The sequence below is a fragment of the Glutamicibacter sp. JL.03c genome, assembly GCF_025854375.1.
GTDB lineage: Bacteria > Actinomycetota > Actinomycetes > Actinomycetales > Micrococcaceae > Glutamicibacter.
Genome location: NZ_CP107575.1, coordinates 2,185,105 through 2,242,775, shown reverse-complemented (window position 1 = coordinate 2,242,775; position 57,671 = coordinate 2,185,105). Strand labels below are relative to the sequence as shown.

46 protein-coding genes and 3 tRNA genes (2 of these 49 only partly in view) are annotated in these 57,671 nt (G+C 58.6%); 35 read left to right on the top strand and 14 right to left on the bottom strand.

All coding sequences use genetic code 11. From position 1 onward, the window contains the following. Together OF385_RS10285 and OF385_RS10280 are read right to left on the bottom strand one after the other, a co-directional pair. A protein-coding gene (locus OF385_RS10285) for a methionine ABC transporter ATP-binding protein (RefSeq protein ID WP_264275300.1) crosses the window boundary here: on the bottom strand, window positions 1-447 show its 5' portion. The gene continues 546 nt to the left of window position 1, outside the view; only the first 447 of its 993 coding nucleotides appear in the window; it begins with the start codon at window positions 445-447; its stop codon lies off the left edge, out of view. A 245-nt stretch (window positions 448-692) separates the two neighbouring features. Continuing rightward, window positions 693-1,376, bottom strand: coding sequence for a 3'-5' exonuclease (locus tag OF385_RS10280; RefSeq protein WP_264275299.1), 684 nt, complete (start codon window positions 1,374-1,376; stop codon window positions 693-695). A gap of 88 nt (window positions 1,377-1,464) precedes the next feature. On the opposite strand from OF385_RS10280, the gene OF385_RS10275 reads away from it, so the two are divergent. Genes OF385_RS10275 through OF385_RS10265 form a run of 3 tightly spaced genes read left to right on the top strand, consistent with a single transcriptional unit; the run spans window position 1,465 to window position 8,374 of the window. Continuing rightward, the gene (locus OF385_RS10275) at window positions 1,465-1,854 is read left to right on the top strand and encodes an MGMT family protein (RefSeq protein ID WP_264275298.1); all 390 of its coding nucleotides are present in this window, start codon (window positions 1,465-1,467) and stop codon (window positions 1,852-1,854) included. Between the two features lie 2 nt (window positions 1,855-1,856). Beyond that, window positions 1,857-5,063 (top strand): ATP-dependent helicase, encoded by a 3,207-nt coding sequence (locus OF385_RS10270; RefSeq protein WP_264275297.1) that lies wholly within the window; start codon window positions 1,857-1,859, stop codon window positions 5,061-5,063. Beyond that, a complete protein-coding gene (locus OF385_RS10265; protein WP_264275296.1) occupies window positions 5,060-8,374 on the top strand; it encodes an ATP-dependent helicase in 3,315 nt (1,104 codons plus the stop codon). Before OF385_RS10270 ends, OF385_RS10265 begins: the two co-directional genes overlap by 4 nt. Before the next feature lie 30 nt (window positions 8,375-8,404). Here OF385_RS10265 and OF385_RS10260 read toward each other — a convergent pair whose 3' ends face one another. Beyond that, the gene (locus OF385_RS10260) at window positions 8,405-9,781 is read right to left on the bottom strand and encodes a phosphotransferase (protein ID WP_264275295.1); all 1,377 of its coding nucleotides are present in this window, start codon (window positions 9,779-9,781) and stop codon (window positions 8,405-8,407) included. 166 nt (window positions 9,782-9,947) lie between these two features. Here OF385_RS10260 and nudC point away from each other — a divergent pair, with 166 nt between their 5' ends. The 3 genes from nudC to OF385_RS10245 all read left to right on the top strand — a co-directional run bounded on the left by nudC (window position 9,948) and on the right by OF385_RS10245 (window position 13,729). Beyond that, complete coding sequence (gene nudC / locus OF385_RS10255; protein ID WP_264275294.1) at window positions 9,948-10,877, top strand: NAD(+) diphosphatase; 930 nt, start codon at window positions 9,948-9,950, stop codon at window positions 10,875-10,877. Next, entirely contained in the window at window positions 10,874-12,997 is a 2,124-nt protein-coding gene (locus tag OF385_RS10250; RefSeq protein WP_264275293.1) for an ATP-dependent DNA helicase UvrD2, read from the top strand. Before nudC ends, OF385_RS10250 begins: the two co-directional genes overlap by 4 nt. A gap of 123 nt (window positions 12,998-13,120) precedes the next feature. Continuing rightward, complete coding sequence (locus OF385_RS10245) at window positions 13,121-13,729, top strand: M48 family metallopeptidase (protein ID WP_264275292.1); 609 nt, start codon at window positions 13,121-13,123, stop codon at window positions 13,727-13,729. Between the two features lie 66 nt (window positions 13,730-13,795). Here the strand turns inward: OF385_RS10245 and OF385_RS10240 are convergent, their stop codons facing one another. Beyond that, window positions 13,796-15,238, bottom strand: a complete 1,443-nt coding sequence (locus tag OF385_RS10240; protein ID WP_264275291.1) for a zinc-dependent metalloprotease — start codon at window positions 15,236-15,238, stop codon at window positions 13,796-13,798. A gap of 181 nt (window positions 15,239-15,419) precedes the next feature. Here OF385_RS10240 and OF385_RS10235 point away from each other — a divergent pair, with 181 nt between their 5' ends. The 5 genes from OF385_RS10235 (at window position 15,420) to OF385_RS10215 (ending at window position 20,457) form a co-directional block, all read left to right on the top strand. Continuing rightward, entirely contained in the window at window positions 15,420-16,538 is a 1,119-nt protein-coding gene (locus OF385_RS10235) for a PDZ domain-containing protein (RefSeq protein WP_264275290.1), read from the top strand. Window positions 16,539-16,663: 125 nt separating this feature from the next. Beyond that, window positions 16,664-19,699, top strand: a complete 3,036-nt coding sequence (locus OF385_RS10230) for a UPF0182 family protein (RefSeq protein ID WP_413467968.1) — start codon at window positions 16,664-16,666, stop codon at window positions 19,697-19,699. A 57-nt stretch (window positions 19,700-19,756) separates the two neighbouring features. Next, window positions 19,757-19,830, top strand: a tRNA-Met gene (locus OF385_RS10225). Between the two features lie 287 nt (window positions 19,831-20,117). Further along, window positions 20,118-20,191 (top strand) — tRNA-Met (locus tag OF385_RS10220). 192 nt (window positions 20,192-20,383) lie between these two features. Further along, a tRNA-Met gene (locus tag OF385_RS10215) sits at window positions 20,384-20,457 on the top strand. Between the two features lie 120 nt (window positions 20,458-20,577). Here OF385_RS10215 and OF385_RS10210 read toward each other — a convergent pair. Both OF385_RS10210 and OF385_RS10205 read right to left on the bottom strand, forming a co-directional pair. Continuing rightward, the gene (locus OF385_RS10210; RefSeq protein WP_022876604.1) at window positions 20,578-21,309 is read right to left on the bottom strand and encodes a PspA/IM30 family protein; all 732 of its coding nucleotides are present in this window, start codon (window positions 21,307-21,309) and stop codon (window positions 20,578-20,580) included. Window positions 21,310-21,378: 69 nt separating this feature from the next. After that, window positions 21,379-23,397, bottom strand: coding sequence for a TPM domain-containing protein (locus OF385_RS10205; RefSeq protein ID WP_264275288.1), 2,019 nt, complete (start codon window positions 23,395-23,397; stop codon window positions 21,379-21,381). 395 nt (window positions 23,398-23,792) lie between these two features. Between OF385_RS10205 and OF385_RS10200 the strand changes: the two genes are divergently transcribed. The 4 genes from OF385_RS10200 (at window position 23,793) to OF385_RS10185 (ending at window position 27,952) form a co-directional block, all read left to right on the top strand. After that, window positions 23,793-25,229, top strand: a complete 1,437-nt coding sequence (locus OF385_RS10200) for a S1C family serine protease (protein ID WP_264275287.1) — start codon at window positions 23,793-23,795, stop codon at window positions 25,227-25,229. A 186-nt stretch (window positions 25,230-25,415) separates the two neighbouring features. Next, window positions 25,416-26,237 carry an electron transfer flavoprotein subunit beta/FixA family protein gene (locus OF385_RS10195; RefSeq protein WP_264275286.1) on the top strand — a complete coding sequence of 274 codons (822 nt, stop codon included), beginning with the start codon at window positions 25,416-25,418 and terminating at the stop codon, window positions 26,235-26,237. 12 nt (window positions 26,238-26,249) lie between these two features. Next, window positions 26,250-27,194, top strand: a complete 945-nt coding sequence (locus OF385_RS10190) for an electron transfer flavoprotein subunit alpha/FixB family protein (RefSeq protein ID WP_264275285.1) — start codon at window positions 26,250-26,252, stop codon at window positions 27,192-27,194. Continuing rightward, window positions 27,191-27,952: a PIG-L deacetylase family protein gene (locus OF385_RS10185; protein ID WP_264275284.1), complete on the top strand. Its 762-nt coding sequence runs from the start codon at window positions 27,191-27,193 to the stop codon at window positions 27,950-27,952. Before OF385_RS10190 ends, OF385_RS10185 begins: the two co-directional genes overlap by 4 nt. A gap of 98 nt (window positions 27,953-28,050) precedes the next feature. Here the strand turns inward: OF385_RS10185 and OF385_RS10180 are convergent, their stop codons facing one another. The 3 genes from OF385_RS10180 to OF385_RS10170 all read right to left on the bottom strand — a co-directional run bounded on the left by OF385_RS10180 (window position 28,051) and on the right by OF385_RS10170 (window position 30,147). Beyond that, entirely contained in the window at window positions 28,051-28,671 is a 621-nt protein-coding gene (locus tag OF385_RS10180) for an anti-sigma factor (protein ID WP_264275283.1), read from the bottom strand. A gap of 70 nt (window positions 28,672-28,741) precedes the next feature. Beyond that, window positions 28,742-29,203 (bottom strand): tRNA (cytidine(34)-2'-O)-methyltransferase, encoded by a 462-nt coding sequence (locus OF385_RS10175; RefSeq protein WP_264275282.1) that lies wholly within the window; start codon window positions 29,201-29,203, stop codon window positions 28,742-28,744. Window positions 29,204-29,247: 44 nt separating this feature from the next. Further along, window positions 29,248-30,147, bottom strand: coding sequence for a J domain-containing protein (locus OF385_RS10170; RefSeq protein WP_264275281.1), 900 nt, complete (start codon window positions 30,145-30,147; stop codon window positions 29,248-29,250). A gap of 113 nt (window positions 30,148-30,260) precedes the next feature. On the opposite strand from OF385_RS10170, the gene OF385_RS10165 reads away from it, so the two are divergent. Beyond that, the gene (locus OF385_RS10165) at window positions 30,261-31,160 is read left to right on the top strand and encodes a diacylglycerol/lipid kinase family protein (RefSeq protein ID WP_264275280.1); all 900 of its coding nucleotides are present in this window, start codon (window positions 30,261-30,263) and stop codon (window positions 31,158-31,160) included. On the opposite strand, the gene OF385_RS10160 is transcribed toward OF385_RS10165, so the two are convergent. Both OF385_RS10160 and folP read right to left on the bottom strand, forming a co-directional pair. Further along, window positions 31,141-31,887 carry a pyrimidine reductase family protein gene (locus OF385_RS10160; RefSeq protein WP_264275279.1) on the bottom strand — a complete coding sequence of 249 codons (747 nt, stop codon included), beginning with the start codon at window positions 31,885-31,887 and terminating at the stop codon, window positions 31,141-31,143. The two genes, OF385_RS10165 and OF385_RS10160, sit on opposite strands and share 20 nt — an antisense overlap. 13 nt (window positions 31,888-31,900) lie before the next feature. Next, window positions 31,901-32,827 (bottom strand): dihydropteroate synthase, encoded by a 927-nt coding sequence (gene folP / locus OF385_RS10155; RefSeq protein ID WP_264275278.1) that lies wholly within the window; start codon window positions 32,825-32,827, stop codon window positions 31,901-31,903. A 113-nt stretch (window positions 32,828-32,940) separates the two neighbouring features. Here folP and OF385_RS10150 point away from each other — a divergent pair, with 113 nt between their 5' ends. The 3 genes from OF385_RS10150 to mnmA are packed head-to-tail and all read left to right on the top strand — an operon-like array spanning window position 32,941 to window position 36,148. After that, window positions 32,941-33,759, top strand: a complete 819-nt coding sequence (locus tag OF385_RS10150; protein WP_264275277.1) for a hypothetical protein — start codon at window positions 32,941-32,943, stop codon at window positions 33,757-33,759. A gap of 20 nt (window positions 33,760-33,779) precedes the next feature. Further along, on the top strand, window positions 33,780-35,015 hold the full coding sequence (locus OF385_RS10145) for a cysteine desulfurase family protein (RefSeq protein ID WP_264275276.1): 1,236 nt from the start codon (window positions 33,780-33,782) through the stop codon (window positions 35,013-35,015). After that, entirely contained in the window at window positions 35,012-36,148 is a 1,137-nt protein-coding gene (mnmA, locus tag OF385_RS10140) for a tRNA 2-thiouridine(34) synthase MnmA (protein WP_264275275.1), read from the top strand. Before OF385_RS10145 ends, mnmA begins: the two co-directional genes overlap by 4 nt. Window positions 36,149-36,228: 80 nt before the next feature. Here the strand turns inward: mnmA and OF385_RS10135 are convergent, their stop codons facing one another. Continuing rightward, complete coding sequence (locus OF385_RS10135; RefSeq protein WP_028268801.1) at window positions 36,229-36,588, bottom strand: hypothetical protein; 360 nt, start codon at window positions 36,586-36,588, stop codon at window positions 36,229-36,231. A gap of 228 nt (window positions 36,589-36,816) precedes the next feature. On the opposite strand from OF385_RS10135, the gene OF385_RS10130 reads away from it, so the two are divergent. The 13 genes from OF385_RS10130 (at window position 36,817) to secA (ending at window position 53,908) form a co-directional block, all read left to right on the top strand. After that, window positions 36,817-38,445 (top strand): ABC transporter substrate-binding protein, encoded by a 1,629-nt coding sequence (locus OF385_RS10130; protein WP_264275274.1) that lies wholly within the window; start codon window positions 36,817-36,819, stop codon window positions 38,443-38,445. Between the two features lie 142 nt (window positions 38,446-38,587). Continuing rightward, window positions 38,588-39,676, top strand: a complete 1,089-nt coding sequence (locus tag OF385_RS10125; protein WP_264275273.1) for an ABC transporter permease — start codon at window positions 38,588-38,590, stop codon at window positions 39,674-39,676. 2 nt (window positions 39,677-39,678) lie between these two features. Beyond that, window positions 39,679-40,665 (top strand): ABC transporter permease, encoded by a 987-nt coding sequence (locus OF385_RS10120; protein ID WP_264275272.1) that lies wholly within the window; start codon window positions 39,679-39,681, stop codon window positions 40,663-40,665. Beyond that, complete coding sequence (locus OF385_RS10115; protein ID WP_264275271.1) at window positions 40,662-42,356, top strand: dipeptide ABC transporter ATP-binding protein; 1,695 nt, start codon at window positions 40,662-40,664, stop codon at window positions 42,354-42,356. The genes OF385_RS10120 and OF385_RS10115 overlap by 4 nt, the downstream gene beginning before the upstream one ends. 103 nt (window positions 42,357-42,459) lie before the next feature. After that, window positions 42,460-42,831, top strand: coding sequence for a chorismate mutase (locus OF385_RS10110; protein WP_264275270.1), 372 nt, complete (start codon window positions 42,460-42,462; stop codon window positions 42,829-42,831). Further along, a complete protein-coding gene (locus tag OF385_RS10105) occupies window positions 42,824-43,885 on the top strand; it encodes a hypothetical protein (protein WP_264275269.1) in 1,062 nt (353 codons plus the stop codon). The genes OF385_RS10110 and OF385_RS10105 overlap by 8 nt, the downstream gene beginning before the upstream one ends. 134 nt (window positions 43,886-44,019) lie before the next feature. Then, window positions 44,020-44,700 (top strand): MtrAB system response regulator MtrA, encoded by a 681-nt coding sequence (gene mtrA / locus OF385_RS10100; protein WP_264275268.1) that lies wholly within the window; start codon window positions 44,020-44,022, stop codon window positions 44,698-44,700. Continuing rightward, window positions 44,697-46,505: an MtrAB system histidine kinase MtrB gene (gene mtrB / locus OF385_RS10095; RefSeq protein WP_264275267.1), complete on the top strand. Its 1,809-nt coding sequence runs from the start codon at window positions 44,697-44,699 to the stop codon at window positions 46,503-46,505. Before mtrA ends, mtrB begins: the two co-directional genes overlap by 4 nt. After that, window positions 46,505-48,208, top strand: coding sequence for an LpqB family beta-propeller domain-containing protein (locus tag OF385_RS10090; protein WP_264275266.1), 1,704 nt, complete (start codon window positions 46,505-46,507; stop codon window positions 48,206-48,208). Before mtrB ends, OF385_RS10090 begins: the two co-directional genes overlap by 1 nt. A gap of 69 nt (window positions 48,209-48,277) precedes the next feature. Further along, window positions 48,278-49,066: a ComF family protein gene (locus OF385_RS10085; RefSeq protein WP_264275265.1), complete on the top strand. Its 789-nt coding sequence runs from the start codon at window positions 48,278-48,280 to the stop codon at window positions 49,064-49,066. 168 nt (window positions 49,067-49,234) lie between these two features. Then, window positions 49,235-49,933, top strand: a complete 699-nt coding sequence (gene hpf, locus OF385_RS10080; protein WP_264277897.1) for a ribosome hibernation-promoting factor, HPF/YfiA family — start codon at window positions 49,235-49,237, stop codon at window positions 49,931-49,933. Window positions 49,934-50,058: 125 nt separating this feature from the next. Beyond that, window positions 50,059-51,126: a winged helix-turn-helix domain-containing protein gene (locus OF385_RS10075; RefSeq protein WP_264275264.1), complete on the top strand. Its 1,068-nt coding sequence runs from the start codon at window positions 50,059-50,061 to the stop codon at window positions 51,124-51,126. A 133-nt stretch (window positions 51,127-51,259) separates the two neighbouring features. Further along, window positions 51,260-53,908: a preprotein translocase subunit SecA gene (secA, locus tag OF385_RS10070; RefSeq protein ID WP_264275263.1), complete on the top strand. Its 2,649-nt coding sequence runs from the start codon at window positions 51,260-51,262 to the stop codon at window positions 53,906-53,908. On the opposite strand, the gene OF385_RS10065 is transcribed toward secA, so the two are convergent. Together OF385_RS10065 and OF385_RS10060 are read right to left on the bottom strand one after the other, a co-directional pair. Beyond that, a complete protein-coding gene (locus OF385_RS10065) occupies window positions 53,905-54,411 on the bottom strand; it encodes an Rv3235 family protein (RefSeq protein WP_264275262.1) in 507 nt (168 codons plus the stop codon). The genes secA and OF385_RS10065 overlap by 4 nt on opposite strands. A 40-nt stretch (window positions 54,412-54,451) precedes the next feature. Further along, window positions 54,452-55,174, bottom strand: coding sequence for a LysM peptidoglycan-binding domain-containing protein (locus tag OF385_RS10060; RefSeq protein ID WP_264275261.1), 723 nt, complete (start codon window positions 55,172-55,174; stop codon window positions 54,452-54,454). Window positions 55,175-55,238: 64 nt separating this feature from the next. Between OF385_RS10060 and OF385_RS10055 the strand changes: the two genes are divergently transcribed. The 3 genes from OF385_RS10055 to OF385_RS10045 all read left to right on the top strand — a co-directional run. Then, a complete protein-coding gene (locus OF385_RS10055; RefSeq protein ID WP_264275260.1) occupies window positions 55,239-55,856 on the top strand; it encodes a hypothetical protein in 618 nt (205 codons plus the stop codon). 170 nt (window positions 55,857-56,026) lie between these two features. Next, the gene (locus tag OF385_RS10050; protein WP_264275259.1) at window positions 56,027-56,608 is read left to right on the top strand and encodes a hypothetical protein; all 582 of its coding nucleotides are present in this window, start codon (window positions 56,027-56,029) and stop codon (window positions 56,606-56,608) included. Beyond that, window positions 56,608-57,671, top strand: partial view of an AAA family ATPase gene (locus OF385_RS10045; protein ID WP_264275258.1) — the 5' portion only. The gene runs 184 nt beyond the window's last position; 1,064 of the gene's 1,248 nt are visible here — the first part of the coding sequence; it begins with the start codon at window positions 56,608-56,610; its stop codon lies beyond the right edge, outside the window. Before OF385_RS10050 ends, OF385_RS10045 begins: the two co-directional genes overlap by 1 nt.

Genomic DNA, 57,671 nt, shown 5'->3' with positions numbered 1-57,671 from the left:
AACGCGCTGGCGCTGGCCGCCGGAAAGCTGGGATGGGTAAGCCTTGGCGAACTGGGACAGGCCAACGAGTTCTAAGAGTTCAGCGACCTTGCTGGCAACCTGATCCTTCGGGGTTCCCACCAGTTCCAAGGGGTAGGCAACGTTCTGCTCGGTGGTGCGCGAATCAAAGAGATTGGCGTGCTGGAACACCATTCCGATACGGCGGCGCGCATTGCGCAACTCTTCAGAGCTGACGTTGGTCAGTTCCTTGCCGTTAACGGAAACGGAGCCGGAGGTTGGCTGGTCAAGCAGGGTCAAGCAGCGGACAAGTGTGGACTTGCCAGCCCCGGAATGTCCGACGATGCCATGAATTTTCCCGGTGGGGACTTCAAGGCTGACACCATCAAGAGCAACGACATCCTTGCTGCCCTGCTGGTAGACCTTGCGCAGGTCACTAACTGTGATCACTAGGCGTGTTCCTTCAGTTCTCAAATGGGAATAGAGAGTACCCTCCATTGAACCATCATCGAACAAAATCGCCCGAATGAGCGCAAAAATCGGGTTAAGATTCTTAGCTGGGAGTCATTTAGCCATGCTGCTCGAAGATTATTCTTCGATTTGTGACAGAACATGAACTATCGACTTCCGCGGAATGGCGCACCAGAGAATTATTGGCTAGTGAAATAGAGCACAGAAGCTTGTTTGCCTGTGATCTATCCCTCCGTGATCGGCCATGCGCCGTCGACGACGGCGTCAGGTTTGGTCTTCCGAAGGTAGGCTTGGAAGCTTTCTGCCTGTTCGCGAGCCCAGCCAATTTGCCAGCCGTGCAGCACTTGGGGATCGACCTGCAGCTGCGGGTACCGCTCGCCGATTTGCCGTGCAACTGCCACGCAGGCAATGGCATCAGCCAAAGAAGTGTGGGCATTTTCCAGTACGACTCCATAGAACTCGCACGCCGCAGCCAGAGTGCGTTTCCCCTTGCGGAACTTGTCGACCTGCTTGTCGATAATGAATGGGTCGATGACATTTCCGGGGAAGAACGGCGGCAGATCGTAGCGGACAGCCTCGTGGTAGAGCACCGAGAAGTCGTAGGAAGCGTTGAACGCAACAATGGGGGACTGTTCCGAGGCGAATATCAACAGCTGCAGGATTTCCTGGACCGACTGCTTTGCCGGTGCGCCTTCGGTCCGTGCCTTTTCCGTGGAGATTCCATGGACCGCGGTGGCTGCCTCAGGAATCTCGACCTCGGGATTGACCAGCCACTCGCGGCGGTTGACGACGTTGCCTTGCTCATCCAGCAAGACGACCGATGCGGTCACAATGCGTGCCGTAGTGGTGTCAACGCCGGTAGTTTCCAAGTCAAAGCCAATTGCAAGGCCCTTATGCCATTCATTCATGGGTACAACGCTACAGGCAGATCAAGTCACCGCCATCGCCAGACGCGCCCTTTGTGGATCAACGTCAGCTCCTTGGCAGAATAGAACCATGACAGATGCCGAAGTGCCGAGCCAACTCGATTACGTTCACGCGGTGCACCAGCTGGCGCAGCTGATTCCCCCGGGAGCAGTGCTCAGCTACGGTGACGTTGCTGAGCTACTGGGCAGTGGAGGTGCGCGCCAAGTAGGAAAGGCCATGGCAACGGCCCCCGAGGGCACCCCATGGTGGCGAGTCACCAGAGCGGACGGAGGCATGGCGGAGCTGCTGCTGCCTAGAGCCCGTGCCCATTGGGATGAGGAAAACCTTGCCCGCCCTGACCGTCGTGTCGAAATCAAAAAACTTCGCTGGAACCCCACGCAGCCCCAGTGGCAAAAAATCGATATCCTCAGGCTGTCACTGGGCAACCCCAAAATGTCCGCATTGGATGATGAACTATAACCATGGATGAAACGCGAGACGGGACCGAATCGGGTTCGCAGGAAATCGTGGCCCAGCTTCAGTCTGCAAGCGGGCCGGTGCTCGTCACCGGTGCGCCGGGGACCGGCAAGACCACTACCCTGATCAGCACCGCTGTCTGGCACCTTGACGCGGGACTTGATCCTCAGTCATTGCTCATCATCGCGCCTACTCGACTGACGGCCGCCTCCATCCGTGATGACCTGAGCCGCCGGGCAGAACGTACCTTTACCGAACCAGTCGTACGCACGTGGTCCGCCTATGCCTTTGACCTTATTCGCCGGGCCCGCATTGAAGGGCTCCTGCCTTTCCTGGAGAGATCACCTCGACTGCTGTCCGGGCCGGAACAAGATACCCTTATCGGCAACCTGCTTGAAGGGCATGCCTCGGGCCTGACTCGCGGACCGCAGTGGCCCAGCGAGCTGGAACTTGCCATCGAGACACGGGGCTTCCGCAAAGAGATCCGCGAATTCTTTGATCGTGTTTCAGAACTAGGGATGGAACCAGCCGATATCCAAGATTTTGGAGAACAAGCCGCCAGGCCTGAATGGGTTGCCGCAGCTGCGTTCTACCAGGAATATCGCGACTTGCTGGATCTGGGCAGCGCCGAAGCATTCGACCCCGCCGGACTCATTACCCGTGCGGCCGAACTGCTGGAAGAACACCCGGGCTTCCTGCATGCGGAACAAGACCGGCTTGCCCTGGTGCTCGTTGACGACCTGCAAGAAGCAACGTTATCGCAGCACCGGCTGCTGGCGTTACTGACCAAGGACCGTCCACTGGTAGCTTTCGCCGCGCCGGATAGCGTCGTCCAGGGATTCCGCGGGGCACGGACCGACGAGCTGCATCGTTTCGCCCAGAATTATTCGAGCACCGCAGAAGCAGCCTTCTTGGAACTGACCCAGGGGTACCGGATGACACCGCGAATCACCGCCGCCTGGGAACGCATCGTCAGCCGGGTTCCCCTCGCCGCCGGAATGCGCGGGCGGAACATCGAACCGCGAACCGTCAGCCAGAATGACATTTGCCAGGCACTGACCTTTGAAAACTCTACCCTCGAAGAGCGGTACATCGCGCAGCGCATTGTCCAGCTGAGCCTTTTCGAAAACCGCAGCCTCTCGGACATCGCCATCGTGGTCCGCAACGGTTCGCAAGTGCGTTCCTATAGCCGTTTCCTCGAAGGGCAGGGGATCGCCGTGCAGGTTCCTCCTGCCGAGATCCCGCTGAAAGATGAGGGGGCTGTACGTCCGCTCTTGGACTTGCTGGAACTGGCCTTCAACGATTCAGCGGCCGACGATCCATTGTTGATGCAGAACCTCCTTCTATCGCGCTACGGGATGAGCACGGCGCTGGAAATCCGGCGACTGCGCCAGCTGCTGCGCCACCACGAAGCGGCGCAGGGTGGACGGCGCTCCAGCCAGGAGTTGCTGGAAACTTGCCTGCGCGAACCCGAACTCGCCCAGGACCTCGGCAAGCCCGCCTTCGGCTTGCAGCGCCTGCTGAAAATGTACGGGGCACTGAAGTCCGAACTGGCTAGCGGAACAGCAACACCAGAAACCGCGCTCTGGTCCATGTGGGAAGCTTCCGGGCGGGCCCCAGCGTGGCGCGAAGAAGCACTGGGGACCGGGACCGCTGCACGCCGCGCCGATCATGACCTCGACGCAGTGCTGTCATTGTTCCAGGCTGCCGAACGATTCGTAGATCAGCTGCCCGGAGCCAGCGTGCCTCAATTCATTGAACACATCCTCAACCAGGACTTACCGATGGACTCCTTGGCCACTCGCGCAGCGGGAGGACATATGGTGACCGTGTTAACCACAGCTGCCGCGGCCGGTAAGCAATGGCCAATAGTGTTCATCCCGGGATTGCAGGAAGGCTCATGGCCTAACCTGCGGTTGCGTGGCGAGCTGCTAGGCTCTAACGCCTTGGCGGACGCTGTTGAACATGGAATCGAGTTCCTGGCTACGCGGATACCCACCCACCTGGTTCGCCAGATCAGGAATGACGAACTGCGCAGCTTCAGCAACGCCGTCTCGCGAGCCGGCGAACAGCTGATCTGCACGGCAGTGGATAACGAAGATAGCCAGCCCTCCTCATTCCTGGACCTCGTAGACCCGCCAGGAACCGAAGGCCGGACCACCACACCGGTACCACGTCTGCGTTCGTTGCCCACACTCGTGGCCCAACTGCGCAAAACCGCTGAACAGTGCAAAGCAGCACAGCTCGGCGCCATGCCAGCGCCCGAAGGGCTCAACCCGGCCGAGCAATACAACGACGCCGTCAACGTGCTGGCCCAACTAGCGAAGTCCGCTCAAACGGTTCGAGGCGCCCACCCAGAGCAATGGTGGGGACTGCGCCCGCTGTCCTCCACCGGCCCCGTAGTACCGGAAGACCAGCCACGGCGAGTCTCCCCGTCAAAGGTCGAAACACTGGTGAAGTCCCCGCTGAATTGGTTCGTCCAAAGCGCAGGTGGGACGGCGGCCCACGACTTCGCCGCCTCCCTCGGGACCCTGATCCACTCCATCGCTGAAGAACACCCGGAAGCCAGTGGCTCCGAATACCAGCAGATCCTGGAACAGCGGTGGCCGGAGCTGGAAAAGCTGGAGAATTGGGAAGGGCAACGTGACTTTGACAGGGCGACGCTCATGCTCAAGAAATTCGCCCAATACTGCATCGCGATGAGGCAAGAAGGCCGCGAACTCGTCGCGCGCGAATTGCCCTTCCAAATTGACGTGCCCACGAGCAACGGGACGCAAGTCCAACTACGAGGCATTATCGACCGTGTCGAGGCCGATGCCAACGGCAAGGTCACCGTGGTTGATCTCAAAACCGGTTCGATGGCGCCCAGCAAGATCGATACCCTTGAGCATCCACAGCTTGGCGTATACCAAACGGCCATTCAGCTGGGAGCGCTCAAAGAACATGCCGAGACAGCTGGGCTGTCCGACCAGCCAGCCGGAGCGTCCCTGGTCTACGTCGGCACCAATACCAAGAGCCCCACGATCAGGGAACAGCCCTCGCTGGGGGAGGACGATTGGGCAAGAACCCTCATCCTGGAGGCCGCAAACCTGATGGGCCACAACGAATTCATAACCCGGCATGTCGCGGGTGCCTCTGGAATACTGGGCAACTGCACACTGCCGGAAATCTGCCCACTGTGCACTGAAGGACGACAGGTCACCGAACGATGAGCACCATCAAGTACAGCCCCCAAGAACTGTCGCAGGCGCTAGGGGAGAAGTTTCCTCCTACCGAGCAGCAGGCAGAGATTATCGCCGCCCCGCTGGAACCGATGCTGGTCATCGCTGGCGCAGGCTCCGGAAAAACCAAAACCATGGCCGACAAAGTTGTCTGGCTGGTCGCCAACCAATTAGTGCGTCCAGAACAAATCCTCGGTGTCACCTTCACCCGCAAAGCCGCGGGTGAGCTGTCCTTGAGAATCCGGGCCAAGATCGCCCAGCTCGTAGCCGCAGGACTATTGAGCCAGGAAGAAACTCGTGACTTCCTCGACCCAGCCGTTTCCACCTATCACTCCTACGCCAACACCCTGGTCCAGGATCATGGGCTGCGTCTGGGCTTGGAGGAAGACAGCGCCCTGCTTGGAGCAGCCCAATCGTGGCAGCTGGGACATTCGGTTTTGGAGAAATACACGGGGGACTACCAGCACTTGAACAGTGCCAGCAGCACCCTCATTGATGCCATTGTCTCCTTCAGCTCCGAAGCCTCCGAGCATCTGGCCACGGCTCCGGAAGCCCACGAATGGATCGATGACCTCGTATCAACGCTGCGAGCCCTGCCCATGGACGCGGAAAAAGACAAAGCTCCGACGCAAGCGGCATTGAAGCTTATTGACAAACTCGCGTCGAGGGCAACTATTGCCGAATTGGCCGAGGAATACACGCGCGAGAAGAAGCGGCTTGGCGTGATGGACTACGGAGACCTCGTCGCCCACGCGGCCAGGATCGCACAGGAAGTCCCTGCCGCCGCGCTCGCCGAACGAACGAGCCATCAAGTAGTGCTGCTGGATGAATTCCAGGACACATCCCACGCGCAGATGGTGCTCTTCTCCCAGCTCTACGGGAAGGGCCATCCGGTGACCGCCGTGGGCGACCCCAACCAATCGATCTACGGCTTCCGAGGCGCGAGTGCCGGGCAGCTGTTCCGGTTCCCCGAAACCTTCCCCATCCATCGCGGGGAGCGGCGCGAAATCGCCCACATTAAGCACCTGACTATCGCCTGGCGCAATACGGTGAACGTGCTGTCGGCGGCCAACCAGATTACTGCAGGGGGAGCCGCCCACTCCGGACCCGTCACCGTCAAGCCCTTGGAACCATCTGCCTTAGCCCTGCCAGGGCGCGTAGTGCTCAACCGGTGTGCCACAGTACGCCAGGAAGCCGAAGCCATCGCGGACTTGATTGAGGCTGAGCATCGGAGTGATCCCCAGGCAGGGAAAACGAGCGCCGTGCTATCGCGAAACCGCAGCCAGTTGAGCATCATGGGCGAGGTGCTCGCCCAGCGCGGTATTCGCTACCAGTTGGTGGGATTGTCGGGGCTATTGAGCACTCCCGAAGTTACCGACCTTGTTGCATGCCTCCATGTCCTGGTGGATCCATTGCGCTCGGACAAGCTGATGCGCCTGCTTGCCGGCGCCAGGTGGCGCATAGGCGCAGCCGACCTGGCCGCATTCGCCGACTGGTCACGGCAACTCGAACGGCGTCGCTCCCACGGATTGCGATCCAGTGGCGCCAGCACGGAAGAATCCGCCGAGGCTGAGGCTGTGGAAACAGCGAGAGCAGAGCTCAACGACGCCGCCAGCCTCATTGAAGCACTGGACTTTCTGCCTCCAGCAGGGTGGAGCAGCTCAGATGGCAGAAGCCTGAGCACCGAGGGCAGAAGCCGATTGGCTGCCCTGAAGGAAGAGCTGGCTTCATTGCGCCTGATGGCCAACGATGACTTGGAAACACTGATCCGAGAAGTCGAGCGGGCCATGAATCTGGATATTGAAGTAGCAGTTCGTCCGTGGGTCGAGCGCGATGTTTCACGAGCAAACCTTGATGCTTTTGCCGATGTTGTTCGCGAATATTGCCGTAACGCTCCGCGGGTGGAGCTCGCCGGATTCCTGATGTGGCTGGAACAAGCGGCCGAAAAAGAAAAGGGCTTGCCACTGCCTAGTGAAGATGCGGATCCTCAGGCCGTGCAGTTGCTGACCGTCCACGCCTCGAAAGGCTTGGAATGGGACATCGTTGCTGTGATGTCCTTGAACGATGGAGTTTTCCCGGGCTCCCAAGCGGACCGATGGACCAGTGGTGATAAGGCGTTGCCCTGGCCGTTGCGCGGCGATGCCAAGGACTTGCCGCAGTGGGACACCGATCAGCCGGCGCTCAAGGAGATCTTGGAAGCCGAATCCCTGTTCAAGGATCAGGTTGAAGACCACCATATTGCTGAGGAACGCCGGTTGGCCTACGTTGCGGTCACCCGTGCCAAGTCCCTGCTGATCTGCAGCAGCAGCATTTGGACGGCGACGCGAAGCAAGCCTACCGAGGCATCAGAGTTCTTCATGGCGTTGAAACCCCTGGCCGAGGGACCTGACCCAAAAGCGGAAATCGGAATCTGGATTGATGAAGAGGACGCGCCGGAGCAGAACCCCAATCGGCTGACCCCGCTGGAGGCACTATGGCCTTATGATCCTTTGGACGGGCCACAGGTTACCGGCGGCATGCACGATGGCGAATCGGCCTATTCGCGACGTGCGGTTGTCCAGGAAATCGCTGATGATGTCTTGGCAGCCCAGGAAGATTATCAGCCGGTGAGTGCCGAAGGGCAGCACTGGCTTGATGAAGCCCATAAGCTCCTGGCCCAGCGTGAATTCCTCAGTAACCGCGAGCGATCCATCGAAGTTCCGGAACATGTGCGCGCCTCGTTGTTCGTCGAACTGGCCGAAGACCCGATTTCGGTGTTGGAGAATCTTCGCCGTCCCGTGCCGCGACGCCCAGGGCTGGCAGCCCGCAGAGGCACTGCATTCCACGCATGGATTGAGGAATTCTACGAAAAGACCTCGATGCTCGATCTTGGGGATCTTGTCGAACCAGCGGACAGCTATCTGGACGAGGCCCTGGACCTGGAATCAATGAAGGAAGCTTTCCTCGCCAGCGAATGGGCGCAACTGCAGCCAGCCTACGTCGAGGTTCCATTGGAGACTCGCGTCGGACCTGTGGCGGTGCGAGGCAGAATTGATGCAGTCTTCCAAATGGATGATGGCACCTGGCTGTTATTGGATTGGAAGACCGGACGCGTCCCGCATGGAAAAGACTTGAAGAGCAAACTGGTTCAGCTCGCGGTTTACCGTCTGGGATGGTCGCGCCTGCATGGTATCGCGCTCGATGACATCAAGGCAGCGTTCTACTACGTCGCGGCCGGCATCACCGTGCGAGCAGAGCACTTGTCCGATGAAGCGGAACTGGAAGCAATGATCTCTAGCGCGTTCGAGCAACTCGAAAGCTAAGTCACGGCGGCGCCGTGTAGCCCGAAAGGGTTACTTTTCGGCGCCGTCCTCGTCATCTTTGCCCTTTTCCGACTCGGCAGCAGGCTTGGCGATTTCGGGCTCGTCCTGGGATTTCCTTGCCTCTGGTGAAGCGGAGGAATCTGCCGCAGGATTCGATTCCGAGCCAGCCTTGGAGACTGGTTCGGGCTTTGCGTCATTAGTTTCTTCCGCCTGCTTCGCGGTGGGCTGCGGAGCGACGGCGTCCTCGGAGGTCCTGGACTCGGCACTGGACGCGGGCGCTGAAGAGGAGCCCTCCGGGGCGTCCTTCGGTTCAGTGAGTGCGGTGACCTTTGCCGTATTGATCCGTGGGGTAGCCAATGCTGCCGATGGCTGCGGCGCGGGCGTTGAACCTTCTGGGATGGTCCTGCTGCCCTCACCGGCGGCATCCTGCGTTGGTGTAGATGCCTGAGGAGAAAGCGGACGCGGTGCCTCGACGACGGACAACGGCTGTCCACCGAATTCTGCAATGTTGTGATCAAGTTCCTGCAGCATTTCATCGGCTTCGGCGATGCGCTGCGGATCCTTGGAATCAAGAGACTTCACGAGCCACTGAGCCAATGCGAACTCCGCTGCCAGTGCGGCACGACGCATGATGTGCGGATCGGCGGCCTTACCGCGTGCTTCGACATAGGAAGAGAAAACACGGTCAGTGAACTGCTGATCTTCGATGGCGGAAAGCCATGCGAAATCATCTGCGGGGTCGCCGACATGCAAGTCCGTCCAACCCTTAACCGCCGTAATGCTGGAATGCGAAATTTGCAGTTGCTCTTCATCAAAGTCGCCATGAACCACTGCCGAGTTGAAACGCCACAACGCAACATCCTCCATGGCGTGTTCCCAGCGGCGCAGCAAACGGCTAGGCACCTTGCCGGTGGCCGCCGCGGTATCGAGCTCATTGAGCTTGCGTTGACGCACTTCGTCGGCGGAATAGGTCGGCAGGCCGGCAACTTCCACGGCTTCATCAGGAATCTGGTGGATAGCAGCCATGCACTGTCCCAGTGCTTTGGCTAGGTTGCTTCCTTCGTCGACAAGTTCATCCAACGTTGGCACATGTCCTGGCATGTCCTTGTAGACAAAAGTGCGCAGGGATCCTTGACGGACAGTGCCAGCAACTGCTGGGAGCGCGAATGGCAACGAAGTTCGAACCTTGGCCGAGAAAGCACGCAGTGCTGATAGTTCGGCTTCCAGTCGCATGCTGGCTTCATCGTGGCGTGGCGACCGTACACGCCACCGGTGCTTGAGCGCATCGACGATGAGAGCCGAATCAAAATCTTCTGCGTCATCTGACAACGCCGCGAAACCAACCGGGGCTAATCCGGGGACGGCGGCGGTGGCAATTGCGGCGAGTTCCATGGCAGAGCGTTTCACATGTTCCACCGTATGCGAATTCGTGACCTGAGAGGCTGAATGACGCACAGAATATGGTGGGATTCACCGGCAATGTTCAGAGTTGACAATAAAATTCCCGGTACGTGGCTATCCACACCCGGTTCGAAACAGGAGAGTGGAGGCCCGGGTGCACTAGGTTAGTAGTATGGCTTTGGCAGAGAATTATCAAACTCCACTCAAGGGACTTCCGTTTGCGCAGTCGCTCATCGAACGCCCGTTGACCGAACGGCCGAACCCTGAGCTGCTCAGCGAGAAACTCGCCCTGCGAACGACCAAAGTCATGCTGATTTCCGAGCAGGGAGCCGCATCGACAGGTACCGAGCTTTTCTTCATCAGCGGACCTGACTACGTGCTCACTGAATCTGAACGCCAGGTGTATCTGGGAACAGCTGAATCGACGGATTTCGTATTGGCGATTGTCGAGGCTGAGAGTTTCGCTCATCTGGCGATTGAGCGCTGGATTTCCTTACGCGAGGCCTTCACTGTCTTGCCGCAGCTTCAAGCCGAGTTGCTGGTCGAGGCCCAAGCCATCTCGAACTGGATCAGCGCTGAGCGCTTTTGCCCGCAATGCGGTTCGGAAGTGCGTTCGTCGACCTTTGGCTGGGGCCAACGCTGCGTAATGAACGACCACGAACTCTTTCCACGCACCGACCCGGCCATTATCGCCTCCGTCATTGACCATCAGGATCGAATCCTTCTCGGTGCCAATGCCACATTCAGAACGCATATGTATTCAGTCTTGGCCGGTTTCGTTGAGGCAGGTGAATCGCTGGAATCAGCGGTTCGCAGGGAAGTGTTCGAAGAATCAGGCGTCCACGTTGGCGAGGTGGCATACCGTGGCTCGCAGCCATGGCCGTTGCCCCGTTCATTAATGCTCGGTTTCGCCGCCGAAGCCATGAGCGAAGAACTGGTTCCTGACGGCGCTGAAATCAAGGACCTACGCTGGTTCAGCCGAGAGGAACTGCGTGTTGCCTTGGAATCGGGAACAATTGACATACCGCGTGGCGTTTCAATTGCGCACGCATTAATCCGTAGTTGGTACGGAGAATCCCTTCCGGAGGCCCTGAACAAGTGACAGAACACGACGCTCCACCAGTACAGGATCTGCTGGGGGGACTGGACGCTGAACAACGGCAGGCAGCTGAAACGCTCAGCGGTCCATTGTGTATTCTGGCAGGCGCAGGAACCGGCAAGACCAGGGCAATTACCCACCGCATTGCCCATGGCGTGCACACGGGAATCTACAATCCCACTAGCGTTCTTGCGTTGACTTTTACCACTCGTGCTGCCGCAGAGATGCGGACCCGATTGCGCCAGTTGGGCGCGCCAGGCGTACAGGCTCGAACTTTCCATGCGGCCGCCTTGCGCCAGCTGCAGTACTTCTGGCCCCAGGCCATCGGCGGCACCCTGCCCAACCTCGTCGAGCACAAGGCGCCGCTCATTGCCGAAGCCGCTCGGCGGCTGCGCATCTCAAGCGACCGTGCCATGGTGCGCGATCTGGCCGCGGAAATAGAGTGGGCGAAGGTCTCGATGCATACTCCGGAAAGCTATGCGAAGATCGCCGCAACCCGGGAGATGCCCAACGGCCTGGAGCCGGTAAGCATGGCAAGGATCTTTCAGACTTACGAAGAGCTCAAGGACGATCGCGGAGTCATCGATTTCGAAGACGTATTGCTGCTGACGATTGCCATTCTCGAAGACAACGAGAAAGTAGCTGCCCACGTTCGCCAGCAATATCGCCACTTTGTTGTGGACGAGTACCAGGACGTCTCGCCGCTTCAACAGCGTCTTCTGGACCTTTGGCTGGGACAGCGCAACGAACTGTGCGTTGTCGGCGATGCGTCTCAGACCATCTATTCCTTCACGGGCGCTCGTCCGGATTTCCTGCTGAACTTCGGCACGCGGTTCCCTGAAGCCAGGGTCGTCAAATTGGTCCGCGACTATCGCTCCACGCCAGAAGTCGTGAACCTGGCCAACAAGGTCCTCTCGACCCGCCGGATTGAATCCTCCGTGCCGGATCGCGACGTTACGTGGCCTGAACCATTGGAACTCATTGCCCAACGCGATCATGGCCCGAGTCCGGAGTTTTTTGAAACCAAGGACGATGAGAACGAAGCGGAAGAAGTCGCCCAGCGCATCAAGAAATTGATGGGTGAAGGCCAGGACTTGTCCGAGATTGCGATTCTCTACCGCACCAACGGCCAATCCCAGGCCTTTGAACAAGCACTCTCCGCTCACTCGATTCCCTATGTCATGCGCGGAGCCGAGCGCTTCTTCTCGCGCCGGGAAGTCAAAGAGGGAATGCTGGCCCTGCGCGCTGCCCTCAGCGTTGCCGCCGAGACATCGGTATCGCAGCTAGTGCGCGATGTGCTTTCCTCCCATGGCTATTCGGCCAACGCACCCAGTGGAGGTACCGGGGCTGTTCGACAGCGGTGGGAATCCCTCTCCGCCCTGGTACGCCTCGCGGATGAAGTTGTTGCCTTGAAAACAGAGCAAGGCACCGAAGCCACCTTGCACGATGTGGTGAGGGAACTCGAAGACCGGGCGGCCATCCAGCATGCCCCGACGCTGGACGGCATCACCTTGGCATCGTTCCACGCAGCAAAGGGCTTGGAATGGGACGCGGTGTTCCTCGTTGGCCTCAGCGAAGGCCTGGTGCCTATTTCCTATGCCAAGGATCAAGCAGGTTTTGATGAAGAACGCCGATTGCTCTACGTAGGCATAACGCGTGCGCGTAAGCATCTATTCTTATCATGGTCACTCGCGCGTACTCCCGGCGGACGAGCCCACCGGTACCCATCGCGATTCCTGGACGGAATCAAGTCCGTCCGCCAAGCAAGCAGTCGACAGCAAACGACGTATAAGAAACGCGAACAAAAACTCATTCCAGCCATCTGCACCAACTGCGGGTCGTTCCTGACCAGCGCCAAGGAGAGAAAGCTCAAGCGCTGTGCTTCCTGCCCGGCTGCCTATGACGAAGCGTTGTTTGATAGCTTGCGCAATTGGCGGTCGGAAATTGCCCACTCGAATTCGGTCCCGGCATTCGTGATTTTCACCGACGCCACGCTGATGTCCATTGCCGAACACCAACCGGAATCTTTGCAGGGCCTATCGAAGATTGCAGGTGTCGGGCGCAGCAAGCTGGAACGATACGGCGAAGCGATCCTTGCAGTCCTCGGATCCTACCGGGGCTAATCGCTATTCACAGTTCGCAATGGATGCATCGATCGCATCCATGGGTTCCTTAGCGTAGAAATCGGGGCTTGCTAGCCATATCGCAGCCCAAGACCGCCCAGCTGATGCAAGGAGCTGAAATCAATGCCTGTTTCACCAAATACTTTTGAATTTGTTGCTCCTGACGACATTCCAGTTCGGGTCGTGCGTTCCACCAAACGGCGAAAGACTATTTCTTCCCAATGGCGCGATGACACCCTGATAATCCAGGTTCCGGCTGCACTTGATGAGAAAACTGAACGCTCATTCGTTGAGGAGATGCTCAAGAAGTATCGCCAGAATCGCCAACGGCGCGCCGAAGGACATACGGACAATGAGCTGGAACGCAGGGCGCATGAATTAGACCGGCATTACTTCGGCGGCCTGGCAGCACCATCATCTGTGCGATGGGTAACCAATCAGAATAAGAGATGGGGTTCAGCGTCGTACCAGCAGCGGAGCATCAGGCTCTCATCAAAACTCCAACCCATGCCGTCGTGGGTCCGCGACTACGTTCTGGTGCATGAACTGGCCCACTTGGCGTCACCTGGTTCCGGGCATGGTCCTGAATTCCAGAAGCTGCTCAATAAGTTCGAGAGGCGAGCCGAAGCGGACTTGTACCTGGATGCTTTTCACGCCGGCTATAGCTCTCGTGCAAGAGAACTTGGCCAATCAGCTGATGAGCTCGAAGGTTTTGGCGACGATGCCGAGTAGGAGCAGACAGTGCAACCGCGGGGAGCGACGCTTAAGCGTTGCTCCCCGCGGTCTGGAAACGGACGATTATTTTTCCGGATCTTCTGGCGATTGAGGATCCGTTGGTTCCCCTGGATTCTCTTGGCCGGTCGTTGGCTCGACATTGTCGAATTCGCCGGAAAGCAGCTTGTCCAAGGCCGCATCGAAGTCATCGAACTCGGTTGCGGCCAGCTCACGACGCTGGGTGAAGGTCGTTGGATCCTTCAGATCATCTTGGGTTGGCATGAGGTCCGGGTGGTCCCAGACGGCGTCGCGCCCATCGATCCCACGCTCATCGTGAAGGTGCTGCCACAGGGCCGCGGCTTCGCGCAGCTTTCGCGGACGGAGCTCCAGTCCAACCAGCGATGCGAATGCGGATTCTGCCGGACCGCCGGAGGCGCGACGCCGGCGCATCGTTTCCCGAAGATGCTCGGCAAACGGAAGGTTCGCTGCCGCCAGAGAAACTACATGATCAACCCATCCCTCAATGAGGGCAAGAGTCAGCTCGAGATTCTCCAGCGCCTTTTCCTGCTGCTCAGTGCGTTGCGGGGTGAATAGCCCTTCGCCCAATACTGATTGCAGAGCTTCTGGATTGGATGGGTCGATGTCACGAACCGCTTCTTCGATCCTTGACATATCGATGTGGATGCCGCGAGCGTAGGATTCGACCGCGCCAATGAGCTTGGAACTCAACCATGGAACACGATTGAACAAGCGTGCATGGGCGTTCTCGCGAAGGATCGCATAGAGTAGTACTTCCTGCTCTGGGATCTCCAGACCTTCACCGAATTTGGCGACGTTGGTGGCGATGATTCCCGGAGTGCTTCCCGCCAGCGGAAGACCGATATCGGTGCCTCCAAGAACATCCGTTGCCAACCCGCCAAGCGCGGTGCCCAGCTGCATCCCGAACATGCTCGCTCCAAGGTTCCGGAACATGCCATCAGAGTTGCCCAGCATTCCCTTCATCTCTTCTGGGATCTGTTCCTTCATGGCGGAGGTGATCGCTGTTGCCACTGACTCGGCCACCGGCTCGGTGACCTGCTTCCACGTGGCCAACGTCTTGTCGTACCAGCGCTTGCGCGTCCAGACTTCGGTGACCTGTCCGTTGGATTCGAACGATGTTGAATTGTTCAGCCACAGGTCAGCCAAGTTCGAAGCGTCGCTGATGGCCGCCTGTCGGGATTCTGAAACTGCTGGATCGTCGCTTGCATAAGACTGAAGCGCGGTATCCGAGGCGAGCTTCCAATTCACCGGACCGGATGATGCGTTGTTGCTCATCATGGCTGACATCATTGCCTGGGCTTGCTGCATCATCTTTTGCATCGCTTCAGGGTCGCCCTGGGCGCCTAGCGCGTCGCGAAGTTGCGGAGGAAGATTGTTGGGATCAAATCCGCCACCGAAGAGCTGACCGAACATGGCAGAAAATGGATCCTGCTGATTGTTATCGTCGTCGTCGCCGTTCGGGCGGTTATTCGGGGGGTTCTGTGCCATGTCATTAAAACTACCGTGCCTTGCTATGAGTTCCCACGGATCTTGGCGACAGTTCGCTTTCGGCACACTGAATACGCCTCATTGCTGATGCCTTTAGCGCCGAAGCTTCAGTAGGCTAAGAGTGGTGAACTCCGCAAGGATGGATCCGCATCTTTTTTGATAGTTGGCGGGAGCAAGATCAGTGCACGAACGGGAACCAAAAGACTCGCATAAAGTGCTTGGCGAATTGGGCCGAGCGCCCCAAGGTTCCAAAGCCCTTAAACGCACCAGTGCCGGAGTCGTGGCTCTCCTGCTCATCGGCGTCATGATGTTCCTTCCGACCAACTTCATGATTCGTTCCCCGGGTCCGGTTTTTAACACCCTGGGCAAAGACGAGGATAACGGGAAAGATGTCATCTCGATCGAGGGGGAGAAGACCTTCCCATCGCAAAGCGAACTGGACCTGTTGACCATTTATGTACAGGGTGGCGGACAGAATCGCGTCACCATCCCGGTGGTACTAGAAGCGTTGCTGAACCCGAACAAGGACGTTGTCCCCGAAGAAACAATCCTTGCCCACGGCTCGTCTACCCAACAGCAAAATGAGCAGAACGACCAGATGATGACCTCTTCGCAAGATCTGGCCATCGCGGCGGCACTGACCGAATTGGGCTACGACTTCAAGACCTGGCTGACCGTGGCAGACTTCTCGGCCGAAGCCAACAGTAAATCATTGAAAAAGGGTGACCGCCTTTTGAAATACAACGGTCAAGACATCAGTTCGCTGGAATCGCTGAAGAAGTCGCTGAACGCCAACGGAGACAAGCCCGCCGAACTCACCGTGGGCCGCAAAGATAAGAACGGCGACTTCAAGGACGTTGCCGTTCCAGTGAAAACCGAGGAGGTCGACGGCGAGCGACAGCTCGGCGTCTACCTGAGCACGGAACATAAATTCCCGATTGATGTTCAGTTCGGGCTGCAGAATGTTGGCGGGCCTAGTGCAGGAATGATGTTTGCCTTGGGCATTATCGATCGCCTGACCGATGGGTCGTTGGCAGGCAAACATCATGTCGCCGGAACGGGCGAGATCTCTGCGGATGGCACGGTCGGTCCGATTGGCGGCATCGCACAAAAGATGATTGCCGCAAAAAATGCTGGAGCCACCATTTTCCTGGCACCAGCAGATAACTGCAATGAGGTCGCGGGCAGGGTTCCTGACGGTTTGAACGTGTTGAAGATATCGACGCTCTCCCAGGCGCGAACGGCACTGACGAAAATTGCTGACGGTGAGAATCCCGCAAACTTTGCGACATGTGAATAGATTTAGCCCGGCGTCAAGGGAAGAATGTGACGCAGGGATCAAAAGCTAATATTCGTTCGTCTAAGAATTAGGTACACGAGTTCCTCCGCTTCAAGGCGGGGCGAACCCAAGGTAAGGAATAGATAGTGTCATACGGATCGGATAGTCCGTTCGGAGGTCCGCCGAGGCCTCGTGAACCGCAAAGGCCCTCCAGCCCATCTGGCAAGAAAGTGTCACCACTGACTTTGACCATCTTCGCGGTGGTTATTTTGGTTGCGGTTTTCGTCTTCTTGTCGAATTTCTACGCAGATATCCTCTGGTTCAACCAGCTGGGGTTCTCGCAAGTTTACTGGACTGAACGCATCGCCAAGTTGATCATCTTCGTGGTCGCCTTGGTGCTGATGGCCGTACCGATGTGGTTCTCGATGCGCAGTGCCTACAAGCACCGTCCGGTGTATGCGCCAAATGCGAATCAGTCCGATTCCATGTCCCGCTACCAATCGCAGCTGGAACCTATCCGCCGTTTCCTTATGGTGGGCATTCCACTGGTTGTTGGCATCTTCGCTGCGGTGGCCGTTGCAGGCCAGTGGCAGACAGTGCTGCTCTTCTTCAACCAGACTCCATTTGGCAGCAATGATCCCCAGTTCAATCTGGATCTGAGCTTCTTCATCTTCTCGCTGCCGTTTATCGCACTCATTATCGGATTCCTGGTCTCGGTGGTGCTCCTAAGCGGCGTCGCCGGTCTGCTGACTCACTATCTTTATGGTGGTATCCGTGTGGAGGAACGCGGAGGCATCACCGTAGGCAAGGCGGCCCGGGTCCATACCGCAATCGTTGTTGCCGTGTTCTTGGTGCTTCAGGGAGTCAATTTCTGGATCGGTCAGTATGAAACGCTCACCGACCAGTCAGGCCGCGTCGCCGGCGCACTCTACAAGGACGTACATGCAGTCATCCCTGCGCAGATGATCCTGGCAATTATCGCCATTTTGATCGCTATCACCTTCGCTATTGCCGCATTCACCGGACGCTGGAGAATTCCATTGATCGGTACAGCAATGCTGGTCGTCACCATGATCGTGGTCAGCGGCGTCTACCCGTTCTTGGTACAGCAGTATCAGGTAGTTCCTTCGCAGCGTGAACTCGAACGCGACTACATCGATCGCAACATCGAAATGACTCGTCTGGCTTACGGTGTTGATGACATTGAAGTCACCGACTACGACGCCAAGATTTCCACTGAGAAAAATGCCTTGGCGGAGGAAACCGCAACAACCGCTAATATCCGCTTGCTGGATCCTAACTTGGTCTCAACCGCCTTCGCCCAGCTCCAGCAGTTCCGCGGGTACTACACGTTCCCGAAGAACTTGAATGTTGACCGCTACGAGATTGACGGCAAGGTTGAAGACACTGTCATCGCCGCACGCGAAGTCAACGTCGACCCGACCGACACCTGGGTCAATCAGCACATCAACTACACCCACGGATACGGACTCGTAGCCGCTTATGGCAATCGTGTTGCTGCCGGCGGCCGACCAGACTTCATGCTCGGTGGTATCCCAACCTCAGGTGATTTGATCACCGACAAGGATTACGAGCCACGCATTTACTTCGGCGAGAATTCCCCGGAATACTCGGTAGTCGGTGGTCCGGACGAAGGCTGGACCGACCAAGAGTTGGACCGTCCAGGTACCGGTGGTGAAAACCAGGACACCCGATACACCTTCACCGGTGACGGCGGACCGAACGTAGGCAACATGTTCAACCGCCTTGTTTACGCATTGAAGTTCGCATCGACGGATCTGCTGCTTTCCCAGCAGGTCAACTCCGAGTCGCAGATCCTCTACGATCGCGACCCGCGTGACAGAGTCAGCAAAGTAGCGCCGTATCTGACCTTGGACTCAAGCGCTTACCCAGCCATTGTCGACGGCCGGGTCCAGTGGATCGTTGATGGCTATACCACGTCCAACGACTTCCCATACTCACAGCAAAAGCAACTGGATTCTGCCGTTACCGACTCCTTGACGAACGCTCAAGACCTGTCGATGACCGGCCGGGTGAACTATTTGAGGAACTCGGTCAAGGCGACGGTTGATGCCTACGACGGTTCGGTGAAGCTGTACGCCTGGGATACCGAGGACCCGATCCTGAAGTCGTGGCAGAAGGTGTTCCCATCGTCTTACAAGCCGCTCAAGGACATGTCCGCTGATCTGATCGAGCACGTGCGCTACCCAGAGGATCTGTTCAAGGTACAGCGTGAAGTGCTGACCACGTACCACGTGGACAACCCGGACGCGTTCTACGAGTCGAATGATGCGTGGGCCGTTCCAGATGATCCAACTTCTTCCACAGCCGGTGTGAAGCAGCCTCCGTACTTCATGTCCTTGAAGATGCCGACTCAGGACGAAGCGAGCTTCTCGTTGACTTCGACGTTCATTCCTGCGGCCGCTTCCAATGGGCAGCAACGCAACGTGCTGTTCGGATTCCTGTCTGCTTCGGCCGATGCTGGCTCACAGGCAGGCGTGAAATCTGAGGACTACGGAAAGCTGCGACTTTTGGAGCTTCCGCGAGATACCGCTGTGCCAGGTCCTGGCCAAGCGCAGCAGAACTTCGATACGAATACTCGTGTGACGCAGGAACTGAACCTGCTGCGCCAGGGCGCTTCGGAAGTCAAGAACGGCAACCTGCTTTCCTTGCCAGTCGGCGGCGGTATTCTCTATGTCCAGCCGGTCTACGTCCAGTCTTCGGGCCAGACCAGCTACCCGACCCTGCGTAAGGTATTGGTCTCCTTCGGCGATCAAGTTGGCTTCGCCGATACCTTGGCCGAAGCACTTGATGAAGTCTTCGGCGGTAACTCTGGTGCTGTGACCGGAGAAACCGAAGGCGTTTCGCCAGGGGACACTCCAGAGGGGGAGAATACGCCGACCCAGTCAGACGAGCAGAAGCTCTCGTCGGCACTGTCGGATGCCAACGCCGCCATCAAGAATGGTCAGGAGGCACTCGCGAAGAGTGACTTCGCAGCCTACGGCGAGGCGCAAAAGCAGCTGCAGAACGCCTTGGACCGTGCCATGGAAGCTGATGCAGCTATCAATGGTACCGAGGTTGATGGGGAAGTGAAGCTGGACGAGAACGGTGCAACCGCGACTCCTCAACCTTCGGCACCAGCTGAAGGATCCGAGGGATAGCTGCTAAGCGCCCCGATTTGCTTTCACTCCGCGATGATGCAAGAATTGTCTAGTCATCGCGGGGTGGAGCAGTTCGGTAGCTCGCCGGGCTCATAACCCGGAGGTCAGAGGTTCAAATCCTCTCCCCGCCACGAAAGACGAAAATGGAGATCCGAAAGGGTCTCCATTTTTGCTTATCCGGATCAAACAGCGGTCCCTAGGCAGAACCTGATTCATTCTCCTGACCTACGCTTGTGGGCGGCTCTAGCAGAGGCGGAAGCGTCTTTGTAAATGATCCTGCCAAACGTGGTGTGTTGAACCAAGTGGAGCTATCACGAATCGCGACAGCCGCTGAGATCGACGGCGAGAGGCGTGCGATCAAGGTCACTTGGCTCGATTGGCTATTGAGTTCATCAGTTGGTAATGTTGTATTTACCGACGCGGGGTGGAGCAGTTCGGTAGCTCGCCGGGCTCATAACCCGGAGGTCAGAGGTTCAAATCCTCTCCCCGCCACGAAAGTGGAAATGGAGATCCAAAAGGGTCTCCATTTTTGTTTACCCAGTGATTGGCGATGAATAGTCCGAGTCCGGCCTTCCAGGATAGTCCAAACCTTGGCCCGCTCTACCGGGTCTTTGCCGGGTGATCAAGGACACTGCCTCTCGATTAGCCAAGTCATTCAAGGATTGGTAATGTTGTATTTACCGACGCGGGGTGGAGCAGTTCGGTAGCTCGCCGGGCTCATAACCCGGAGGTCAGAGGTTCAAATCCTCTCCCCGCCACGAAAGTGGAAATGGAGATCCGAAAGGGTCTCCATTTTTGTATACGCGCTTAACGACGAAGGTGTACCGATGTTTGACATCGGTACACCTTCGTCGGGTCTTGGCTCTCATCGATGAGGCTTAGCCTTCGATAGCGCCAGTCTGCTTGGACTTCAAAGCTGCCAAGCGGGCTTCGACCTCGGTCTGCTCGCCGAGATCTTCCAGCGACTCGAACTGGGCGTCGAGGCTGGAGGAAGCCAACTCTGCGGCGCCGCGTACGCGGGCTTCTTCACGCCGGACTTTTTCCTCAAAGCGTCCGATTTCACTGGACGGATCCATGATGTTCACGGCCTTCACAGCCTCGTTCACCTGGTTCTGAGCGTGCGCTGCCTTTGATCGTGCCACCAGTTCATCGCGCTTACTAGCAAGCTCAGTGCGCTTTTCCTTCATCTGGTTCAGGCCGGTCTTCAACTTATCAACGATTTCACGCTGGGAGTTGATTGTTGGCTGTGCGGTCTTCATCTCGGATTCAGCCTGCATCTGGCGCTGGATCGCAACCTTGGCCAAGTTGTCGAACTTGCCGGCCTCGTCGGCTTTGCCCGAAGCGCGGAACTCGTCAGCCTTGTTCGAGGCCGCTAGAGCCTTGTTACCCCACTCGGCCATGGCCTCTTCGTCTTCGCGGTAATCCTCTTCCAACATGCGAAGATTGCCGATGGTCTGGGCGATGGCCTGTTCCGCTTCGGCGATGTTGTCGTTGTAGTCACGAACCATCTGATCCATCATCTTCTGTGGATCTTCCGCCGAGTCGAGCAGGGCGTTGATGTTGGCCTTGGCTAGTTGTGAGATGCGCCCGAAGATTGATTGTTTGGTCATGATGTGACCTTTCTATTAGTTAAGTGATCGATGGTGCTGCAGAACTGCTGGTCAATATAGATCGGCGGGTTAGAAGTTGCCTCCGTCCCCTCCGCCGAAGCCACCTCCTCCAAATCCACCGCCGCCTCCGCCGTCAAACCCGCCGAAGCCGCCGCCACCAAAGAAGCCATCGTTTCCTCCGGAATGACCGCCACTGTGGCCGCCTCCGAGGATGGTATTAATGAGGATGCCGCCGAGCACTGCTCCGCCAACGCCGTCGAATACTCCGCCGCCGCGTCCGCGACGGTAGCCGCCCCCGAAGTTGTCGCCATAGTCGCCGAAGCCGCTGACATCGTTCTCGGCCATCTGGGCAGCCTGATCGGCAAGCTGGATTGAGCGTTGCGTCGCGGCGACGGCGCGAGCAGGATCGGAGTGCGCGAAAGAGTGCGCCTCATCGAGAGCGCGTTGCGCCTCGGCCAAACGCGTACGAGCCGAAGAGCGAACACCTCCACGGCGGGCACGGATGTAGTCGTCCGTACCATTGATGCGTGACGCAGCGGTATGCAGCAAGGACTGCAATTGGTCGCGCGCTGCTTGTTCTTGCTGCGCGCGGTCGCGCATATTGGCCAGTGATTGGCCTAGGGGAGTAGTTGCTTCGTCCAGGAGGGTGATCAGTCCCAGAGGGTTGTATTTTCCACCGGCTATTGCCTGTCGCGTTGTGTTCAGCGCGCTTTCGACACCCGCGATCGGTCCTGCTAGATCTGAGCTTGTCCCCGTTGCGTATGTGGCCTTGGCCTGGGCAAGATCTCGTTCCGCCAAGGCAACGGCTGCGCGAAGATCCTGTTCAGCTTGCTGCAATGAGCTGCCGGCTTTGGCGATGGCCTCAAGGAGGACATCAGCCTGATCCTGTGCTTCCTCCGCATTCTGAATGAGCACGGCTGCGTCCGAGCGGTTAGTCGCCAGGTTTTCAGAAGCTTGTTGCAGGGCTGAGGCAGCAAACGATAGCCGTTCGCCAGCCTGTTGGGCATTGTCCTTGATCTGGCTGACCGCACTCTCGTCGTACTTACCCGAGAGCTGTTCCAGTTCGGACACCCGAGAGGAGAGTCGCTGGTTCAGCGGCTCCTGGCTAGCTTTCACCTCGGAAATCCGAGCTTCAGCATTCTGTTCCAACTGGCGCAGCTGCTTGAAATCATCAGCATGCTCTTGCAGCGACTGGTTGACTTCTCGGCATCGGTTGATGATTTCGTTGAGCCAAGAGCGCTGGTCTGCTTCGGTGTCAGGAATATCGTCATCCAGCTGCTGCTGTAGACGGAATGACTCCGTCAGATGCTCCTTGGCTTTGCCCAGGTCTTCGACGAAAACGGCGACAGCTTCTTTCCCGTACTGGGCCTCAGCGAAACCGAGTTCCTGTTGCGATGAGCGGATGGAATCATCGGCGGCAACAAGCAGCTGATCGGCCTGCAAACGCAACTGGTCTAGAGGAATCAGCGGTTGCTGTGGTGCTGGGCTACCGGCCATGCCAGGGTAGTTGTTCTGCTGCGAAGACAGAGCCTGCGACTTCTTGCGGCTTCTTCTCGCAAGGAGGAAGTAACCGCCCACGGCCAATGCTGCGATGACTAGCAGGATGGTGATGAAACCACCGCCTCCGGAAGAGCTTTCTGCGGTGCCGCCACTTTCGGCGTTTTTGATGCCATCAATGGCGCCGTCAACAGCTCCGGCCCAGTCGTCTTCTCCCAAAGCCGGACTGATCTGCGAGCGATAGATTTCGGAGTCCTGCTCTGCCAGAGGCCCGCTATCTGAAGCTGCGAAGTAGGCTTGGCGAGATTCTGTGGCTACCGCGAGAATCACGTCCGAGCGCCCCAGGCCCTTTTTGTCTGCGACCTCTTTGACCCACTCGTCGGCCTTACTGGGGTTGGAGAACTCGTCGACGAAGATGGCGAAAAGGCTCAGGCCGGTATCGCTTCTCAGCTCTTTGATTTCTTCTTCAATGAGTGCTTGGTCCGAACCGAGCACTCCAGAATTATCGATTACAAAGTCGCCTGGTGGAATGGTCACCGGCGACTCAGCGAGTGCCGGCGTAGCCATTCCGAGCGATACAACCGACGCCACTATTGCACTGGCAATCAGCTTCCGACTCTTTATTCCCATGTCTCGTTCCCGCCTGCAAAGCTACGTCGAACTAAAATCAGGATGTACCCGATCTGATGTATCCAGAGACTGGATTCACACTTAGAATTGATTCTATTTGGCCTAATGAAGCACGTCTATGTCATTCAGCTGCCAGAATAGTTAACTCACAGGCGATGCAAAGTCACCACAATTCGATGCCACAGACCAGACCTGAATAATTAAACCCAAGAGATTCGATAGTTCGAAAGAGGCATGAAATGAGCCAGACCCCGAATGAGCCACGTAATGAAAACTTGGGTGATTCTGCACGGCCATCAAACGACCAGACAAGCAAGCCTTCAACTTCCTCTGAACCAACCGCTCGGTATCCGCGGTTGAACCAGGAAGCGCAAGCCGGTCAGCAGGACGACAACGATAATTCGTCGTCGGCTCCACGCACCGAGCCGATCAGCGCAGCTGCTGCCAGCGGATCAGCCTCCCCTTACCAGTCGCAGCACAGCGCAGGTCAGCAAAATCAGCCGAACTCGCCTTATGGTTCGCCTTATGCTGGCGGAGCGTACACCCAGACGACCTACCCTGTGCCTCCAGAAAAGCAGCCTAAGGACAAGAAGCGTTTTGCTGGCAGCACCCTCATTGCCGGCATGGTTGCAGCCGCCCTTGTCGGTGGCCTGACCGCCGCGGGCACCACCTATTTGATGGATGATGGAAGCAGCACCTCAACCACCGGCGGCTCGGCACCGCGTGAAGGCGTTGTAATCAATAATCCAGACAAGGTAACTGAAGTTACCGCAGCCGCAGCGAAGGCAAGCCCTAGCGTTGTCACCATCGAAGTTTCCGGAAATGGCAACAGCGGCTCGGGCTCTGGCATTGTGCTGGATAACAAGGGCAATATTCTGACGAACACCCACGTGGTCACCCTTGGTGGCGAGGTGGCTGATCCAACCATCGCCGTCCAGATGAATGACGGAACTGTGCATTCGGCGAAGGTTGTTGGAACAGATCCGCTTTCTGATCTGGCCGTGATCAATATCCAGGCCGACGGACTGGTTCCGGCAACGATGGGCTCGTCTTCGGAACTGAATGTTGGAGACACCGCCGTAGCCATTGGCGCACCGCTGGGACTCAGCGGAACCGTGACCGACGGCATCATTTCAACTTTGAACCGTACGATTTCCATCGCCTCATCGGCAGTTCCCGATGAGGGCGACCAGTCCAACGGGGATGACGGCAGCCAGTTCAACTTCCAGTTCCCAGGCCAGGAACAGCAGCAACAGCAACAGTCGAGCGGCTCGATCTACGTCAATGTCATTCAGACCGACGCGGCCATCAACCACGGAAACTCCGGGGGAGCATTGGTCAATGCCAAGGGCGAAATCATCGGTGTGAACGTTGCCATTGCTTCTTCCGGATCCAGCGAAGAAGGCGGATCCATTGGCGTGGGCTTCGCGATCCCGATTGATTACGCCAAGCGTATCGCCCAGGAGCTCATTGATAACGGCTCCGCTTCGCACGGCCTGCTCGGCGCTACCGTGACGGCTCAGGGAACTGCTGAACAGGGTGAACAGAACACCTCATCCTTCTCCGTTGGAGCCAAGGTTGTTGAGGTGAGCTCGGGTTCGGCCGCTGAGAAGGCTGGTTTGAAGTCCGGCGATGTGATCACCGGCGTGAACGATCGTGCCGTTCACGATTCGCAGACTGTCACCGCGGCAATTCGCGAAATTGCAGCTAATGGCAAGGCCGAAATCCGCTACCTTCGCAACGGTGAAGAGAAGACTGCAAATGTCACCGTCGGGGAGCTGTCAAAAAACTAAATAAATCTTCATGATGACGCAGTGAAATCAGTGACGCAGGCAGGTGACGAACCAGCCTGCGTCACTTCTTGCACTTTCGGCGATAAAGAACGAGTGAATCGTGATGTATCGATACGATAGAGAGTGAATAAAAAGTCCAGCTATGCCTTATGGAGGCTGGGCGCGAAAGCTTGTAGGAAGGCTCGAATGACCGAGGAAACTACGGTGCCGCTGAAAATAGTGGTGCTGGTAAAACATGTTCCAGATGTCCAATTTGATCGTCACATCGATTCTGCTTCGTTGCGTCTTGACCGTTCGGAGTCGGTCCTCTCCGAATTGGACGAATACGCTGTCGAAGCAGCTGTAGCCCTGGTTGAGTCGCAGGGCGGATTCGCTGCCGGGCACGAAGTCATCGCGGCCACGATGGGTGGAAAGAGCGCCAGCAACTCAGTCAAGAAAGCCCTGCAGATGGGTGCCAGCTCGGGTCTCCACCTCAACGATGATGCACTGGCCGGATCCGATACCGTTGCGACTTCCAAGGCGCTGGCAGCGCTGATCGAGCATGTCGGCGACGTTGATCTTGTTGTTACAGGAATGTCTTCAACCGACGCAGAGACGTCGGTTGTTCCCGCCCAGTTGGCTGAGCGTTTGAACTTTGCGCAGTTGACCAATGCCTTAGCTGTTGAATTTGACGGCGCCAGCCGAGAACTGACCGTTCGCCGAGATCATGCAGATCGAACTCTGAGCCTCACTGCAGCATTGCCTGCAGTCCTGTCGGTGACTGATCAGGCCAATGAGCCTCGTTACCCGAATTTCAAGGCCATCATGGCCGCGAAGAAGAAGAGCATCACCGAAGTGGATCTGGCGGGCATCGGCCTGGAAGCTGAAACAGTAGGTGCCTCGGGGTCGCGTTCGGTTGTTCTTAATGCCACTGCTCGGCCTGCCCGTGAAGCAGGAACAGTCATCAACGACAGCGGCCAGGCCGGCATTGCCCTGGTTGATTTCTTGGCCGAACAGAAGCTGATCTAAGGAAAATTGAATATGCCTTCAGCACTAGTATTTTTCAACGAACTTTCCGATGCCCCTTCCAAGGCGCAACGAGAGCTTCTGACCCTTGCTTCCCGTTTTGACCGGGCTACTTTGGCCGTTGCCTCTGAGGTTCCGCAATTTGCTCAGGATGTAATCAGTGGCTACGCAGTAGATAAGCTCCTGATTGCACCCGGAAATAGCGATGCCTTTATCGACCATGCGCTCTCGGCTCTTGCAGCTGCCGTCAAACGAAGCGAAGCCGATGTTGTTCTGGTTGCCAACGATAATTTCCACCGCGAGATCGCAGCGCGGTTGGCCGTTCGCCTAGACGGCGCGGTCATTACCGATGCCATTGATGTTTCGGCGGATCTGGTTGTGACCAAAGACGAGCTGGCTGGCAGCTACAGCGCCCAGGCCAAAGCCACGAACGGAACGTTGTTCGTCACCGTTAAGCCGAACAGCATTGAAGATGCTCCGCAGGCACAGGGCCAGCAGCTTGAGGTCCAGCCACTGGACTGTGAGGCTGCCGCTACGCCTGCCATTCGCATTGTGGCCACCGAAGCCAAAGCGGCCTCGGATCGTCCAAAGCTGACCGAAGCACGCGTTGTGGTTGCTGGCGGACGAGGAGTCAACGGGGACTTCGGCCCCGTTGAGGACCTGGCCGACGCACTTGCAGGCGCTGTCGGCGCCTCGCGTGCTGCCACCGACGCCGGATGGATTTCCCATGACGCGCAGATCGGCCAAACCGGTGTCACGGTTTCACCTCAGCTGTTCATCTCTGCCGGTATCTCGGGAGCGATCCAGCAGAAGGCAGGCATGCAAACCAGCAAGTGCATCATTGCGATCAACAAGGATGTCGACGCGCCTGTTTTCGAAATCGCTGATCTCGGGATTGTTGGCGATTTGGCAAAGGTGCTTCCACAAGCTGCAGAAGAGATTCGACGCCGTCAAGCATGATCGACACAACTGAATTCTTCGGTGAGGAAACCCAACGAGTCCTTGCTTTCGGCGCGCATCCGGATGACTTGGACTTCGGAGCAGCGGGAACAATTGCTGCGTTCACGGCTGCCGGTATCGAGGTGCAGTATTGCATCATGACTGACGGCGATGCCGGTGGCTTCGATGACCGGGACCCGCAGGAAACGGCCGCCTTGCGCCACGCAGAGCAGAAGCGGGCTGCTGAAAAAGTCGGTGTGAAAACCGTGCATTTCCTTGGCGAGCGTGATGGCTTCCTGGAGGCCAACCATGAGGTGATGCGTAAGGTTGTTCGACTGATCCGCCAGGTGCAGCCAACCATTGTCATGGCCATGCATCCAGAACGAAATTGGGACCGCATCCAGCGTTCGCATCCGGACCATCTGGCCTGCGGCGAGGCCGTCACCCGCGCAATCTACCCTGCGGTGGAGAATCCCTTCGCGTACCCGGAGTTGCTGCACGAGGAAGAACTGGAGGCCTACAAGGTACCCTGGCTCTGGCTATATGGTGCGCCGAAGGAACGTGAAAATGGCTTTGTCGACATCACAGACTTCTTCGAGAAGAAGATGGACGCACTGCGTGCTCATTTCACGCAGCATCCTGATGTAGCGGCCATGGAGCAGTTCGTACTTCAGCAATGCACCGCCAATGGGCAGCGGGCGCAGTACGAAGAGCAACGTCTGGCGGAGGCCTTCCACCTGGTTGCGGTGAACGCCGATGACACCATTGCCGGCTTCTAGCTGATCTTCGTTAAATCAACCACAAGGTGCCTGTGACCACAGAGGAGAATCTCCTCTATGGTCACAGGCACCTTGTCATTGACACCTGAAGTCCCGGGTTATGAACCCTGGCTGGCCTGAGTGCTTGAATCCTCGCTCAAGGGAAGATCTACTGAAGCTTCGGTGTCTTCTGATGGTTGGGCGGGAGTAGCGGAACTCTCGACAGTGATGTGGATGGCGATGATGTCGTCGGCGGGGGAGTAACCAGCTGATGCATCTTCGCCATTGCTCTTCGTAATCACCGATACGCTGCCGGAATCGTGGATGGCCCACGCAACATACTGTTCAGATTCGTCCAATGGCGGCAGCGAGGTCAGCTCGACGCCGATGGCGTCTTCCGACTTCGAACTGCTGAGGTTGGCGTGGCCGCCGCTCTTGAGATCGACGGCAACAGAAATCGCATCATCAGCTTTTGAAGCTTTGGATGCCTTCGTTCCGCCATTGAGCAGGGAAAATACAACCAAAGCCAGAATGACGATGATGGCAGCGCCTACGACTGCGAAAATCCAGCGTCGTGGTCTGGTTTTTCGTTCAGCTCGTGAACTGCTGGCCACGTGGCTCACCAGATCTAGTCCCAGGTCTTCGTCCTGCGGCTCGTCGCGGTGCTGGGAATGGCTACCGGTCATTGTCTTGGATTCTCCCGAAAGGTCGTCGGCAAAGTTCAATACCCGTTCGGTCACGGGCACAGTAATGAGCCTACTTTATAAAGATTAGGTAAAGCTGTATACGCGGCGGTTGGAGACTGGTACTTTACGCGCCAGCAAATCCGTGTTGGCGCCATGCCTCATAGACGACGATGGAAGCCGTATTCGCCAGGTTGAGTGAACGGCGTCCTGGAAGCATCGGCAGTCGCACCAGATCGGTGACGCGTGGGTGCTTCTTATCCTCGGAGCTGAGTCCCACGGACTCTTTGCCGAATAGGAAGATGTCACTCGGCTCATACCTGAGATCCGAGTACACCGTTTCGCCTTCAGAGGTGAAGGCGAAAACGCGGCCTTCGCCCAGGGCTTCAAAAGCGGCGTCAAGATTCTCGTGAATCACGACGTTAGCTAAATCGTGGTAATCCAACCCCGCACGACGCAGATTCGCATCCTCGAAATTGAAGCCTAGTGGCTTGACCAAGTGCAGTTCAGCACCTGTAATGGCCGATAAGCGGATGGCATTGCCGGAATTACCCGGGATCTCTGGGGCGTTGAATACGATACGAAACACTTAACCAGTTTAAGCGCTGCAAGATGCCGTTTGCGCCATTGAACTCAGTACATCGCCTCACGTAGATGAGCAATGGCCGCACGGTCGACAACATTCGGAGTAGGACCGGATCCCAGAAAGAGCTTTAGTTCTCGGACCAAACCAGCTGCGTTGAGCACGTTCGGGGAGGTGCCAAGAGTCGGATCGGCATTGCGGTGATATTCGATGACCGGTTCGTGTCGATTCCCGGTTGGGGAGAGGACCAAGGTGAAAGCCAACACGTTCATTTGCATGAAGTTCCGCTGGAGGGCCGAGATATTGAATAGAGGCGGCTGGGTCATCTTGTTCCCATGGCGAAGAACATTGCCATCAAAGGAATAGTAACCTTCCGGGAGGGTCATCGTATTAATGACCGCCATACGGTATCCCGCCACGAGAATGTGCTCGTAGTGGCCGCCCTGCGGCGAAGAAACCCCATTGACCAAGCGAGCCGCTGGCAACACGTTGAGCACGTTCTTGGTCAGCAAATTGATCGTTGTTGCTTCGCGGAGCAATCTTGCCCGATTGGCGAAGAGGCCGCGTTTGCGTGGTTCCCCGTGGACTCTTTGTTCGGAGAGTTCCTTGCTCAGCCAGGTAAATGAAGCATCCGACAGCGCGGGCACGTATTCCGTGGACATCTGTGCTTTTGGCTGCTGGGGAGTCTTGCGCAGCCGCTCGTCGAATGGGCGCGCGGTGAACCCTGCCCTAGGTGCTTCGCCTGGCTTTTGAAAGGTCTGATCGTGGCTCAGTGGATTCGCCAGGTCGGTAATGTCTTGGAATGCCTGCTGAACTTGTTTGAATTTTTCTGCGCTGCCGCCCAGATCGGGGTGGGTAGCCCTGGCCGCCCTGCGGTAGGCAATTTTGATCTCTTCCATGCTGGCTGAAGGAGTTACACCAAGAATTTCGTACGGGCTCGGCGTGCTCATAGTCCAGATGGTTCCTCTCGAAAGGCATGGCAGTGTGCCATGTGTTCCAGTTTAGCTAATAGCTCCTGCCAAATAATTGGGTTGTGCTCTCTGCCTCAGTATTCTCTACTCACATGATGACTTTTGATCCGGACGGGATCGTGCGCATTGTTTTCCACCCGTCGGCCGGCAGAGGTGCGGGGCAGCAACGGGCTGAAAACTTGGCGTCCTCGCTTCACGCCATCAATGTCGAGAGTGAAATTGTCGATGCTTCTGTCGTTTCAATGGAAACCACGGGAACAAACACCGTGGCTTGCCGGGGCTTTGTAGTCGTTGGCGGCGACGGATTGATCCATCGAGTGCTTCCACGTTTTGTGAGCACGGGGATCCCGGTCGGGATTGTCCCTGCTGGAAGTGGCAACGATCTGTGGAGGATGCTCGCCCATCAAAATCAGCAAGAGTCCATCGAACGCATCGTTTCGCATTTCATGCACCGCCGCGAAGCCATGAAGGTTGACGTGTTGGAGCTGAAATTCGAAAATGATCCTGGCCATATCAGGCTTGCACTCGGAGCTGTTTCCTGGGGTGCCGAAGCACAGATCAATGCGGCAGCCAATGAGCTGCCACGGCAGCTAGGAGCCTTCAGATATGTTGTGGGCCTGATTTTTGCGCTGCCGAGGCTCAAAAGTTTCCACAGCAGTGTTATTGCACCAGAATTCAGCTTTGACGGACCCGCGTTGGCAGCTAGCATCGCGAACATCCGGTCCTTGGGCGGCGGAATTCGGCTCTTTCCCTCCGCAGACTTCACAGACGGAGTCTTGGAACTGAGTATGGTCCGTGGCAAGAACGTGCTGCCCGTCTTGCCCTCCATCGGCAAGATCTTGCGCGGGGCGGCCCACCGCTGGAAAATCAGCAACCGACTTTCGTCAGCGCATGTCGAAACCCAGCAGGATAGTTTCGCAGACGGCGAGTATGTGGGGACGGGAAACTTTGATGTCCGCGTGCTGACGGGAGCTATTGAACTGATTTCTTGATCCGGTACTCGCAGAAGAGCATGCTCTCTTCCTCGCATAGAGAATTGAGCATGAAACTCTGGAAAGTCTGCTGGCTGTGCGCCGCAATTCGCAATCCCTCTCCTGCTACAACTACGGGCGAATAGCTGATGCACGTTGAGTCCACCATGCCAGCCGAGGCGAACTGGCCGAATATGTGCGGACCACCTTCACAATGAATGAAACCCATTCCACGAGCGACGAGTTGATCAACGATGTCCTTGGGATCGCAGCCTTTCTCCAGCTTTCCCACCTGGACGATTTCCACGTTGTCGGCATAGGAACCACGTATCTCGTCAGTGACTTCAACAGAGGTAAAGACGATGACGGGGACAGGAGACTGTCTAAAAATCTGTGCAGAAGGGTCAAGATGCAATCCGGCAGAGATCAGGGCAAGCGCTGGGTATGCAGATAATCCGTGGGCGGTGCGCCATTTTTCATCTTCAGCGGAGACCAGAGCTCCTTCGTAGCCTTCGGCGCGAACTGTTCCGGCGCCAACGACGACGACATCAGCAAGACGTCGGAGCAGTGCGAAAATTCTCTGATCGCCGTCGGAGCCCAGCTTCGCGGACAGCCCGTCGGCCTGTGCGCTGCCGTCCATGCTGCTGACGAAATTGAACCGTACAAAGGGGCGGCTCTCGCTGGCGTAGCGTTTCAGGAGCTGCTCGTCGCTTAGGTCATTGATTAGTTCTGGAAGCAGTGCTCGCATTGATGCTGGTCCTTTACTTGCTGTATTCGCGTTCGGGATGAGCAGGTGGATTGACATCACCCATGTTGTGAATCTGATACGCCGGTTCGCGCCAACCTTGGGTAGCTTCAAGCAGCCGAACTGTCTGGACCGATTCAGGGATATTGTGCATGCGCAGGATACGTGCCCCGTTCATGGCGCAGATCGTGGCTGCGACCATGGACCCGAGCGTACGCTCCGCCTTGGGCAGATCCAAGGATTCGCCGATGAAGTCCTTGTTCGAGACCGCCGCCAAGGCAGGAAAACCCAAATCGGCGAAAGCCTGGAAATTGTTTGTGATCTCCAGCGTGTGCACAGTGTTCTTGTTGAGGTCATGCCCCGGGTCAACAATGATTTTTGACGGTGAAATGCCAGCGGCAAGGGCCACAGCCACCTTGTCCTTGAGGTACTGCCTGACCTCCGCGACGACATCTGCGTAATGTGGTCGCGGGTAGATGGTTCGCGGCTTAGCCAGCGAATGCGTGATCACCAGGTGCACGTTGTTCTTGGCAACAACTTCAGCCAAGTCGGGATAGGCCAAGCCGGTGGTGTCATTGATGACATCTGCCCCAGCCTCGATGGCAGCCTGGGCGACGAGAGGCTGGAAAGTATCAGCTGAAATAATCGCGTCACTGCGTTCACGTACTGCCTTGATCACCGGCACAATGCGCTCAGCTTCGTCCTGCCAGTGAAGCTCTGGGCCGGGGGAGAACGGGACGCCGCCAATGTCGACCCAGTCCGCCCCATCCTCGATGGCCCGCAAGGCAGCGGACACCGCTTGGTCGAGACCGAAGGTGGACCCTGCGTCGTAGAAGGAATCTGGCGTGCGGTTGATCACTGCCATGATGGCGATTTTACGGGAGAAATCGATGGTTTGCCGAGAAAACTGGTGGATGGGCTCTAGCAACTCAGGCTTGAACATCGATGGAAGCTCCCTTGCAGTAATCGTCGTGTGTCACGAGGTGTTTATTCATTCATACCACCGACCGCATTCCCAAGGCAGATTTCGCTCTGCGACATCGCTAGGCTAAGCACATGCAGTTTTCACATATTTCAGCAGAGCAGGGCCAATGGATCGCTTCGGCTTGCGCGTCAGCCGATCCTTCGACTGTCGTGGCGCAGATTCCAGTAGGCTACGAACGCTACCTTCGCATCTTGCATCCGGCTCTGGATGAAGACGATCAGCTGGTCAGCTGGGGGACTGTAGCTAGAAGCCGCAATCACATCATCACCGCCGCCGACCTGTTTGAAACAGTCGCCGGGTTGGATGCGCAAGGTGATCCGGTCGAAGAAGACGCGTGGGTTGATACCGATTTGCCACTGGACCAGCTGCCCGAAAAACAGTGGCAGTCGCTGATCTACACCCTGACGGAGAACGCTGAGCCGACGCAAAAATACATCGCGGGGCTGTGGGCCGGATACGCGTTTATCGAAGGCGGAGACCGGATCCAAATAGAGCAGGAACCGGACCCGCAACTCAGCGACGAAGAAAACCACGCCGCCTACCAAACGGCCCTGGCTGAGGCCCAAAAGCCGGCCTTCGGCCCCGAGATCTTGAATGCTGCCCCGCTGGAACTGGGCGGAGGATACCGCAACTACCACCTGTTTGAAGCAGACGCCGAATTCTTGGCTCGCCCGCTGTGGGCCGAAACCGTGGACGGAGCCCAGCGCCAGCGCCCGGCTTTGGCGTTCTCCGCGGACAAGAGCTGGATGCTCTCCACGGAGCCTTATGACGACTGCACCATCCTTGGGGGATCAGCCGCGCTGATCGAGGCAGTCTTGAAGAATCCCGATCTTGAAATGATCGAGGTCGGCCAATTCACACGGATTGGCCATTCAAACGAGGGTCTGTAAACCCGTACCATTAAAGGGCTATGAATACTTCCGCCGTTTACCTGGATCACGCGGCAACCACTGATCTGAATCCCGCAGCGTTGGCCGCAATCACCGAACAGTACGCGCTGACCGGTAATCCGTCGTCGCTGCATGGTGCTGGGCGCCGCGCTAACCGGGCGGTGGATGATGCACGCCTCGCTGTCGCGCAGGCAGCAGGCGCGCACCTGAGCGAACTGATTTTTACTTCTGGCGGTACAGAGTCCGACAACCTGGCTATCAAGGGCCTGTTCTGGAACCGGGTCGCAGCCAATGAGCAGGCGCGCACCATTGCGCTCACCGGTATCGAGCACCACGCGGTCCTCGATACCGCGATGTGGCTCGAAGAGCACGAGAACGCCACCTTGCTGTGGCTGCCAGTTGACCGCGACGGAGTCGTGGATCTTGACGCCACGGCCTCGCTTTTTGCCGAACACCACGATCAGATCGCGCTGGCGACATTGATGTGGGCCAATAACGAGGTGGGCACCATCCAGCCAGTGGCTGAATTCGCTGCCTTGGCATCGCAGTACGGCATACCCGTGCACTCGGACGCGGTACAGGCCTTCGGCGCGGTAGAGGTGAATTTCGCCCAATCGAACCTTGCGACGATGGCGATCAGCGCGCATAAGATCGGCGGGCCGGTGGGCATTGGCGGACTGCTGGTACGTCGCGATATTGTCCTCACACCAGTGCAGCATGGCGGCGGGCATGAACGAAAGTTGCGCTCCGGAACCCTGAACGCCGCCAGCGCCGCAGGCTTCGCGGCCGCGGCGGAAGCAGTACGGGAGCAGTTGTGCGAAGAAGCCGCACGGCTGAGCGGATTGCGTGAATACGCGGTGCAGCGCATCACCGAGATGATTCCCGAAGCCGTGTTCAACGGTCCACGCGATGCTGCCAATGAAGGCAAGCGCCTGCCGGGGAACCTGCACTTCACCTTCCCGGAGTGCGAGGGCGATTCCTTGCTCTTCCTTCTGGACATGTTCGGCATCGCTTCGTCCACCGGGTCGGCGTGCACCGCTGGCGTTCCGCAACCATCCCATGTTTTATTGGCTATGGGACGGGACGCGCGCAGTGCCCGAAGTGTGCAACGCTTCACATTGGGGCATACATCCACGCGGTCCGACGTTGACGCATTAATAGAAGCTTTGCCCGAAGCGTACGCGCGGGCAAAGAAGGCTGGCATGGCAGCCGACGAAAGCAGCATCCACACGGCAGGAACAGGTTTTACACGATGAAGGTACTAGCAGCGATGTCCGGAGGCGTGGACTCGGCGGTGGCCGCGGCTCGCGCAGTTGAAGCTGGCCACGATGTCGTCGGCGTGCACTTGGCGCTTTCGCGCATGCCAGGAACGCTTCGCACCGGTTCGCGTGGCTGCTGCACGGTGGAAGATTCCAACGACGCGTGGCGCGCCTGCGACAAGCTGGGCATCCCCTTCTACGTGTGGGACTTCTCCGACCGGTTTGCCGAAGACGTCGTCCAGGACTTCGTTGACGAATACGAGGCCGGTCGAACCCCTAATCCATGCATGCGTTGCAACGAGAAGATCAAGTTCGCGGCCCTCCTGGAGAAAGCCCTGGCTTTGGGCTTCGACGCCGTATGCACCGGACACTACGCCAAGGTCCTGCGTGACGAGAATGGCGCGCCGGAATTGCACCGTGCCGCCGACTGGGCGAAGGACCAGTCCTACGTTCTGGGTGTGCTGACCCATGAGCAGCTGGAGCACTGCATGTTCCCGCTAGCGGAAACTCCATCGAAGGCTGAAGTGCGTGCCGAAGCCGCAGCTCGCGGACTGACCGTTGCCAACAAGCCGGACAGCTACGATATCTGCTTCATCCCTGACGGCGACACCCGCGGCTGGCTCGCCGAGCGCATCGAGATGAAGCCAGGCGAAATTGTTGACCACGAGGGCAACCAGCTAGGCGAGCACGAAGGCGCTCAGGCCTTCACCGTGGGACAGCGCAAGGGGCTGCGCTTGGGCCGTCCAGCTGCCGATGGCAAGCCACGCTTCGTACTGGAAATCCGTCCTAAGGAAAACAAGGTCATCGTCGGGCCGGAAGCCTTGCTGGCCGTTGACCAGTTGCGCGGTATCCGCATTTCCTGGGCCGGTGTTCCGATCGCAGAAGTTTTCACCGGAGACAAATTCGATTGCATGGTGCAGGTGCGAGCTCACGGCGATCCTGTCGAAGCGGTGGCGCATATGGAACGCTCCGCGGACGGGCACGACGAGCTGGTAGTGAACCTGCCAGAAGGCATGCGAGGCGTGGCGCCGGGCCAGACCATGGTGGTCTACAAGGGCAGCCGCGTGCTTGGCCAGGCGACCATTGATTCGGCCCGCTCCAGCGCGTGGGACTCGGAAAAGGTCCGCTAGAACAGCAAAATACCTCAGGGGTCAGTTCAATCTGATTTCTGAGGTATTTTTATGCCTTGACGGCACCAAGTGGTTGTTCGCTAGTCCTCGTCGACGATGCCGAACATATGCGCCGAAATATCCTGGTATTCCACACGAGTTTTTCCGGATGCGAGCTTGGGCAGTTGGGCCGGGGAGTGGCTGTGGCAGTGCACGAAATCGAAGGTTGGCCACCACTTCTTGGGACGCTCGTATTCGCTGAACCCGCAGACTTCGCACACCAGGTGGACCCACACCGGGCGCTTGCCGGTTCGGTTAGCCCGCGACTGGACCAGCCACGCCGGCGGATTGGTATTCAGTTCCCGGAATTCCGCTTCAGACATGCGGGACGGTACGCCATGGCGCTTGGCCATCTCTACAGGGATATCTAACGCGATTGCCGCGTCTCTACGAGTCATCATTGTCATCTAGCTTATGCCACCGGGGATCAGGCGCGGCAAGAATTTTTCAACGGGCTCGGCAGACCCGATTTTCCGCGTGGCGCCAAGCACAACACGGTGGGGTCGACAGCACAGTTTTTGCCGATAATCGCGATTATTGCTCGTCATAAGTGCTGTGCATCACTTAGGATATGTGAAACATGTGTTAATCATCACCACACATGCGTGTATCTAGAAAAAGGATGATTCATGACTCGCACAAAGAACGGACTGCGACTCGCAGCAGCCGTTGTGGGTATCTCTGCCCTGGCTCTGACCGGCTGTACCTCAGCGGCGGAAGACAGCAACTCGGGTGGCTCGGGCGATTCCAGCGCCCCGATCACCTTGGGCACCACCGACAAAGTGACCTCCCTTGACCCAGCCGGCTCGTACGACAACGGCTCATTCATGGTCATGAACCAGATTTTCCCATTCCTGCTGAATTCCGAGCCGGGCAGCCCCGAGCCATCGATGAGCTTGGCAGAGTCCGCGGAATTCACTGCTCCTACCGAATACACGGTCAAGCTCAAGAGCGGACTGAAGTGGGCCAACGGTCACGATCTCGATTCCAAGGACGTGAAGTTCACCTTTGACCGCCAGCTGAAGATCGCCGACCCTAATGGACCTTCCTCCTTGCTTGGCAATGTGGATTCCATCGAAGCACCGGATGCCACCACCGTGGTTTTCAAGCTGAAGGTCGCCAACGACCAGACCTTCCCGCAGGTTCTCACCTCGCCGGTTGGCCCGATCGTCGATGACGAAGTCTTCCCGGCAGACAAGCTCTTGGACGATCAGAAGATTGTCGAAGGCAAGGCATTCGGTGGCCAGTACGTCATCGATTCCTACAACAAGAACAACCTGATCTCCTTCAGTGCCAACGATGCGTACGCAGGCGTGCTGGGCAAGCCAGCTAACAGCAAGGCAGCGATCAAGTACTACGCCGATGCCAACAACCTCAAGCTCGAGGTCCAGGAAGGCAAGATCGACGTAGCATGGCGTTCGCTGACTCCTACCGATATCGAAGACCTGGGCCAGGACGAGAACCTGACCGTCCACAAGGGCCCGGGTGGAGAGCTTCGCTACATCGTCTTCAACTTCGACACCATGCCATTCGGTGCCAAGACCGCTGACGCCGACGAAGCCAAGTCGCTGGCAGTCCGCCAGGCCGCGGCCCATCTGGTAGACCGCGAAGCCATCGCGAAGAACGTCTACAAGGATACCTACACTCCTGCATACTCCTTTGTGCCTCAGGGCTTCACCGGCGCGGCAGAACCACTCAAGGATCTGTACGGCACCGATGGCAAGCCAGATGCCGCCAAGGCCAAGAAGGTCCTGGAAGATGCCGGAGTGAAGACCCCGGTCAAGCTGGCATTGCAGTACAATCCGGACCACTACGGCCCGAACTCGGGTGACGAATACGCACTGGTCGAGAAGCAGCTGGAGGCAGATGGCTTGTTCGACGTGGATTTGAAGTCCACCGAATGGGTGACCTACCAGAAGCAGCGCGTCACCGACTACCCGGCCTACCAGCTGGGCTGGTTCCCGGACTACTCGGATGCCGACAACTACCTCTCGCCGTTCTTCGCCAAGGACAACTTCCTGTCGAACAACTACGACAATCCAGAGGTCGACAAGCTGATCGCTGACCAGCGCGGCATGACCGATGCGGGCGAGCGAACCGCAGCCATCGAGAAACTGCAGACCATGGTGGCAGAGGATCTTTCCACGCTGCCGCTGCTGCAGGGTGCGCAGGTGGCTGTCTCAGGCAAGGACGTCAAGGACGTTGACAAGACCCTGGACGCTTCGTTCAAGTTCCGCCTGGGCGTCCTGAGCAAGTAATCCGGCTCTGCCTGTACACATCGAATCGAAGGGGATCTGACGTGCGTTGTACACCACGCGCACGCCGGGTCCCCTTGGCATGCGCCGTCGCAATTACCGTGTGGCGGCGCCGGCCAAGCATCCTGAACTCTAAGGACTGACGATGACCATCACGTCACCACCGGGACAAGAAACAAGCCCGATAGCAGCACCCCGCGCCAAGAACCAAGGCGGCGGATTCCTGCGCTACTTGATTACGCGATTCCTGCTGATCATCCCCACTGTCTTCATCCTCATCACAGTGGTCTTCTTCCTCATGCGGGTGACCGGAGATCCGATCACCGCTGCCATGGGCGGACGCCTGACTCCTGACCAGCTCGCCGCGCGCATCCATGAAGCCGGATATGACCGGCCGCTGCTGATCCAGTACTTCGAGTACCTCGGACAGGTCTTCACCGGAGACCTGGGCCGTACCCTGAGCGATAACCGCGCCGTGACCGAGGTGCTTAGCACCTACGGCGCGGCCACCTTGGAGCTGGCCATCAACGCGGTGATCGTCGCGCTCTTGGTTGGCATCCCGCTGGGCCTGGTCGCCGCCAAGTTCCGCGACCGCTACCCGGATGCGATCCTGCGCATCCTGGCGATCTTGGGCTACGCCACCCCGGTCTTCTTCGCCGGCCTGGTCTTGAAGCTCATCTTCGGCGTCTGGCTGGGCTGGCTGCCGATCAGCGGACGTGCCGACTGGCAAACCGAACTGGAACTGACCGGCCTGCAAAACCCCTCGGGCATCTACTGGCTCGATGCCCTGCGCAGCGGAAACATGCCAGCCTTCTGGAATGTCACCGAGCACGCGCTGCTTCCCGCGCTGGCGCTCGGCCTGCTCACCGGCGGGGTATTCCTGCGCCTGGTGCGCACCAACGCCATCGGCACCCTGGGGCGCGAGTACGTGGAAGCGGGACGCTCGCGTGGCGTGAGCGAATTCCGCCTCACCACCAAGCATGCCTACCGTCCGGCGCTGATCCCGATCATCACCGTCATGGGCCTGCAGATTGCCATGCTGCTCGGAGGAGCCGTGCTGACCGAGACCACCTTCGAGTGGTCTGGCCTGGGCTTCAAGCTTGCCGAATACCTCACCGCCCGCGACTTCGTCGCCGTACAGGGCATTGTGGTTCTGCTGGCCATTATCGTGGCCGTCACCAACTTCATCGTTGACGTCCTGGCAGCATTGATCGACCCGAGAGTCAGGTACTAATCATGGCTACCCCTACTTTGCCAACCTCCTCCAGCTCCCGGCTGAAGCAGCTGCCGGTCGTTTCGCACCTGCGCATGTCCTCCGGGCTGCAGCGCGGCATGCTGATTGCCGGCCTGGTCCTATCAGCCTTGTTCTTGTTGAGCGCCCTGCTGGCGCCGCTGATCGCGCCCTTCGATTTTGCGCAGTCCTCCGATGCCTCGGGCGACTTCCCGCGCCAGGCCGCACCGGATTCGAAGTTCATCTGGGGGACCACCTCCACCGGATACGATGTCTTCTCGCGTACCCTCTTCGGCGCGCAAACCGCGATCTGGGTGATTCTCGCCGCGGTGGTGATGTCGCTGTTCGTCGGCGTGCTGCTGGGCCTGATCTCCGGCTACCTCGGCGGCTGGTTCGACCGCATCATGGTAGTGCTGGCCGATGCGATCTACGCCTTCCCCTCCCTGCTGCTGGCCATCGTGATGTCCATCGTGATTTCCCAGGGCCAGTCCTCGCTCTTCGGCGGCATCATGGCCGCGGCCATTTCCATCACGGTCGTGTTCATCCCGCAGTATTTCCGCGTGGTGCGCGCCGAGGTGATGCGCCTGAAAGCCGAACCGTTCGTGGAGTCGGCACAGGTCATCGGCGCGAGCCCGTGGCGCGTCATGTTCACGCACCTGCTGCGCAACTCCACGCGCACCCTGCCGCTGATCTTCACGCTGAACGCAACCGAAGCCTTGCTCACGCTGGCTGGGCTGGGCTTCCTGGGCTTCGGCATCGAACCCACCGCCGCCTCCGAGTGGGGCTATGACCTGAACCGGGCCATGTCCGATGCCACCAGCGGCATCTGGTGGACCGGCCTGTTCCCGGGCGTGGCCATTGTGCTCACCGTGATGGGCCTGACCCTGGTCGGCGAGTCCATGAATGACCTGAACGATCCGCGGCTGCGGCGCTTCAGCCGGAAGAAAGCCAAGCGAATCACCCAGTCTGCACAGGCAGGAGCCACCCAGTGAACCAGAGCTCAACCGAAACACGCGGCCCAGCCGATACCGGAGCCGAGGTGCTGCGCATTGAAGGACTGAACATCGACTTCGTCACCGACGCCGGCGCCGTGCCTGCCGTGCGCGGCGTCGACCTGAAGGTCAAGGCGGGGGAGATCTTGGCCATCGTCGGCGAATCCGGCTCGGGCAAGTCGGTCACTGCCCGTACCGCGCTGGGCATCCTCGCGGAGAATGGTGCCGCCCACGGCGGGGTGTACCTCAACGGCAAGAACATGCTCACCCTGCAGGGTTCCGAACTGCGCGCGGTGCGCGGACGCGACGTGGCCATGGTCTTCCAGGAGCCGTCCACCGCGCTGAACCCGGTATTCACCGTCGGCTGGCAGATCATGGAGGGCATCCGCACCCACAACAAGATCTCCAGGAAGGAAGCCAAGGCACGGGCCATCGAAGCGATGCGCCAGGTCGGCATCCCCGACCCGCAGCAGCGCGTGAACTACTACCCGCACCAGTTCTCCGGGGGACAGAAGCAGCGCGTGGTCATCGCCGCGGCCCTGGCCCTGAAGCCCAAGCTGATCGTGGCCGATGAGCCAACCACCGCCCTGGACGTGACCGTGCAGGCCGAGATCCTCTCGCTGCTGCGCGAACTTCGCGAAGAACTGGGCACCGCGATCGTGATCATCACCCACAATATGGGCGTTGTCGCGGATATCGCCGACCGCGTGGTCGTCATGAACCAGGGGCAGATCGTCGAACAAGCGCCAGCGCTTGAGCTGTTCGAGCGTCCCCGGGAGGACTACACCAAGTCCCTGCTGGCCGCCGTGCCGCACCTGGGCCGCGAGAGCGCTTCGGCCAACCTTGCCGAACGCCCGCATGCTGACGCGGCGGTGCTGGTTGAAGCCAGCGGCCTGGGCGTGCATTTCCCCGGACGGCTCGGGGCGCCGGGATTCACCGCGGTCAAGGAGGTGGACCTGAAGATCCACGCCGGCGAAGTCTACGGGCTGGTGGGCGAGTCCGGTTCGGGCAAGACCACCATCGGGCGCAGCATCGCCGGGCTGAACCGCATCACCTCCGGTTCGCTGAAGGTGCTGGGCTACGAGATGGCGCAGTTCAAGGAGCGCAGCTTCAAGCCGCTGCGTGAACAGATCGGCTTCGTCTTCCAGGACCCGGCCGCCAGCTTCAACCCGCACCTGAGTGTTGGCGAATGCGTGGCCGAGCCGCTGGCGGTGCACCGCGATCTGAACCCGGCGCAAAGCAGGGCCAAGGTCAGCGAGCTGCTCGAAGCGGTACAGCTGCCAGCCGGCTTCGCCCAGCGCTACCCGCACGAGCTTTCCGGCGGCCAGCGCCAGCGCGCCTCCCTGGCCCGTGCCCTGGCGCTGGATCCCAAGCTGCTGATCGCCGATGAACCGACCAGCGCCCTGGATGTCTCGGTGCAGGCCAAGGTGCTCGAGCTCTTCCGCGAACTGCAGACCGAGCTCGGATTCGCGGCGCTGTTCGTCTCGCACGATCTGGCCGTGGTCGACCAGCTGGCGACCTGGGTGGGCGTGCTCTACCGCGGAAGCCTGATCGAAGAAGGGCTGGGCTCCCAGGTCCTGGCGAACCCGCAGCACGGCTACACGCAGCGGCTGATCGCCTCGCTTCCGGTCCCGGACCCGCGCGAGCAGGCCCAGCGCCGAGCATTGATCGACGAACTGAATCAGCGCTGACCCTGAGCCCTGATCCGGGCACATGCCCCGGCTACGCGACCCGCGTAGCCGGGGCATGTCACTTTGTGGGAGATTCGCGAGGTGAACCCGTAAACTTGACACCATGAACGAGCCGAAAAACACTGCACTGAATGAGTCATTCGACCCGCACGCCAGCTCGTTGCACGGTGAGGTCCAGAATGAAGTGCTTCAGGAGCTATACGCCATCCGCGGCAGCATCGACAATTTCGACGCACAGCTGGTCTACCTGTTGGCCGAGCGCTTCAAGGCGACCCAGCGGGTAGGACATCTCAAAGCCCAGCACAAGCTCCCACCGAGCGATCCCCACCGCGAAAAGGCGCAGATCGAGCGCCTGCGGGCCCTGGCGCACGAGGCGCACCTGGATCCGGAATTCGCCGAGAAGTTCCTGAATTTCGTGATTTCCGAAGTGATCCGCCACCACCAGAATATTTCTGACTCGCATAACGATGCCTGAGCTGGCCCCTGAGGCAGAACGCTCGGACGTATATGCCACAGCGTTCTGCCAGTTTCCCGGCACGGACCCGCTGCAGATCCACGAGATCATTCGCGGCGAGCTCGGCGAACCCAACCTTGCCGTCTTTCCGCAGCTTGCCGACCGCGGGGTCGGAGCCGACCAGGTGGGACGCAGCGCCACCTTGCTCGCCGAGCTCGGATTCGACCTGCAACCGCACGGCTGGCGCGTCGGCGTGAACGACGGAGTTGATGCCCGCAGGGCACGCAGCCTGCTGCGCAGCGACGAGAACCTGCTGGCCGATGTGCTGGGAGCCGAGCGGAAACCGGCACAACGGCTCAAGCTCACCGTGCTCGGTCCCTGGAGCCTGGCCGCGCGGCTGTATTTGTCCAGCGGCGAACGCGCGATCAGCGACCATGGCGCTCGCCGGGACATCATTGCCGCCTATGCCCACGGGCTCAAGGAACACCTCGACCGGCTGGCCCGGATCACCAGTGTCCGCTCGTTCACCGTGCAGCTCGATGAGCCGGTGCTGGCCGATGTCCTCGATGGCACGATCAAGACCTCCAGCGGATACCGCACGCTGCGTTCCATTGCGCGTTCGGAGGTGCGCGGCGGCTATGAGGAATTCTTCAAGGTGATGCAGACAGGGGGGCCGCGCTGGAACGTGCGTCCGGTGCTCAACCTGTCCACGGGGGATGAGCGGTGGATCGAACGCATGGACATGCTCGCCCAGGCAGGCGCTGGCGCTGTGGTACTTGATCCCCAGGGGCTGGATTACCGCAAGTGGGAACGCGTTGCCGGATTCGTGGAAGGCGGCGGCCATATCTTCCTGCAGGTGCTGGCACCGGGCGACCGTGCTCCTGGAGTGGTTGACGCGGTGAATTCCATCCTGCGCCCGTGGCGGCAGCTGGGCCTGTCAGCAGGCCAGCTGGGCTCGATGACGCTGATGCCGCGCGGTGATTTCGCCCGGTCCACCGGCGCCGAAGCCGTAGGCACTTTGCAGAGTCTTTCGGCCTATGCCCAAGCGCTGGAGCAAACGCGCGTCGACGCATAACGGTTTGGTTTATTCGTGCCGGTCACAGCCGGAATACGGCAGTTGATCATGTATCTTAGGTAGTGGGGTAGCTGATCTGCCCGGTTTGGCCAGTTGGCTGGAACCTCAGACCTACGGTTACAGGGGGACATGGGATGAAAGCACGGATTCTAGTCGTTGACGATGATGAAGCATTGTCGGAAATGATTGGCATCGTCTTGCAAAATGATGGCTTTGAGGCATCATTTTGCTATGAAGGATCCGGTGCCCTGACTGCATTCCGTGAATTCAACCCCGACCTGGTTCTTTTGGACCTCATGCTCCCGGGCATCGACGGCATCGAAGTCTGCAAGCAGATCCGTGCCGAGTCCGATGTTCCCGTCGTGATGCTCACCGCCAAGTCCGACACCGCTGACGTGGTGCGCGGACTCGAATCCGGTGCGGACGACTACGTTCCCAAGCCATTTAAGCCAGCAGAACTCGTGGCCCGGGTTCGCGCCCGCTTGCGCCCGAGCGAGACCCACACGGCAGAAAGCCTGCAGGTTGGCGAGGTCTCGATCGACGTCGCCGGCCATCAGGTCACCCGCGGCAAAGTACCGGTTTCCTTGACTCCGCTGGAGTTCGATCTGCTTGTGACCATGGCCCGCAAGCCATGGCAGGTCTTCAGCCGCGAACAGCTTCTGGAAGCAGTATGGGGCTACCGCCATGCGGCAGACACCCGGCTGGTCAACGTCCACGTTCAGCGCCTGCGCTCCAAGATCGAAATTGACCCGGAGAAGCCGCAAATCATCCAAACCGTACGCGGGGTGGGATATAAAGCAGGTTCGGCAAGTTGAGCTCACACACGTCGACCGGCAAGGAGTTGGTTCCGCTCGACGTGTCTGCCCAATCCCCGTCGAAGCGGTTCTCCTTCGCGAAGCTGAAATCGTGGGCCCGGCGTCCGCTCTTCGCCCTCAGGCAGCGCTGGCAGCGCCATTTGATCTACCGCACGGTGATCTCCACGCTGCTCTTCACCACCTTGGCACTGCTGGCCGCGGGCGCGTTCTTGTCCAACCAGATTGCTTCCACGCTCTATGAAGAGCGCGTGAACCAGATCTCCAAGGAGTCCGAGCGTGGCCTGACCCAGGCCCGTTCGATCCTCGAATCCGCATCAACTACCGACCGTGCTTCCACCCAGGCCCTGGTGAACTCCACCCTTGCCTCGCTGGAAGGCGACGGCGCTACCGTGGTGCGGGATTTTGTGCTCATGCCCATCGCCGGCGACCAGAGCCTCTACGTCGGCCCGATGGCCTCTGGATCCTTGACCACCCGCGTGATTCCCGCCGACCTGGCTGAACGGGTGGCCGGTGAACAGGGCATCTACTGGCGCTCGGTTGAACTGGGCAGTGACGACCAGGCGCAACCAGGCCTCGTTGTCGGCACCAAGGTCCTGATCCCGCCAGGCCGCGAATATGGCCTGTACCTGGTCTACGACCTCTCCAGCGTCCAGTCCACCCTGGAATTCATCAACCGCGCCCTCGCGTTCACCGGCCTGATCCTGCTGGCCGTAGTCGGCTTTGTCGCCTGGTCCGTGGCGCGAACCGTGGTGCGACCGGTCGCAGATGCCGCCTACGTTTCCGAGCGCATCGCCTCCGGTGATTTGGACCGCCGCATGAAGGTCGCCGGCAAGGATGAGGTGGCCCGCCTGGGCACCGCGTTCAACCACATGGCGCACTCCCTTCAGGAGCAGATCACCCAGCTGAACAATCTTTCCGCGATGCAGCAGCGGTTTGTCTCCGATGTCTCCCACGAATTGCGCACCCCGCTGACCACGGTGCGCATGGCGGCGGAGGTCATTCACGATGCCCGCGAGGATTTTGACCCGCTCACCGCGCGATCCGCCGAGCTGATGTACAACCAGATCGAGCGCTTCCAGCACCTGCTCAACGACCTGCTCGAAGTCTCGCGCTTCGACGCCGGGGTGGCGGTCCTGGACAGGGAGTCCACCGACCTGAACGCGATCGCCCGCAAGGTCATCGAAACCGCGACGCCGGTTGCCGATGAATATGGCTCAATCATCCGCTTGAATGCACCGAGCGAAGGCTGCGTGGCCGAGGTCGACCCGCGTCGCGTCGAACGGATCATCCGCAACCTCGTGCTCAACGCCGTGGAACACGGCGAGAGCAACCCGATCGATATCACCATTGCCTCGAACCAGAGCGCCGTGGCGGTATCCGTGCGCGACTACGGCATCGGCATGTCCCAAGAGGCCTGCCTGCACGTCTTCGACCGGTTCTGGCGTGCCGATCCGGCCCGTGCCAGGACCACCGGCGGCTCCGGGCTGGGGCTGTCGATCTCCATGGAAGACACTCGGCTGCACGAAGGCCGGCTGGAGGCCTGGGGCAAGCCCCAGGTCGGTTCGGTGTTCCGCCTGACGCTGCCGAAATCCGAGGAGCAGGAGATCGACTCGTCGCCGTTGCCATTGGAGCCGGCGGCTCCGGAAAACATCCTGCCTCCGCTGGGTGACAGCTTCCCGCTCACCGGCGAGGTGCCGAAGATCGGCTACACGCCGCTGATCCTGGGATTGGATGATGCCCTGCTCGATGACGACGTGACCGACCCGAGCGCCGCGGGCAATGAAACGAAGAAGGAGGAGAACTAGTGGGAAAGAAACTACGGGTTCTGCTCTCCGCGTTGCTGGTTGGGCTGCTGGCCCTCTCCGGCTGCGCTTCCATTCCCCGTTCCTCCAGTGTCCAGCAGATCGAGGCCGGTTCGGAGGACAGCGGCGGCGAGAGCTATAGCTACGCGGCCGAAGGGCCCGCCGATGGCGCCGACGCCCGGGAGATTGTCGAAGGATTTGTCGAGGCTGGACGCTCGGTGTCCGAAGACTATGCGGTAGCCCGCGAATATATGACCGCGGAGCTGAAGAACTCCTGGCGCGGGGATACCCAGACCTTGATCTACGAGGCGTTCAACGTGGTCAACGGGGCTGATGCCAACCAGTACACCATCCAATTGGAGATCACCGGGGAAGTGGACGCCCAAGGAGTGCGGACAAATTACCCGAGCCACTCCACCCGTGCCGTGGACATCAAGGTCGCCAAGGTCGATGACCAATGGCGAATCGTCGACGCGCCGGATGGCACGATGCTCGAAGCTTCGACCTTCACCAAGATTTTCGCCGCGCAGACCCTGTATTTCTACGACGCCAGCTACGCCTACCTGGTGCCGGATGTCCGATGGTTCACCTCGGGATCCGGCACGGCAACCTCGATGGTGGAGGCCTTGCTGAAGGGACCGGCCCCATACCTGGAGAACGCGGTCGTCTCGGCTTTCTCCTCGGCCAGCCAGCTGGTGCGCTCCGCAGTTCCGGTGCGGGACCGCGAGGCCACGATCGACCTGAACTCGGATTCCTTCACCGACGCCAATGACCAGACGTTGTTGCTGATGAAGCAGCAGCTGGAACAGTCGCTGACCGCATTGTCCTCGGTGGACTCGGTGAAGATGCTGCGTGAAGAGAACGACGTGAACCTGGCTTCGAACGAATTGAGCATCGAGCCGGCCGAAATCAATCCGAGCACCCAGGACACGCTGGTGGGCATTTCCGACCAGGACCTCGTGTACGTGAAGGGCCGCTCGATCATCCCGGTGGGCGGACTGCCCGACGTCTCGGCCTATGATCCGCGAGATCCCGCGATGTCGCCAGTGGGCAACAGCTACGCCTTCCTCAACGGCCGCCGCACCCAGCTGCTGCGCATCGGCGACTCCGGCCGGCTCCGGCTGGCCCTGGAGGGCAAGGACCTGATCCAGCCCTCGATGGATGTGGCCGGCTGGACCTGGACCGCCGATAACGGGGCGGAGACCCCGATCATGGCGGTCCCGGCGGATACGGAAAGCAAGGGCGAAGCGCGCCCGATCGATGTTGCGTGGCTGGAAGGGGCCAACATCGATTCGCTGCGGATTTCCCGCGACGGGGCCCGTGCCTTGATCGTCGCCACCAAGGGCGCGAACACCGCAGTGTATGTGGCCGGCGTGATCCGCGATGCCGAGGGCGCTCCCCGCGGCCTGACCGATTCGCCCATGCGCCTGTATCCAGAGGTTCCGGTGAACACCGCGTTGTGGGATTCGGACAGCTCGATCATCGTGGCGGCGTTGGATGACTCCGAGGCTGTTGAGGCCGCCCAGATGACCTTCGAAGGCGGCAGCGAGCACCTGCAATTGCTGCTGGGCATGGTCGGCATCGCTACCGGCGTTGGAGATCGACGCGAGGTCTATGCCGAAACCAAGGAAAAGCTCTACACCCGGGTGGGCAACTCCTGGCATGAACTCGACGACTTCGCCCAGGACGTCGCCTACCCGGGCTAGCCACTCGCCCTTTCCACAACCGGTCGTTTTCCTGCTCCCGGCCCCGGCATTTCGCGCGATTCTCGTTGCATGAACATGCCGACGACGTGGCTGGGTGCCCTGGATCACTTGAGCCAGCGCAGGGAGATGCGGTGGATCGCTTTTGGCTTTCGCGAGTTGGCCAACTTCCTGATTCCCACCAGCTGCGCGGTGTGTTCCCGGGCCGACTTCCGGCTTTGCCCGGAATGCCGAAGCGAGATCCAGCGCCAGCTTTTCCTTCCGCCATTGCCCGACGGCCACCACCACTACGTTGAATTGCCGCTGTTGTCGCAGCGGCTTCCGGTGAGTTCCTGCGGCATCTACGGCAAGGAACTGGCGCGTTCCATGCTGGCTTTCAAGAACAAGCAGCGCTACTTCCTTGGCGCGGTTTTCGCTCCGTATCTGGCCGCGGCCATCAACTCCAGCTGCATTCCGCAGCCCGGCCAGCTGGAAACGTACATCGTTCCAGTTCCCAGTTCGCTCAAGGCCACGGGGAAACGCGGCTATTCCCCGGTGTCCTCGATGCTCAATCGCGGCATGCGCAGGAGATTGTATTCCGGTGATCTGGCCGTCAAGCCGGTGCTTCATTATCGGGTTAGCTCGATTCTTGCCGGTGCGCAGAAACTGAAGAGCGGATCTGCCCGGCGCAGCGGCAAGGAGCATTTCATTGCCGAGCAGGCCGACACACCGGGACGCCCCATCATCCTGGTGGACGATGTCCTTACCACCGGGTCGACCCTCAAGCAGGCTGCGATGGCTTGTCATGAAGCGGGATACAACGTCACTTTGGGGATCGTATTGGCTTTGACCAAGCCCCCGAATCATGAGTCTGAACAGTGATTACGCTGAACGCGATAGGAAAACTGCGCTCAGAGACTTGAATCTTCGCTGTGGTGGCCTAAGGTGAAGTATGGGTTGCATCACTGATGCAGCGAAAAGCCCATCTTCAGTCCGAAGGGAAGGAAATTTCGGACTGTTGTGTCACCCGACTCTCTATTGGAGGACACCATGGAGCTGAACTACAGCGGACGCAATATCACCATTTCGGATCGTTTCCGTGAGTACGTGGATGAGAAAATAACCAAGGTCGACCAGCTGGCCACCAAGGTTCAACGCATTGACGTCAAGGTCCTCAAAGAATCACATGCCCGTGACCAGAGCACGGCGCTGTCCGTTGAATTGACCGTTGTCGGCCGCGGGCCGGCAATCCGAGCTGAAGCTCGTGGCGCAGACAAATTCGCCGCCTTCGACATCGCTTTCGCAAAACTCCTGGAACGGCTGCGCAAGGCCCGTGACAAGCGCAAGGTCCACCGCGGTAACCACACCCCGGTCGCAGTGCACGAGGCCACAAGCGCACTGCCAACTGTTTCCAGTGACAAGTCGCTGGTGGAATCCACTCTCGAGGCCCAGAAGGCCGCCGAGGCTGCCCAAGCCGAAGAAGAGGCCGAATACTCGCCAGTGGTCATCCGCCGCAAGTCCTTCCCGGCTGAAGTGATGAGCGTCGACGATGCAGTAGATCGCATGGAGCTGGTCGGGCACCCGTTCTACCTGTTCATCGATGAAGCCACCGGGGAGCACGCGGTGGTTTACGGACGTACCCAGTACCAGTACGGCGTCATCTCTTTGGATCCATCCCTGAGCTCCGATGAAGAAGCGACCACCGAAACTCGCGGCTACCGCGACAAGGCACTAGCAACTGAGGGTTAACCATCAGCGCACAATCGACGTTGGGCGGTCAGCGCGTCCTGAGCCAAAAACAGGCTCGGCGAATCGCGTTGGCCGCCCAAGGTCTGTCTCGCAGCAGGACCGGCCAAGCAGTCAGCGCACGGAAAATGATCTCCGCCGTCCAATCGATCTCGCAGTTGCAGGTCGACTCGGTCAATGTCGTGCGCAGAGCCCACTACATGCCGATCTTCGCCAGGCTTGGTGCTTACGACATCGAGGCCTTGGATAACATTCTTGCCACCCCGGGCAGCCCCTTGACCGAATACTGGGCCCATGAAGCATCCGTGGTCAGTGCGGAGCTGGTTCCGGATCTTTTGCTATGGCAGCGCCGAACCTGGATCGACGCGTCCGACCGGTTCACCGAAGGGCAGCAAGAACTCTCGCACCGAGTCATCGAATATCTGGCAGCAAATCCTGGCTCCAGCGCCCGGGAAATCAGCTCGGCATTGGACGTGGCACCAGCAGCTTCCAAAGAACACTGGGGATGGAATTGGAACGACACGAAGTATGTAACTGAATCACTGTTCGCACGGGCAAAGATCCTGACCCTGGGCAGGAACTCGCAATTCGAACGCCGCTACGCGCTGGCCCACCACGTGTTGAAGAAGCCTTTGGAAATCGACGGGTTGCATCGACATGCCGCACTGGAGCGATTGGTCGCTCGATCGCTGGAGGCTCAGGGCATTGCCACGGCACATTGCGTCGCAGAGTATTTCAGGCTGCCTATCCGGGACGTCAAGGCATTGCTCGCTCAGCAGGCCGATGCCGGGGTCATCGAACAGGTGCAGGTGCCGGGGGTGAACGAACCGGCCTACCTGCGATTGGGGACCAAGATTCCTCGCAAGATCGAGCCCGACCTCCGTTTGATATCACCCTTTGATTCCATGGTCTTCAACCGCAAACGCCTTGAGCGCTTCTTCAACTTCGAGTACCGGATCGAGATCTATGTTCCGGAGCCCAAGCGCCGCTACGGATATTACGTCTTTCCGATGCTCTTCGGCGATGAATTCGTAGGCCGAGTGGATCTGAAAGCGGATCGATCCCGCAGCGTATTGCACGCCAAGAGCGTGCACTTCGAGGATGGCTGGGAAGGCCGAGCGCAACAGCCGCTGCTGGAAGAGCTGCAACGCATGGCACAGTGGCTGGGGCTCGAATCAGTGCAAGTTGGCCTGTGAACAGGCTGTCCATCATGTTGCTGTTCGCTATAAGAACAGTACTCAACCGCGGGGAATTGCCGGATACGCCCAATTCCTCACGTAGACTAAAGACGCCAGAAAATACTGTGCTTGAGATATTGGGAGCTACCACGTGGCATCATTGCTAGAACGTATTTTGCGTACCGGCGACAAGAAGACTCTGAAAACTCTTCGTAAGTACGCCGACACGATCAATACGTTGGAAGTCGAAATTCGCGAACTTTCAGACGAAGAGCTCAAGGGCGAAACTGATAAGTTCCGCGAACGTTTGGCTGACGGTGAGTCCCTGGATGACCTGCTCCCTGAGGCCTTTGCGGTAGTTCGCGAAGCGTCGGACCGTGTGTTGGGCATGCGCCACTTCGACGTCCAGCTCATGGGCGGTGCCGCGTTGCACCTGGGCAATATCGCTGAAATGCGCACCGGTGAAGGCAAGACACTGGTAGCGACCGCTCCGGCATACCTCAACGCGCTGACCGGCAAGGGCGTCCATGTGGTGACGACCAACGACTTCCTCGCGCAATACCAGTCTGATTTGATGGGCCGCGTATTCCGTTTCCTCGGCTTGAGCTGCGGGTGCATCTTGGCCAACATGAAACCGGACGAGCGACGCAAGCAGTACGAAGCAGACATCACCTACGGCACGAACAACGAATTCGGCTTCGACTACCTTCGCGACAACATGGCGTGGAGCAAGGACGAATTGGTCCAGCGCGGCCATAACTTCGTCATCGTTGACGAGGTCGACTCGATTCTGATCGATGAAGCCCGAACCCCGCTGATTATCTCGGGCCAGGCATCGGGCGATGTGAATCGCTGGTACACCGAATTCTCCAAGATCGTCTCCCGCCTGAAGCGCGAAGATGACTACGAAGTCGATGAAAAGAAGCGCACCATTGGCGTGCTGGAATCCGGTATCGAAAAGGTCGAAGATTACCTTGGCATCGACAACCTCTACGAAGCCAACAACACTCCGCTGATCGGTTTCCTGAACAACGCCATCAAGGCCAAGGAACTGTTCAAGAAGGACAAGGACTACGTTGTAGTCAACGGCGAAGTCATGATCGTTGACGAGCACACCGGCCGAGCATTGCAGGGCCGCCGTTACTCGGAAGGCATGCACCAGGCGATCGAAGCCAAGGAAAGCGTGACCATCAAGGCTGAAAACCAGACCTTGGCCACCATCACCTTGCAGAACTACTTCCGCATGTACGAGAAGATCTCGGGCATGACCGGTACCGCGCAGACCGAGGCCGCGGAATTCATGGGGACCTACAAGCTGGGCGTCGTCGAGATTCCAACGAACAAGCCTGCGATCCGCGCGGACCAGTCCGACTTCATCTACAAGAATGAAGTCTCCAAGTTCGACGCTGTTGTCGAGGACATCGCTGAACGCCACGCAACCGGCCAGCCGATTCTGGTTGGCACCACCAGCGTGGAGAAGAGCGAATACCTTTCCCGCTTGCTCTCCAAGAAGGGAATCCGCCACGAGGTCCTGAACGCCAAGCAGCACGCACGTGAAGCAGCCGTCGTCGCTATGGCCGGCCGCAAGAACGGCGTGACCGTTTCGACCAACATGGCTGGTCGCGGTACCGACATCATGCTCGGAGGCAACGCAGAATTCCTCGCGGTCGCCGAAATGGAACGTCGCGGACTGGACTCTGAGAACAATCCAGAAGAATACAACAAGGTCTGGGATGAAGTCTTTGCCAAGGCCAAGGAAACGGTAGCCAAGGAAGCCAAGGAAGTCGCTGAACTCGGCGGACTCTACGTCCTGGGTACCGAACGCCACGAGTCGCGTCGTATCGATAATCAGTTGCGTGGTCGTGCTGGTCGTCAGGGTGACCCAGGCGAGTCTCGCTTCTACCTGTCGATGACCGACGATTTGATGCGTCGTTTCAATTCCGGCATGGCAGAGCGCATCATGAACAACCCTTCGATGCCAGACGACGTTGCACTGGAATCCAAGATGGTCTCCCGTGCCATCGAGTCGGCCCAGGCCCAGGTGGAAGGCGTCAACGCAGAACAGCGCAAGAACGTCCTGAAGTACGATGACGTGATGAACCGCCAGCGCGAAGCGATCTATGCTGATCGCCGCGCCATCCTGGAAGGCGGCGACCTTGAAGAAAAGGTTGGCCACTTCCTGGAAGATGTCGTCAAGGCCATGGTCTTGGAAGCAACCCAGGTTGGCAACCCGGATGAGTGGGAGCTCAAGCAGCTCTGGACCAACCTCAAGCAGCTGTACCCGATCGGCATCACCCTCGATGAAGTCGTGGAAGAAGCTGGCGGCATTGGACACCTCTCCGCACAGTTCCTGGAACGAGAGATCCACTCTGACGCCCAGTACCAGTACGAAGAGCGCGAAAAGCGTGTCGGTTCATCCACCATGCGTGATTTGGAGCGTCGCGTCGTGCTGTCCACCATTGGACGCAAGTGGCAGGAGCACCTCTACGAGATGGACTACCTCAAGGAAGGGATCGGGCTGCGCGCAATGGCGCAGCGCGACCCTCTGGTGGAATACCAGCGCGAGGGCTATACGATGTTCCAGACCATGATGGAAGGCATCCGCGAAGAGAGCATCGGCGCGCTGTTCAACTTGGAGATCCCATCCGGTGCCGCTGCTGTTGGGGATGCTCCTGTGATCGACGAATCGGCCAAGCCGAAGAACCTGCAGTTCACCGGCCCGGACGAAGACGGGGAAGCCAGCACCACGCGTGCGCAGGCGACCAATAGCAAGAAGAAAAAGAAGTCCAAGCGAAACTAGATTAGTTCCACGTCGGTGACTTGCCAGCGTCCGTGCCATGGCTCAATTTTGAGAGCCACGGCGCGGACGCGGTTTTTAAAGCCGAGGATTGCCGTGCATTCCCAGCAGCCTGACAAGCAGCGGTCCAAATGCAAGGAAAGTATTTGGCCGTGGGCGGTCCCTGGCTCGGGGCCTACGGTGTATTGCGCCGTCTCCAGCAGGGCCCTGCGTTGTAGTTTGGCAATGCAATTTGGCTCCATGACGAACGCCAATTGGCTGACGCTGCGATAGCCCGCGACGATCTCGAAAACTGCGCGAGCCACAGCATGGGTGATTTCCACGATCGCCCGGTGCTCTGTTCGGCAGACTTCGGAGCGATGAAAAATATGATCCAGTGCCCGTCGCAGATGCGCCGGTGACTCGCAGGACGAGCTCATTGATATTGCCTCGTGGGCCGATTGATTGACGGTGCGGGGGACTTGGACCGCGGTAGCCGAGCGCGAGCTGATGGTAATGGTACTCATGATGACTCCTTGAAGCGGTGGCATTTGCCATTTGCAGTTGCTATTCCTTCGGAGGAAGGGCTAGGACTGTTCCGACCTCAAGATGGTTGGGGTCTGAACCAATGACGTGCTTGTTTGCCTTGTAGATTCGTGGCCAGTAATGGGAGATTTCTTCCGCTGTCGCTTGTGCGCCAAGATGCGTGGCAGCGATGCTCCACAGGTTTTCGCCTGCAGCCACAACGGTTTCGGTGCTAGAGCTTTTGCGTTCCTGCTTGGGCTCAGCGCCGGAGGTGACCAGGCGGCTGATCGGTACTGAAATCTGCTCGGGGAACCATTGAGCGCTCGGAACTGCGTGTTGAATGTTCTCCGTGGCACGGGGTGGGTTCCTGCTTTCCGCACTGATCGTGCTCGATGGGTTCGCTGATGGTGCGCCTGTGCTGGCGTTGGCCGTAGCCACGCTCGAAAGGACGATCGAGGTGCCGACGAGCGAAGTGAGGATCCTTCGGCTGAATCTCGGTGCGATCCACTGGAAAAACTTGAGGACCCTTCGGCGCTCATGATGGATGGCCCATGTCAACATGCGTACGGCAATGAAGCGCATCAGCAGCAGAGCCAGGAGAATCAGGGTTGAAATGCTGATCAGGAAATGAATGTAGCTTGACGGTTCTGCTCTGGATGCGGCCTCAGCGGTAAAGCTAAAAACGCTTCTCAGAGCAATATGCAGAAGAACGGAACCAGCAGCGGAAAACAGGAAAAGTATGAACAGCGCTCGCATCCTCATCATCTAAAACACTCCTTTAGGTGTCTTTCAATAGCATTTGATAGCATTTGATAAAGATAATGACACTTTGAAGTCTTTTTGTGAAGAGCTGTTGGAAGAAGAATTTGTCTCGTACAGTTGGCATATGCGCTGGGATTCACTTTTTGATGATCTTGAGGCACAACTTGCCGAACAACACCGTGCTCAATTGCGAGATGAAATCGCCGAGAACACCAGGATCGAGCGTGCGGCTGCTGAGCTTGGCGAGAGTTTATTGCGCTTCCGCGGGCAAGAGATTTCAGTCAATTTGGTCGGTCGCACCGAAATTCGCGCACTGCTAGGCCCGTGCGCGACTGACTATTTCTGCCTTGAATCTGAATCCAACCAATGGATTGTCCGCTATCAATCAGTCGAATCCATAGCCCCGCCGCTTGCGCCCGGATCAATATCCACAGAAAGCCAACAAGGAAAGGCCATCCGGTTTTCAGCAGTCATCCGTGCTTTGCTGCGCGACAGGGCCCGTTGCCGCATCCACGGGTTGCAGGGCCAAGCGCTCGCGGAAGGAACACTGAGCCAGGTGGGCAAAGACTTTCTCGTGATTGGGGTACACCAACGCGACGAATACGTGCACTCGAACGGGCACAGACCCCAATTATTGATCCCCCTGGGATCATTAGGCTGGATCATCTCCACGGCGCTAAATTAGTCCACACCATGTAAAAGGGTCTTTTCTACTGAAGGAACTTGTCGTAGGCTCACCATCCATAAGCACATTCGCCGGTGGAAGGTTGAGCCACGATGAGTGAACAAGTCCTCCAAGAGATGCGGTCGGTAAAGGCGGCTAGAATCAGACGCCCAGGGTGGAAGGATCCGCGCTTGGCCCTTGGTGCCGTCCTTGTCGTCGCCTCAGTCGCCGGAACCATGTATCTCGTCGGTGAAATGCATGAAACCACCACCGTCTACGTTGCTCGCTCCAATATCACCCTAGGCGAGCAACTCACACCGGAAAACATGAAAACGCAAGAGGTCCAACTCGGCGAGACGGCAGGACGATATCTGGACCCGGCCTCGGACATCAATGATCTGGCTCGTGCAAACACCTTCATCAGCGCCGGCGAACTGATCCCGGTGACTTCCGTGACGCATAGCGACCTCGGGTCTCGACGCCCCATCAACATTGAACTCCCTGCCGATCTGACCTCGTCAATTGGACCGGGAAGTTTTGTGGATGTGTGGATCGCCAATCGGGAGTCCGGAGGCAACACGTACGGAGTGCCAGAAAAGCTTTCCTCCATGGTCGAGGTCGCAGCCCGCGTGGAAAGCGGCGGGGGACTGGTCGATAGGCAAGGAACCAACCTCGAACTTCTAGTGGAACCGAATCAACTCGAGCCGTTGCTGCAAGCGCTGGCCAACGAATCCCGGATCATCGTGATCTACAACCCTGCCGGAGCCAAGTAATGAGCATCTCCGTCATCGTTTTAGGCGATCAAGAATCGATCGTTCGCCAGATTGAGGGCTATCAGGGCGAACTGATTGTCACCCGGGTTTGTTCTGATATCGCAGAAGCCGTCGCGGCAAGCCTCACGGCGGTGGCCGACGTACTGCTCGTGGCCGATGCTGAGCAAGTGCCTCCCATGGAACAGATTGATGAACTCATTGGCCAGGGCACCGCTGTTGTCTATTTGCTGGACAGCTATGCAGACATCAGCCCGCTGCCTGATGTGCTTCAGCTCCCCGCAGATATCGCCATGTCCGACCTGGAGCAACGAATCACCGCGACTGTTCATTCTTTGCGAAAACCTGATTCGCTGTCACCCAACGAGAACCATGACCCTGTAGCAACAGAATCCAAAAACCAAGGCAAGATTGTTTGCTTCTGGAGTGCCCCGGGGTCACCGGGACGAAGCACTATCGCCCTCAACTTCGCCGTGGAAGCAGCCGCTGCCGGCCAATCAGTGGTCCTATTGGACGCCGACACCTATGCCGCATCGATTTCGATCCAATTGGGTCTAATGGATGAATCGGCCTCGGTTGCGCAAGTATGCCGCATCGTCGATTCAGGAAGTACTGACATCGGCCGGCTCAACGCCGCGTGCTTGCTGGTCCAAGTGGGTGAGGCAACCATCCGCGTGGGAACAGGCATCCCGCGGTCCAGCCGTTGGCCGGAGGTGCGGGCGTCTGCGCTGCGTCGGGCCACAACGGTCTTTCGCGACCACTATGATCTCGTCGTCCTCGATGTCGCTCCGCATATCGCGATGGATGAGCAACTGAGCTTCGATACCCAAGCGCCACAGCGCAATGCCGTGACTGTCGAGATGTTGCGGTGCGCTGACGAAATTTTCATGGTGGTCAAATCCGACAGTATCGGCATTCCGCGAGCACTGCGTGCCATCGACGAGTTGGAAGAAGCCCAGGTCGGTTTGCACCCGAAAATCATCTTCAACAGCGTTAGCCCCTCCAGCAGCGGACGGAGCCCGAAGCGCAGACTCATTGAAGCGTGGGACCGCTTTGGTCCAATGCA

Excerpts from the sequence above, each read along its gene's own strand:
- OF385_RS10280 (WP_264275299.1), bottom strand. The coding sequence starts at position 1,376 with ATGAATGAATGGCATAAGGGCCTTGCAATTGGCTTTGACTTGGAAACT.
- OF385_RS10275 (WP_264275298.1), top strand. The coding sequence starts at position 1,465 with ATGACAGATGCCGAAGTGCCGAGCCAACTCGATTACGTTCACGCGGTG.
- OF385_RS10270 (WP_264275297.1), top strand. The coding sequence starts at position 1,857 with ATGGATGAAACGCGAGACGGGACCGAATCGGGTTCGCAGGAAATCGTG.
- OF385_RS10265 (WP_264275296.1), top strand. The coding sequence starts at position 5,060 with ATGAGCACCATCAAGTACAGCCCCCAAGAACTGTCGCAGGCGCTAGGG.
- nudC (WP_264275294.1), top strand. The coding sequence starts at position 9,948 with ATGGCTTTGGCAGAGAATTATCAAACTCCACTCAAGGGACTTCCGTTT.
- OF385_RS10245 (WP_264275292.1), top strand. The coding sequence starts at position 13,121 with ATGCCTGTTTCACCAAATACTTTTGAATTTGTTGCTCCTGACGACATT.
- OF385_RS10240 (WP_264275291.1), bottom strand. The coding sequence starts at position 15,238 with ATGGCACAGAACCCCCCGAATAACCGCCCGAACGGCGACGACGACGAT.
- OF385_RS10210 (WP_022876604.1), bottom strand. The coding sequence starts at position 21,309 with ATGACCAAACAATCAATCTTCGGGCGCATCTCACAACTAGCCAAGGCC.
- OF385_RS10195 (WP_264275286.1), top strand. The coding sequence starts at position 25,416 with ATGACCGAGGAAACTACGGTGCCGCTGAAAATAGTGGTGCTGGTAAAA.
- OF385_RS10190 (WP_264275285.1), top strand. The coding sequence starts at position 26,250 with ATGCCTTCAGCACTAGTATTTTTCAACGAACTTTCCGATGCCCCTTCC.
- OF385_RS10185 (WP_264275284.1), top strand. The coding sequence starts at position 27,191 with ATGATCGACACAACTGAATTCTTCGGTGAGGAAACCCAACGAGTCCTT.
- OF385_RS10170 (WP_264275281.1), bottom strand. The coding sequence starts at position 30,147 with ATGAGCACGCCGAGCCCGTACGAAATTCTTGGTGTAACTCCTTCAGCC.
- OF385_RS10165 (WP_264275280.1), top strand. The coding sequence starts at position 30,261 with ATGATGACTTTTGATCCGGACGGGATCGTGCGCATTGTTTTCCACCCG.
- OF385_RS10160 (WP_264275279.1), bottom strand. The coding sequence starts at position 31,887 with ATGCGAGCACTGCTTCCAGAACTAATCAATGACCTAAGCGACGAGCAG.
- folP (WP_264275278.1), bottom strand. The coding sequence starts at position 32,827 with ATGTTCAAGCCTGAGTTGCTAGAGCCCATCCACCAGTTTTCTCGGCAA.
- OF385_RS10150 (WP_264275277.1), top strand. The coding sequence starts at position 32,941 with ATGCAGTTTTCACATATTTCAGCAGAGCAGGGCCAATGGATCGCTTCG.
- OF385_RS10145 (WP_264275276.1), top strand. The coding sequence starts at position 33,780 with ATGAATACTTCCGCCGTTTACCTGGATCACGCGGCAACCACTGATCTG.
- mnmA (WP_264275275.1), top strand. The coding sequence starts at position 35,012 with ATGAAGGTACTAGCAGCGATGTCCGGAGGCGTGGACTCGGCGGTGGCC.
- OF385_RS10135 (WP_028268801.1), bottom strand. The coding sequence starts at position 36,588 with ATGATGACTCGTAGAGACGCGGCAATCGCGTTAGATATCCCTGTAGAG.
- OF385_RS10130 (WP_264275274.1), top strand. The coding sequence starts at position 36,817 with ATGACTCGCACAAAGAACGGACTGCGACTCGCAGCAGCCGTTGTGGGT.
- OF385_RS10125 (WP_264275273.1), top strand. The coding sequence starts at position 38,588 with ATGACCATCACGTCACCACCGGGACAAGAAACAAGCCCGATAGCAGCA.
- OF385_RS10120 (WP_264275272.1), top strand. The coding sequence starts at position 39,679 with ATGGCTACCCCTACTTTGCCAACCTCCTCCAGCTCCCGGCTGAAGCAG.
- OF385_RS10110 (WP_264275270.1), top strand. The coding sequence starts at position 42,460 with ATGAACGAGCCGAAAAACACTGCACTGAATGAGTCATTCGACCCGCAC.
- OF385_RS10105 (WP_264275269.1), top strand. The coding sequence starts at position 42,824 with ATGCCTGAGCTGGCCCCTGAGGCAGAACGCTCGGACGTATATGCCACA.
- mtrA (WP_264275268.1), top strand. The coding sequence starts at position 44,020 with ATGAAAGCACGGATTCTAGTCGTTGACGATGATGAAGCATTGTCGGAA.
- OF385_RS10085 (WP_264275265.1), top strand. The coding sequence starts at position 48,278 with ATGAACATGCCGACGACGTGGCTGGGTGCCCTGGATCACTTGAGCCAG.
- hpf (WP_264277897.1), top strand. The coding sequence starts at position 49,235 with ATGGAGCTGAACTACAGCGGACGCAATATCACCATTTCGGATCGTTTC.
- OF385_RS10075 (WP_264275264.1), top strand. The coding sequence starts at position 50,059 with ATGATCTCCGCCGTCCAATCGATCTCGCAGTTGCAGGTCGACTCGGTC.
- OF385_RS10065 (WP_264275262.1), bottom strand. The coding sequence starts at position 54,411 with ATGAGTACCATTACCATCAGCTCGCGCTCGGCTACCGCGGTCCAAGTC.
- OF385_RS10060 (WP_264275261.1), bottom strand. The coding sequence starts at position 55,174 with ATGATGAGGATGCGAGCGCTGTTCATACTTTTCCTGTTTTCCGCTGCT.